The following is a 41,034-nucleotide window of genomic DNA, read 5'->3' on the forward strand; positions in this document are numbered from 1 at the left end:
AAAAAGGAAGAAATAGAAACTGTTTTACAAAGGTTAAATCTTAAATATTCCATAAAAACTAAACATTGGATCCCAGATTGGTGGACTGGAATAAAACGTAAATTGGCTAGACCTATTGAAATTATTCTCGAAAAAATACCCTTTGTTAAGGAATTCGGTGGAGGTCTATTAATTTATTTCAATAAATAATAACCTGATATGAGTATAAGATTAGTTCAGATGCGAAAAAAAATCCCTGATGAAATACATTAATATCAGAGCCTTGAAAGTAAATCGAGATGATTTGATTTGAATATAAGAATTCATATTATGAATAAAGTAGAAAACGTAATCACTAAGTTTAAGAAGGAGCTAAATGCGCGTTCAGCGCTTCCATCCCTTTTTATGGGAGTTTTTATATATCTGCTTGTAAATTATCTCTTTGCAGGAACAGAGTTTTACCGGATAAGTCACTGGACTTTAGGACGAGGTGTAGCTCTTAACGCCATATTTACATTTAAAGTTCAGTTGATATTGAGTACTTTTTCTTCAGAGATATTTAACTCATGGTTTAAACAAATTGTTTACCAGGGAATTTCGGGGGGTATTACTGGATCTTTTGTTAAGGAGGAAGTTAAGAGTAGCATAGCCATTTGTAGCTCTACTCTACCTTTTTATGCAATTTTGGTACTATTATCAAATCTCTCACACATTGGTATGATAGCTATCTTTTTTGTTTCAGGATTTCTAATAGGCGTAGCCGGAGGGATCATTGGAGTTCTTTTTTACAAAGAAATATCGGAAGGACATGCAATGACTGAAGAATAACTCTTAGGAACAAAATGATGAAATAAAGGAGGAAAAAATGCTGATTTTAATAACTGGCGGTGCTGGATTCATTGGAAGCCACCTGGCCTCAGAATTACTAAAAAAGGGATACTCAGTCCGTATCATAGATAATCTATATACCGGAAAAAGAGAAAACGTTCCTAAAAACGCAGAATTCATCTTCGGAGATATAAGAAAAATAAACGATCTAAAAGATCTGCTAAAAGATGTAGAATGCATTTTTCATCATGCGGCACATGTAAGTGTTCCCGAATCAGTAAGAAACCCAATTCTAGATTTTGATATAAATGTCAATGGGACTTTTTTTCTGTTAGAGGATGCTAGAAAACATGAAGTCGAAAAGTTCATTTTTGCTTCTAGTGCAGCAATTTATGGGACAACGGGAGAGAAGATACCTGAAACGTTTGAAAAAAACCCTAAAAATCCTTACGGACTCAATAAATTGATAGCGGAAAAATATTGTCAGCATTATTACAGATTATATGGATTAAAGACAAATATTCTCCGATATTTTAATGTTTATGGACCAAAAAAAAGAGGAAATGCTGTGGATGTTTTTATACGCAACGCGTTGGCACAAAGCCCCTTAAAAATTAATGGTGACGGTACACAATTTCGAGATTTTGTGCATGTGAGTGACGTAGTTGGAGCTACTATTTCATGTTTTTTGAGTGATATACACGGAGAGATTTACAATGTTGGAACCGGGATCGCAACAAAAGTTATTGATCTAGCTGAAAAAATTATTAAAGCAACAGGGACTAGTTCAAAGATTTTGTTCGAATCTCCACGACCAGGAGATATTAAAGGTATTACTTCTGATATTAAGAAGATACAAAGGGAATTATCATTTGTTCCACAGTACTCGATCGAAAAAGGTTTGTTGGAAACATTGCGCTTTTACAATGAAGAGAGTGCCCCTACGCTTTTGTAAAACCGCAAGTTCCTCGTCCGTCTTTAGGACGGATATTTCACAATCGAGCGTATATCGTTACTTGTTCATCATAATAAATCCTATTCAGCCCGATTATATTATTTAAATCGGAATTGCTAACCTTGGGACTTAAAGAACTTATGAAAACATAATATGTCTCCAGAATAGAATCATAATACTCAAATTTGCGGTATGGTCTCATCTGATAGACTGTTCTTGAACCCAATAAATAATATGAAAGCCAAAAGAAATTTGCTCCCATCTCTTGATTTGCGAGTACGGCTACTTGAGGTTCAGCATTACCTTCCAACCAATATGCTGCCTTAAACTCACGTGCTGTTATTAAAGGGGGATAAAAATAGTCAAAGTAGACGACTGAAACGATATCATAACCACTCATTGATAAGCACATACTTAATACAATGAGACTGGATTTCCAATGTTTTCTAAATTTCTTAGTAAATAAGATATGTGTTAGAGCTAATCCTCCTAAAAATGATGCAGGAATAAAGGCAAATAAATAAAATCTTTCAGGAATACGGACAAGAAAATACCAGAAGCCAAAAACTGGTCCTGACAGCAACCAAATTGCATAGATAGATATCAAAAAGGATGTGCCAAAAACATATTGTAAATCTCTTTTCTTTATAGAAAAATAGACGCCAATGAGAGCTAAGGCATCTGTAGTTACTGAAAAAAACCAGTTGTTTCCCAGTCGCGCTAGTGATATAACTGCAGGTATTGGTTCAATAGGCTTAGTTATAGAAATTAAGAATCCAGGAAAATAAAATGAATAAATGATGGCCGCTACAAAAAATGGAATCATAGATGCTAGCCATTGGAATCCAATACTCTTTTTATGTTGCACAAAAAGGGCAGCGAGAGAATATGTTATCATTACAATAAAATACACTAAAAGGCATATTTCATGTGTTAAGGATGTTAATGCAAGGTAAAAAAATGCAAGAAATCCGAATAGGTATTTTCTGTGGGAATTGATGCATTTAATTGTAAAAAAAAGACTCCAAATTAAGAAATATATGCCAAAAACATTTCGATATAGATCGCCAATAAGTCTAATTGATTCTGCACACATAGCAAAAAGAAAGGAACTTAAAATGCCTGTTTTTTCATTATTAGTTATCTCAGTTGTCAAGAGGTAGAAAGGAATGATCGAAAGTGAATAAATTAATGGGATCACTAAACGAGGCATTATTATTAAATCCAGCCCATTTGACACAAGGAAAATGTAAAGAATGTAGAAGGGATTTCTAGGTAAGTTTTGTTCCCAGGCACTCGAAGAGAGTATCATTCTTCTGAAATATCGCGGAGTATCCCAACTTCCCGTTCGTGGATAATATCGAATGTATGTAAAATAAAATCTAATCAGGAAACTCAATAAGATTATCCACAATAGCATGAGAAATAGTCGTTTTTTCTCTATTCGTCTATGAAACAGAGCAGTTGTTTGAGTATCTTTTTCAATTAATTTTGACATACCTTTAATTCCAAAGACAGTGATAAAGGGCACGCCAAGAGAAAGTACAACCATCGATAAAAACGGAGAAGACTGGAAAGTTCTCATAAGAATATAAATTATTGATATGGGAACAATCAAACTTATAGTAACTACGATAAGTTTTCTTTTGTTCTCTACTTTTGATAAAGAAATAGGTTTCGAAAAACCAGAAAACGACCCAGATTTAAGAGCAAATATGAATAATAGAACACCAAGTGCGAATAGTTCGATAAATCGATATCTGTAAATGATATGAGCACTTATGACAGTTGTAAGAAAATCTTGAAGGTTTTCTATGACCATAAGAATCATCGAATCATTACATGGGACAATTTTTATTTGGAGATCAAAATTACTTAAAATATACCGCGATCTTGTAAAGAACTTATGTTAGATCCGATATTTATGAAATATATAAAAAGATTTTGATAATTCTTATAGTTTAGTGGCTGAAATTATGAAATCTCAAACTATATTATTTCTGAGATAATAGAATCAAATATTCTAAACGTTGAGGCAGTTAGTAACAAAGTGATGAGATAATTATTCAATTTATGAAACGCAGGTTTAACATTCTATTGAGGGAAAAAAGTATAATGAATATTCTTATGGTTACCCATCACTTCTATGAACCTCCAGGCGGTAATTATTTCGGTATGAGGCTATCTCTCGAACTTGCCAAACGCGGTCACAATGTGTATGTCATCTGTTCTAAAGTGAGGAATACAAAGGCCTATGAAGAATTTGATAGTGTAAAGGTTTTTAGAAAAAAACCCTTAATTTACATGCCCAATCTACCCTATGCTGCAACATTTATGGTATCTGAAATCTCTAGATACATTAAACACTTTAATATTGATATACTTCATGTTCATACAATTCATTATTTAAGCAGTCTCTCGGCTGCCATTGTTTCAAAGATAAAGGAGTTTCCATACCTCCTTTCAGTATTAGGCATGACACAGACATTTGATCGAAAGCTTGTGGACATTGTTTTTAAGATGTATGAGTCTACAATTAGTAGGTTCGTCGTTAAGCAAGCATCATTAATAGTACCACTTGCAAAAAGATTAGTGACGCGTGCTTTATGGCTTGGTGCATCACCATCTAAAATCAGAGTTATTCCAAATAGTATTGACCCGGTCATATATGCTCCAAATAAAGAAGGATCTAAGATTAGAACAAGATTTGGAATCAATGAAGAAGATGAGGTAATTGGATTTGTAGGAAGACTTGTCCCCCTTAAAGGTGTAAAATACTTACTTGAGGCTTTGAGATTAATAAATAAAAAAATGGATCATGTTAAGATATTAATTGTAGGGGATGGACCCCAAAGGAAAGAATTGGAACTTCTAGCAAGAAAAGACAAAAACTTTAACACTATATTTACAGGATTTATTCCAAAAGAAGAACTGCCTAACGTTTACTCTGCTTTAGATATTTTTGTCCTCCCCACCCTTACAGAAGGATTGTCTAATACTATTTTAGAGGCAATGGCTTGTGGGAAACCTGTTATTACAACACCTGTTGGCGGAAATACTGAGTTAGTCGAGGACGGAAAAAATGGATATTTAGTTGCACCCAGATCGTCGAAAGAACTTGCAGAAAGAATCTTAGACTTGATACATTCGCCTAAGAGAAGAGTTCAGATGGGACAAAATGGAAGAGAAAAAATCAAGAAACACTATACATGGGATAAAACTGTCCCAAGATATGAGGAGGCCTATGAACATCTTCTAAGTCAATTATCCCACCCTAAAGGGTAGGGGCTTCCAGAGGCGGGAGATGTGAACCTATCAAAAAGTTGTGAGGAAAATCATGAACTTATTATTTTTCTCGGACAGATTAAAAAGAGGCGAATTCGCAAGTTTAAGAGCAAGAGAAGAGTTTAAATCGTCTTTAAAGAAGAAAGGAATAATCTGTAAGATAGTGGATCTAAAATCTTTTTTGTCACCTAAGAAATACAAATTTGTGGAAATGTATCAGCATGTTCGCAGAGATTCACCTGATTTAATAATGATTGATACAATCCCATTAATCGGATCATTCTCTCTAATAATGAAACTATTTAAAGCATATCCACTTTTTGTACGGCTTAGAGGAGATTTTTGGAAAGAATTGCAACAACAACGTATCTATCATAAGAATTCCGTTTCTTTGGTAAAAAACATGGCAAGAAATGTTCTGGGAAATCTTTGTTTAAAATACGCAAACGCAGTGTTTCCAGTCTGCAATTATCTTAAAGATATTGGTATTAAACATCATTTACAACCCGAAAAACTTTTCACCATTTATAATGGTGTAGATCTGGATAGATTTCATTTAAAAGAGAATGGAGAGGTTTATAGAAGGAAATATGGGATTACAGATGAAAAACTCCTCGTTTGTGTTTCAAACTTCAATTTTCCTGAAAAGGTTGAGGGACTAATATTTTTCTTACCGGCGATTAAGAGAATTTTGAATGAAAATCCAGATGTTAGATTTCTGATCGTTGGCGATGGACTTTTCCTTAATTGGGTAAAAGGTCAAATTGCGAAGCATAAAATTAGTTCACAGACTATTATTACTGGCTTTGTAAGAGATATTGAGCGAATTTATGCTGCAGCAGATATAGTGTTATATCTTTCTTTTCAAGATGCTTTGCCAACCGTTCTATTGGAAGCATCTGCGAGTGGTAAACCTATAGTAGCAAATAAAATAGGAGGCGTGCATGAAATAATCATAAATCAGAAGACAGGGATTCTTATTGATAAATATGACAGAGAGGCACTGTATACTTATGTAACGCAATTCCTAGATAACGATCCGCTAAGAATTAAATTTGGTGAAATGGCTCAAAAATCGATAAATACACGATTCAATTGGAATGTAATTGGACGTCAATTTGCAGATATTTTTCTTAAACTAATGAAATAGATCATATATTAAAAACAAGATTTGTAAGGTAATCCACACAAGACAACCAGAATGAGCTTTGGGTCAAAATGGTAAGAGTTCTCTTTGTTACTGAACGATGGTTTCCTCAGGGAGGCGGTGGAGAGATTGATCATCATGATATCGCATCCTTTCTGGCTAAAGCGGGCCTCGAAGTATTTGTGTTGACTGGTGAGTCACCCTCTCTGCGAAAAGAAATTCCTCACCCGTTCAAATTTTTACTTAGGTTACCTACGAATTATATTCCTGATGAGAAATTTCATTTTGCCAATCTATTAAAACGAATTTTTTTCATTTTTAAATTATTAAAGAAAACAATTTTCATTGTTCGCAAATATAACATTGATTTGATTCATACTTCTACGCCCTTGCTTAGTATGCTTCTTTTTTTAATACGGAATTGTTTAAAAAGGCCGTTAATCGCCTCAAATTTTTCATACTTCCTAAATAGATGGCAAAAAATATTAAACAGCTATTTTAAAGCAAAGCTATTTGAAACCATTGAATTAATTTCATATAAACTTCCCTATTCTTGTCTTGTTTCAGTAAGCCCTAAATTTATTGAACTTGTACGCAGATATGGCATCACAACACCTATAGTTCATATACCAAATGCTGTAGATTTTGAAATCTTTAATCCCTATATTGATTCAAAAAATACTAGAGAACAATACTTGCCTTCAGATGGGAAGTATTTAATATCCTTTATCGGGCGATTAGTCCCTCAAAAAGGAATTGATGTACTTGTAAAGGCAATTCCACATGTAAACTCCTTTGTGAAGAACTGTATGTATCTTATCGTTGGAGAAGGAACTTATAGAGAAAAGTTAGAAAACATTGCGAAAAAGTTAAGCATCAAAAATATTGCTTTCACAGGGATGATCCAGTATTCCAAGATCCCTGAGTTAATATCTGCTTCAGACATTATAATTTTACCCTCTCTTGGTGCAGAAGGTAGCCCAAGAGTTCTTTTAGAAACTATGGCCTGTGGAAAACCTGTAATCGCAACTAAGATTAGAGGTATTAAAGAACAGGTTATCGATGGGAAAACAGGGGTTCTCGTTGAGGAAGGTAATGTGCATCAACTCACAGAAGCCGTAATTTCATTACTAAGAAATAAACAAAATCGAGAAGAGATTGGTAAAAACGCTTATGAATTTGTAAAAGACAAATTTGCGTGGACACATGTAGGAAATGAAACCCTAAAAATCTACCGTCAAGTGATCTCCTCCTATAGGAGATAACTCATTTTTGGCTTTATTTTTCAGATATCGAGGAAAAAATCGATTTTAACAATCCGTACCAATATGTGGACATTTTTTTCTTTGGTTTGCCAAAAGCTCTTGATGTTATATTTACAGGAACTTCAATAATTTTAAAACCTGCCAACGCTCCTTTTATTAGTAGTTCTGGAGCTGAATATTGATCTTGTTCTAGCTTGAGGTTTTCCAAGACCTCTCTTCGCAATGCGCGAAATCCACAAGTAAGATCACTAATTTTTAAACCAACCAAATTTCGGACAATCCATGTAAAAAATTGAATTCCCAAATATCTTACAAGGGTGGAGTTATGTTCGCCTTGAAACCTTGATCCTACTACGATATCAGCTTTTCCATTTTCTATGAACTTTATTAAATTTGGAATCTCCTTAGGATCATGTTGTCCATCAGCATCTAAAGTAATGATGATATCTGCTTTTTCCCTTTTTGCAATAATAAAACCTGTTCTCAGAGCCATTCCTTGACCAAGATTTAAAGGTAGTGGAACAACATACGCTCCTGCTTTTTTGGCCTCGATTTTTGTACCATCGCGACTACCATCATCTATTAGAAGCGCCTTATCAACGTAGGGAAGAACTTCTGATACAACTCTACCCACCGAATTAGCTTCTTCATATGCAGGAATTATTGCAAAAACCTTTTGTTTTGTTTTGCCACACATTTTTTTCATACTCTGTATGCTCTAGTACCTTAATTTATTTATGACCCTATTGAAAGATGTAGCAAAAAGCATTACAATTCAAAATGAGTGATGAATCTATGCAACTTAAAGGCATTCAAATACTTGGAATTGTTTTAGTAGCAATTGCCCTTGTCCAGACGTACATCTTTTATAAAAAAAAGCGCTATAATCTGTGGGATTTTCTTCTTTGGGTCGGCATCTGGATTAGCGCTGCAATTACGTTTATTTACCCCGGAATAGCTAATTTGGTATTACCTGCACTGACATTGCAGACTAGTATATTTGCAACATTGATATTAAGTACCATCGTGTCATATATGCTCCTATTCATCATTTATGGCTCTCTTAAGGATCTAAAAAGAAAAATAGGTGAAATAGCGCAATCACAAGCAATTTTAAGATATGATATCGAAAATATTCATCCAAAGCAGATAAATATAGAAAATAGCAAACCTATAGAAAATAGCAAACCAAAGGAAGAGAATCAATAAGACATCTAATTGCTTTTTTCTTGTTTCCCTTATTTTATCTTTTAATATGCAGTCTTCCGCTTGTATCAATAACAAAGATAGTATTTTATTGTCAAATATAGGAACTTAACCTACAAGCCTTTGATATTTTCTTGGTATCGTCATTTCCTCCCATAAAGTACTAAAGCATAGCTTAGATGACTGTCTAGAAATGTCCCTTTTTCTCTTTTCATGTGAGTGTTTAGATTATTAATTCCATACGCCTTTCGTATAAGTTTGAAGGGATTAATAAAATCAAATGAGGAAAATAAAGAATCTCCAAAAAACGAGCAGTCTATAATTCCAATTTGTTGACAAATATTTCTAAGTTCTCCTCTTGAAAAAGGATATTCTTCGCCGACCCGCCATCTGCCAGTATGTTCAGCAACAAACTTGAATATCCTATATGGCAGATTATATTTGTTAGGAACTGAAATAAAGGCTATTCCACCCTTTCTTAAAACATCAAAATGGCCTTTGATTATCTTGGTTCTTTTAACCCCCCAGAAATGTTCGACAAGACCAAAGGACATACAAATGTCAAATTTATTAGGCAAGTTTGTTGGTAGAGATAGTGCATCTTGTTTAATAAATTCAGCAGATAACCCATTTCTTTCAAACAATTCTCTTGCTCTTTCAAGAGCGCTTGCTGAGTAATCAAGCAGTGTAATTTTTGCTCCCTTTTTTGCCATTAAAGCAGCATTTGTTCCAGTACCAGCGCCAAGTTCTATGACTTTTAAATCCTTAAAATCTCCAAATTCCTGTAATACAATTTTTTCGATTCTTTGCCATCTAATACCACTTTCTTCTTTCATCAGAGTGAAAACATCTTCTTTTGTTGTAGGAGTGTCTGTCCAAAATTTATCCCACAGTTCAGATGTGCTTTTTTTCACAGTCTTCAAACATCCACTTTCATTGTAAAGTTATTTCGGAATGATACTCTGATAATCATTTCTTCTTCTATGATTCCTTTTATATATTCTACGCGCGGGCGTTTTCCAAAAGAATTAAAGGATTTTTTAATTTGACATTGTACTTAACATGAAAAAGTTTTAGTTTAGAAGATTAGTAAGTATTTTTATGTTAGGAACACAAAAAGCTGGCGATAAGCGCTTTAGGATTCAACTTCTATCTAATATGAAGTTTTAAAATTTAATTGCCTATCATTTCTTCAGGATGTAAACAATGAAAATTCTGTTAAGTAGCATCTTTCTACCACCATTTCCAGGTGGTGCTGAAAGAGTCGCTTGGGAAACTGCAATAAGACTCGCCATGCGCCACGAAGTACACGTTCTGGCAGCAGGAAAAAGGGGGATTGAAAAAAAGCACGGAGTTTTCATTCACAAAATACCTTTTCCACTATTTTATACTAGATTCGGCAAATTTGCAATGAGTAAGTCTTTAAGAGATATACGCTTTGATGTAATGCATTGCCACATGGTAGGGCTTTGGGGGAAGGTAATACCAAAGCTAATCAAACATGATAAACTAATAATAACTTGTCATGGAGATGGTATATATCCTAAGAAATTTAAGTCAAAATTAGTTGCAGAACCCGTTCTAAAATCAGCAGACGTGATTACTTGTGTTTCGAAATGGATGGTGGATTATGTCAAAGAGAAATACGGAATAAAAAGTCTTTACATACCAAACGGGATAGATAAACGATTCAAACCATTACACATAGAAAGAAAGAAGAATATGATTCTCTATGTAGGACAGTTTATAGAAAGAAAAGGAATATTAGAGTTGCTTGAAGCAGCAAAAACCTTGCCAGAATATAATTTTTATTTTGCAGGAAGAGGAAAATTATCAAATAGAATAAATCTTCCAAATACTAAATTTCTAGGATTTGTTCCAGATGAGGATGTGCCAAAATTATATAACGAAGCAACAATCTGCATATTTCCTTCTCGTTTTGAAGGTTTACCGTTGGTAGGCCTTGAAGCTATGTCATGTGGATGCCCTATTATTGCAACAAGAAGCCTAGGGTTTTCAGAACTATTACAAGATGGGACTACTGGAGTTTTGATAAAACCAAAGTCTATCAGCGCAATTGTAGACTCTATAAGATATCTTATGGAAAATGAAGAACTGCGAGAAAAAATCGGCATGAATGCGATTACAGAATCTAAGAAATACCAATGGGACACAATAACAGCAAATTATGAATTAGTTTATAAAACAGCTTGCGATAGACCTCTTCCCACCTAAAAATGGACCATTCTAACTCACTTCTATGTAATTTTCCTCTTAGATATTAAGATGAAGGCATGAATAATGGTCGACAAATTAAAAAACCAATATCAAAAGCCCTCTAAAAAACTTGAAACATATAGAAAAAACCCAATAAGGGAATATTTTTATCATAAAACTAAAGATATAACAATCAAACTTCTTGAACTTCAAAATTCTGAATCAGTTTTAGATGTTGGTTGTGGAAACGCCTTTTTAATTAATAAAATTAAACTGAATTATCCCAAAATAGAAATAGTTGGAATTGACATAATCAAAGATCAAATGTTAAGTACGGTGAAAAAGGGTAAGGATTTTTCTCTAGTTTTGGGAGATGCAATGAAACTTCCTTTTGCCGACAATAGTTTTGATAGAGTAACATGTACTGCTGTGCTTCAATATCTTCCAAATCCTTTGTCGGCTATTAAAGAAACTTACCGAATTACGAAAGAAGGTGGTATTGTCGTATTTGATGTCCCTGGGGGTTTCCATCTCCAAAACTATCTCGAACATTTCCTAACTGTAATTTTCAAAATAGTCCCATTTCAGAAAAATTATTTGACTAGTAAAATAAAACAGTGGATAACTAAATCTGGATTTAAAATAAGCCAAACTCATTCTACTAGGTTTTTAGGATCAATATTTTGCCCGTTTCTCCCAACACTCTACCTTCCAGGTCTTGGGAGTTTTTATTGGTGCAGTGAACAATTTACTAAACGACTAATAAAGATTGATTCGTTCATTGGACATGTATTTGGTCAAAATGACTTTACTAAGTTATTTGGAGGGTCCTTATTATTCCAATGCAAAAAACCCCAACACCAAAAAGTGAAATAATTAATTTATACCAAAAGAATTTAAGTTAATTGAAATTTGAGGGAGTTTATGTTTCAAACGCTAAAGAAGAAAATGTTAGATGCATATTCTTCCTTGACTCTCCATCTTCTTATAATGACCTGCATCTCAATCTTTTTGTCTCTATGGTTATTTAATCTTCAGGATCCGTTAACAGATCCATGGGATCTATGGTATATTTATGCAATTAATATTAGAAACAAAATATTAGATTGGAATTACGATATGGCCCCTTTCCTATATGAATTAAGTTGGCAGCCACATTTACCGTTTTTTGCATTCATCTCAGCCTTGCTTCTCTTTATCGTAGGTGATGCCAAACTTTCCTGCATCTTGGTATCAATCTTTTCAGTAATGCTTACTTTACTTTATTTAAGAGAGTTTGCAATTTACATTGGACTAAAAGATGAAGTAAATAAAATTCTCATCGTTTATATTTCGAGTTACACTGTAATTTCAAACATTGCACGTCCAATGAATGATTCATTAGCCGCTTTTTTCTCTGTAGTAAGCTTATTCTATATATATCGCTCTCTTAAAACAGATCTTCTTAAGGAATATGTTATTCTCTCAATTATACTCACATTGTCAGTACTCACTAAAGACTCTCTTTTTCCTTTGTTATTAGTTCCAATAAGTTTCTATTTGTTAACCCTTCTAAAAATGAAAGAAAATATGAATGCCGAAATATTAGGAAAACTTATTCTTTTTACTATTTTAATTCCATTCATTCTTTGGCTTTCTTTTGTTTTGAGTCTTGATCTTCTGCCAGTTATCCTTAACAGAAGAATAGGTGGTTTAGAAAGACTCTATAGTACTGCTCGTTCTCCTTTCATGTTTATTTTTTCAATTATTGTTTGTTTTCATTTCCTCCCAATTTTAGTATTCTCCAATTACAAGGTTTTTAGGAATCAAAAATATTGGATATTATTAATTTGGCTATTCCTCTTTATTATTGCTAGAATAATAGCTCCAGGACCTTTCTGGGATAGATTATGGCTACCTGGACTCTTCTCCGCCGTTATATTAGGCTGTGGAGAACTTAAGTCGAATAAGTTATATGAGATCTCTCCAAAACTTCCGAAAATCCTCTTTATTTTAATGATAGCTGTGAATTACTCTGTTGCTCTTTTGTTCATCATGTATTCTGCCGAAATTCCGGTCATATTTCAACTAATTTCGCCTATTTTCGAATTTTTAAAAAGGTACTATGTTCAATAGGTTACCTTGAGTTCGTTGAATGACTTCGGGATATTTTGATGAAGAAAAAAGTTTTAACGTAAGATGCAGTTTTAGACTTAAAATCTTAAAATCGGGTGTTCACTTAAATGGAAAATCTAAGAAGTTTATTATCTGATAGCAGATTTCCCATTTATTTACACTACAATTTATTGAAAAAGATTCTAACAAGTAGAAGAACTAAAAAACATAAAGTAAAAGAATTAGCAGTTTCATTAACTTTCGATATAGAAAAAGATCCAATAAACAACAAGATTAAACCAATCGGTAATTTTCTTCATAAGATGAACAAATTACTTAAATCAAAAAATATTGAGACGACCTTGTTTATTCAAGCAAATCTCATAAACGATTTTTCGACTCAATTTAAAAATCTTCAAAAAACACACGAATTAGGCTTGCATGGATATGCTCATGAACTTTGGGGCTATGAACAGTGGTGGGATAGCAAAAAATCTCTGGATTTAAAACAAAAGAGAAAATTAATTTCAATCTCTTTAGATATTTTTGAAGAAAATGATTTAGAGCGACCTACTTCGTTTAGGGCACCTAATTTGGTAATTAATAAGGAAACCTTGTCTTTAATAAAGAACTATGATTTTAAGATAGACTCTTCTCTTCCATCTTATTTAGGAGTTAAACCTCTACCTAAGTTTTATGATAGTTTATTAATGATTCCTCATACTGCTAATCCAATACCTAAATTCCAATTAAAGTATCATATAATTCCACTTGTCTATTATGATCGGTTTACTTTCCCAAGTGTTCTGTCAATGAGTAAAAACGAGTTTTTAGATTTCGTAGAAATCGTAGCATCTTATCAAATTTCATTTGGGTTTAAACCACATTTAGTGTTTTTTGCACATTCATGGGAATTTGTAGAGCATGATACTAAAAAGATTAAATGTTCTGAGGATAATTATAAGAGTCTCTTAAATATTTGTAGCTTGCTAGAAAATAACTATGAAGTTGAATATGTATCTCTGAATAATTTAGCCAAGAAACTAGAGTTGTTCGATTGAAGTTGTGCAATCGAGATAGCTGTTAGATCAAATTTGGTTATAGCACATTATAAACGTAAATACTGTATTCTCCTTGAAAGATTCTAACCAGGCTAAATTCTTTAGGATTTTCTAAAATATAATTGACATATTTGTCTAAGTTTTCATACATTGGCATATTTCCTGGATCTGAAATAAGTAAATGTGAAATGTTAAGTTGTGTAATTAAATCTCTAAATTCATCAACAGTCAGTTCTCCTCTTGTTGTCCATAATACGTCAAAATATCTCGTTTCATGTTCTCGATCATGTTTAAGTATATAGAAAGTCATCGCCGATGGTGATATAGTTGGATTTAATGTCAATTGCATAGTTTTTGCTTTGTTTTCTACTAAAAATATGGCAGCGTCTTCCATTACAGTCTCGGATGTAGGCATCTGAGGATTATAAAAATAGGGATAAGGATGCTGCAGTGTATTTACCAATCCAACAAGGAATATTATTGCGATTACAACGATTGTTCCTACATTAACAGTACTAGGACGATATTTTTTTACACGATCATGTATCTTAATCAGAGCACGCGCAGATAGTAGAAAAATGACAGGAAATGCTAGTAGAAAGTATCTTGCTTCTCTATCTTGAATAAATGAGAAGATTATGTATATGACAAAATACCATGAAAGTAATAACTTATCCTTCTTTGTCCTTCTGTAAATTGCATAACACAAGCCAATGAGTACTCCTCCCAATTCTGGAATTGTAAGTCCAATTCTTATAATATAGAAAAGCCATCCTTGAACTGTTACTAGGAAGGTGTGGGGCTCATTTGTTCCATAAGCTAACCAAATCTTAATCGAACCCGAAAATATAATGATGCCTGCTTGGAAGCTAATTAAGAGAAGAGCGGGGATTATGCCATAGAAAATCCATAAATTACTTTTCAGGGTCTTAATCAGTTTTTGGCAACATTCTAAAAGTCCTCGATCCTTTATTATATGCGCATAGTTTAGTATAAATGCTAAACTTATTACAAGAAGAAGAAGGATACTTGTAGGCTTCGTCATAAAGGCTAGGCCTACAAGTAAACCAGTAAGAAATGATTGCTTTTTTGGATCTTGTTTTTTCTTTAACTTTTTCTTGGTGAGAATTAGTGAATAAATTGAAAGAGTGAATATCGTCGTTGCAGGAATGTCCAGGAGTGCTGTTTTTGAAAATGCGAAAAACACCGATGAAAATGCTAGAAAAAGCGCTGCAAGCAAACCAATACGTCTATCGAATAACTCTGCCCCTAAGAAGAAAGTTGTTAAGATACAGATATTTCCCATGATAATAATAACAAGATATGCAGAAGAATAGGAAATTCCTAAAATGAAATAAGAAAGCATGAAGAGGAATGGCACAAAAAGCCCGTAGTGAGCAATCGATCCACCAAGCGAGGCATACCATTCTAAATTAAATTTAAGAATATAATCATACAAAGCAAAAGGAGAAAAATTATGATCCCTTATGATGACATCTCGAATCATATCATGCAGGATAATTCCATTGCTAGCATGAGCTGCGCCATCCCAACTCATTTCTAGAATCTTAAGATTATAAAGAAGAATATTATAAAGACAAACTACTAATATGAGAGAAATTGTGTAATAATTAAGATGTTTTTTGAGTGTTTCTTGAGTGAAACGCCCTAATCGAATTAGAAATTTCGTAAATGCTGAATTATTATCTTTACTGAGCACTTTTTTACCTCATATGCGCTGGATGCAGATATAAGTTTTGCATTATTAACTAGAGGTCGTAGGAGATACAGAAAGATTGGTGATTTTCCCTGTAAATTAAATTATGCATTTTTTGAATAAACAATCCTTAAAACTATAATAAGGTTTCTTAGATGCTACAATCAATTCTTAACACCATAAATCGTATAAAAGGGAGACAATCTAATGCCCTGCTTCTTTAATTTGGTAATAGAGAGATTCAAAAGACTGTAAATTATTCTTCTTATGATGTCTTTAGATTCGGTATAATACCCATTTAGGACCTCTACCTTAATGCCTTCTTCTGCTAAAATTTCTTTTAATTTAAACGGATCCATTAAATGTTCTGCCCAATTTCCGGTGTACGGGTCGCATGTATTTGTAGGATGGATTGGTTCTTTAGGTAGTCGACTTGTTTTAAGATATACAGATATGGTTTTTTCGATATCCTCTTTTATCATACCCCTAGTTGCTTTAGTCAGCCTTGCAATTTCCTCGTTGGTTAAACCTTCGAAATTAGAAATAATTTCTCTTCTAACTTTTGAATAAGCCTTTAGGCAATCCCTTTTCTTATGCCCTTTTATTTTAACTCTATCTGTATATTCTATTTCCCTTTGTTGTTTCATTATTGATCTATTGATTATGGGATTTAACATATTTGCGCCTGAACTCATTACCACTGTTATTGATTTTCCAGGTAAAAACTTCATTTTTTGGAAAAATTTGGTTATATCGTATATGTGTTCTATAACATCAGATGATGCTATAGCATTACAAGACATTGATTTTTTCCTTAGAAATTTGATTAAATCGTCAATTTCACCTTGAATATAATAATCAATTTCATTTCCAATAATTTGGGCGATTGTTTTCGCATCTTTGCATGAAACATCATAAATATCGTTATAGATCACTGTACCAATATCACATTCTTTAGCCAATAAACTTAATATTCCTGTTCCACCGCCATAGTCTATGAAGGTAAGTTTATTAAGAGACAAATTAGAAGTGCTTAAAGATAATGCTAAGATATAAGAATATTTTTGCAATGTGCCATATAGGTCCTCTAAATAACTTTTTAGATATGTTCTATTATAATCCGAGATATCTAGTTCTTCAACTCTAAGATTTTTAAGCCGTTTAAATAATCGCTCAGCAGCTGAATTTATAATTGACAAAGATTTGTGATCTTTTGGCAACTTCGCACAATTATACAAAAATTCCATAAACATAACACCGGGTCTAGAAATGCAGATATCAGGGAACATTTTTCGAAAATATAAGATTTTTGAAGCACTAAAAATTTGTGTAAATACTTATTGAACATTAAACCTTAAAGAACATACAGAAAGATTCCTTGTTCTTCAGCATAAATTAAATTTGCTTCGTAGGGCACTTGAGACGTGTTTGAGAGTATCAATACGTCATATCCTCTCAATTTTAATTCGTTGATTCTCTCTAATGAAGGATATCCAGGTAATGCAGTTCTGTCTGAATAAAACATTATTTTATAACTATCTATTTCATCTAATCCGTAAATTACAGTCTTTGGATCTGTGTTTTCTCTTATAAAATACCCCACTTCACGATATTGAAAGCGTTGATTAAACAAACATGCCCAACCTTGAGTAGTCCATCCAAGTAATGTAATGAGTGTGCCACTGATAAATAATAGTGAAATAAATAGTACAATAGATATTTTAACTCGCGGAAAAAATATGCGAGATTTTTTCATCTGCTTATTATAGAAAATATAGAGAAATGGAATTAGAACGGCTATTGAAATAAAGAAACTGCTCCCAAAGAATGAAAAATCCTGATTGAATTCAATGAGCCGACTTACTATTAAAAAATACTGTTTTCCTAAGACATTTTTACTAAAAATCCAAAATGGTCCGAATAAACATGCGCCGATTAAATAAACAAAAAACAGTATAAGTTTGATCACAAAAGTCTTTTCCTGTTTTATCCTAATAATATAAGGATATTTTGTGGAATCAATTAGTAGAAATGAAAACAGAAGAACTGAAAAAGGAATCATTATGTATTCGAAAATCAAAAAGCGCTCTTGAATCTCATTAATCACCCAAATAAAGGTAAATGCTACTAAAAAGAGATGGAACAATGAAAAACCCTTTTGCCTTATAAGATCAGTTTGATCGCTTAAAAAGTTAGAGATTATTATGTAGAAATATGGATAGATCGGAAAAAGAAAATGGGGAAATTTTGATTTAGCGAGAGAAAAAATAATAATGCTTGGGAGAATTAAAGACAACAAATATAGATCTGACATTGAAAATGAGTGTTTAATTCGTTTAAAATGAGTAATGAATCCTAAGATAAACAAGATGAATAAAGGCCCTAACAAATTTTCGTTTAATATCTCCAAATGATAATACCAAGGTCCTGATGGCGCTAAACTTACAGTTAAGTGCGTGAACAACTCTGTTGGGTACACCCGCCCATATTGAAGAAATGAATTTATCTCCCACGGAATTATTATCAGAGAAGAGACTATTATGACATACAGTAAAAGTGTATATGATTCTCTTCCCACCTTATTTTTTAACTTTTTGTAGAATAAACTTATGACTAACGCGAGGATGGGTATAAAACCAACAAATGACAACGATAAATAACTAATTCCGCTAAAAAGTCCCGCAAATATATAGAAAATATTCTTTCTCTCTTGATAACTAATAATAATACATAATACAGTAAGTTCAAGCCAAAAACTAAAGATAGCAAAAATTCCACCTGGTATCCAGGTACCGCGATCAAATAATACGGTTATGGGACAAATTGCTTGAATAAATGCAGCCAAATATCCTGTTCTTTCCCCGAATAATCTTCTAGAAATCAAGAAGGTGATAAAAAGGGAACAAGTACCTAATAGAACAGCTGTAATTCTGTATCCAAACTCATTTGGACCAAAAATAAACATGAATAGTGCTATCAACCAAAAACTAAATGGCGGCTTATTGAGCCAAACATGAGCTTTAGGCCAATCTCTCCAACCACCGTTTTTAACTGGTGCTAAATAGGGGTCATCGAACAAAGTCAATCTACTAAAATGTTTCATAGCATTATTAGCAACTATAGCATGCTCTACCTCATCACCTACTTTCATTAATGGATACCCTACATTATAAACCCGTAAGAGAAACCCTAATGCTACTATCAGTATGAGCAATATGAAGGATGTATATTTATTGTATTTTTGCATCTAACATCGCCATATATTCTTAGAATGAGTGCCCGAGATTCTTAATTTTTAATAATAGACTCGTAAATCTTCGAAGGTAGCAAATACAACATCAATATTTTAATTTGTTGGTAATAAATTCGTTAAATTTCATTGAAGATCTCTTAGGTGTCGAAGAATTTAATTGCTTTTTGTCTGGACGAAAATATAAAATTTCATTAGTTTATGAAATTGAGGATACGTCAAGTAAATGAGATGGCTATTGAAAGCGTGTTTAGAATCTCCATATAGACTAGTAACGAATTGATTTTAATCTACTTTACTCGTAAAAACCATTGACGCCCTCATCAAAAGAATTCTGTTTTATTTTTTGTTAATAACTACAACAATCTTTATGATCTCTGTTTCTCCTAAGAAGCATTAATATAGATCAATTGATTAACCTTGAGAATAAATTCCCTTATAAGTTAAATACAGTCTTCAAACAATGCTAAAAAGCGTGAACATGATATTTTAAGAGAATTTAGAGCCCTTATGAAAGGCGGGGTTTATGAGAAAAAATGAACTCTATATGATATTCTTCATAATTTTCGTGAATTTCGTGTATTTTGTTATTGTGTTTTCAACGTTTTCAATAGCGGAAAGCAAATGGTACATGTTTACATGGCTTGCTGAATGGCTTGATTATAAGATAATTTTAATGAGATCATCTAAAATAGAACGGTTCCAATATCTGTTTGAATTTCCTGTTTTAGGAGTAGCATATCTAATTGGGGTAGGACAAGCGGCAGTTACCACTAGATCTCTAATGGCGTCACGTATACCTTTTTTACTTCCATTTCATTATCATGTGATATATATGGGACTGCTTAACGTGTTATTTGAAATTATTACTGTTATTTTGACAATGCGACTGGTTTCACGTTATTTTGAAAGGATCTATGCTTCAAATATAATGTTTATTTTCATTCTATTACCTGTAGTTTGGTGGATAACTATAAGTCGATGGGAATTGCTTCCTATGGCCTTTATTGTTTCCACTTTATATTTCGCCGTTGAAAATAGGCCTTGGTATGCTTGGATATCGATCACCATAGCCATTTTGACGAAATTCTATCCAATATTATTCACAATTCCGTTGATATGGTATTATTTCGAACGCGATGGTTTCAAAAAAACGGTAATATATGTGGGGAGCATACTTGCCTTAACAGTGTTAATTCACATTCCATTTTATTTAATCTTTGGGACGAAAATTCTTTCCGGGATTTTCTTTCAAGCAACTAGAATATCTGTACCATACTCGATTTGGTATTGGATCTTCTTGATATCTAGAGGAAATGAGTTAGTATCTGTCATTTCAGTTTGGATTCAGGTAGGGAGTATATTCATCTATGTTCTAGCAGATTATTTTTACGAAATAAAAAAAGAGAACCCGCTCAGTACGGATAGGGCTTTAATAAAAAGATTTTCAATTGTTAGTTTAATTTTTTTGTTGACTTTCAAGATGGCGGGATATCAATACGTCGTATATGCATTCCCATTTGTATTAATTTTCATGAATTGTTTTAAAAAATTCACCTATTTTGCTTTCTGGATTATTGCATATCATATAACCACTTATCTAACGATCATTATCTACGGGTTGGCTTTCTTATCAAAAAGGTTAGAAGTGACAGCTACTATATTTTTTTCCATGTCAATAACCTATGTTGTTCTTTATATGGTCGCGATTGCCTTAATCCATTTCAACAAAAATCTATACGAAAATAGGATTTCAATTTTGAACGATAAGGAATTCATATTACAGCTGTATCATTTTGTGAAGAAAGAGAAATCCCATAAATGAGAAAAAGAAGGAATCAAGAAATTTTATTTTATGACTATGTTTGATATCTGATAGGATCTGTAAAAATGACCAAAGTCCACTTGCGACAGATGTGCTTTATAGAAAAATCTAGATAGAAATTCTATGAAAAATTTCCTTAATGAGCGGCCTTAAAATATGCCACCAACTTAAGATAGGTTTCATTTTGGAGTAGCCTAATTCCTTAAAATACATCTTGGTAACTGGGACTTCTGTGATTTTATAGCCCTTTTTGATTGTCTGTAGAAGTAAATAAGGTTCTAGTTCATATCTATCCAACCAGTGCTGATGAAGATTAATTTTTTGATCTTTTACTATTTTAGTACGGAATGCTCTGTATCCATTAGAGGCATCCGTTATTTTAACTCCTGCAACTATCTTAAAAAAAAGACTGAATAGATATGTAGTAATCTTCCGGAAAATGGGAAAATTTACTACTGCCCCATAAAACCTAGATCCTTGTACAAAATCATATGTATCATTTAGTATAGGCGAAATCACACGATTTATTTCATGTGGGTCGTCTTGTGCATCTCCACCCATTACAACACAAATGTCGAAGTTATTTTGTACCGCATAGTCGATACCTGTCCTGATAGCAGCGCCTACTCCCTTATTTTTAGGATGAGATATGACTGTTGCACCACTTTTTTCAGCTACAATCGCTGTCTTGTCGCTACTACCATCATCTATTACTATTACTTCGTCTACAAGTCCTTCTGCGTATTTTAGAATGCCACTAACTACTATACCTATTTTTTTTTCTTCATCCATAGCAGGAATAATTACAATTGTACTCATTGGTATCAGTCATGTTAGTGGTGGATATTAGCGGTAAAATTCTCTGATTTTCTCTGCAACAAACTGTACATCTTCTTGTGTAAGTGCAGGATGAACTGGGAGCGATATTATCTTATTAGCAATTTTTTCGCTTATAGGATACATTCCTGAAGTAAAATGCAATCGATCAATATATGATGGCTGGAGATGAATCGGGATAGGATAATGTATGCCCACACCAATTTCATTCTTGGTCAAGAATTTTACTAATTCATCTCGTTTTTCGCATTGAATTACATATAAATGGTAAACGTGATATGCCCATTCCTTTTCGATCGGTTTAATAACACTTTCTTCTAAGAGCTCATTGTATAAGGCTGCATTTGCCCTTCTTTTCTTATTCCAGTTATCTAACTCTTTGAGTTGTTCTCTTCCAATTGCTGCTGAGATTTCACTAAGACGGGCAGTAAATCCAATGAGATCATGTCTATTTTTCACCCTCTGACCGTGACTTCGTAACATCTGGATTTTCTCAGTAAATTCCTCGTTGTCTGTCACGACCATTCCACCATCTCCACAAACCGTCATATTTTTAGAAGGATAAAAACTAAAGCATGCAAGATCACCAAGCGAGCCTGTAGGTTTTCCTTTGTATTTTCCACCGTGAGCCTGACAGGCATCTTCAATTACGGGAATATCATACTGTGTGGCTAACTCAACGATCGGATCCATATCCGCTGGGTGTCCATAGAGATGTACGGGAATTATAGCGCGTGTTTTATTCGAGATTTTTTCTTCTAATTTATCTACATCCATAGTATATGTAATAGGATCGATATCCACAAATACAGGGGTAGCATTAGTATGTATAATTGAGTTTGATGTCGCTATAAAGGTATTTGGTACGGTTATAACTTCATCACCCGCAGTGATTCCTGCAGTTAATAGAGCTAAGTATAAAGCTTCAGTACCTGAACTTACACCAATCCCATACTTTGCTCCACAATAAGCTGCGAATTCCTCTTCGAATTTGTGAACATTCTCGCCTAAGATAAATGAGGTGGTCGATAATACGTTTAATACAGCCTCTTTTTGCTTTTCAGTCACGATAGGCTTTCCGAAAGGTATCATCATTACATCTCCTGATAGGGTTTCTCAATAATACCGGATTTGCATTCAATTTCAGTAATCTTTTTTATGAACTTTGCTGGATGTCCCATAACAACTGAATTTGGAGGAACATCTTTTGTGACCAATGATCCTGCGCCGACCAATGAATTTTCTCCAATGGTCAATTTTGGCAGTATTGTAGAATGTGCACCAATCCTGGCATATCTCTTGATGATTGGACCCTTCATACATTTTGCACAGGGCGGATGGGGGTCATTAGTTAACACTACATTCGGTCCAATCCAAGCGTTATTTTCTATTACGGTATACTGTGGGATGAAGACATTAGAGTGAATTCTCACATTATTTCCAATATTATTATCGTTCTCAAGGACACTATTCGTTCCAATAGAGCAATCATTACCTATTATATTCCCTTCTCTTATCATTATTCCGTGTCCTGTTTCTAGCCCACTGCCAATTTCTGTGCCGGCATAAATAATTGAATGTGAACGTATATGTGAATGATCTCCAATCGTAGTTGCTAATTCACCTGGTTTTTTCCCACGTGGCGGTGCGCCAATTATGACGAAATCTTCAATCACTACATCTGTTCCGAGTTGAACATTTGGATAAATCTTAAGAAACTCCACTTTATTCCCTCAAATCAACTGTTTTTTTCTCCTTTATGGATTTATATGTCGCCTCGATGATCTTAATTACTTGTAAACCAACTTTTCCATCCGTTAGAGGCTGTTTCCTGTTTTCGACGCATTCTAGAAAATGAGCAAGTTCCAGTTTGAGTGGTTCTAAGTTCTGTATATATGGTTTGTATGTATCGCCCTCTCGAGTAATAAGTTTAAATCCACCAAAGGAATCATATTCTGGGACAACACCAATATCATAAATTTCAATATCTTGCGACATGTAGTCCAAGCTCGCACTTTTTTCTTGCCCGACTACCCACAAATCTCTTATTTTCTTTGGAGTAAGCCAACTGACCTGAATATGAGCAAGGATTTTGTTTGGAAAGCGAAGTGTAACCATTCCCACATCTTCATATGGCTCTCGTAAGTATGGCGTTCCTATTGCTGTAACTTCAATGGGCAAATCGTTTAATAAAAAACAAAACACATCAAAATCATGGAGTGCAAAGTCGAAGATAACGCCACAATCATCTCTTGGCGTTCTTAATCCCATTCTTGAGCCGTACAAAAAGAATATTCTACCAAAGTTATCTTTACTGATTTCATCTTTCAATTTTCTTACGGCAGGATTAAAACGAAAGATGTGTCCTACCATTAAGGTTTTCTTCTGTTTTTCAGAAATATCAATCAGTTTTTGAGCGCTTAATGAGTCCAAACACATGGGTTTTTCCACAAGAACATGTTTTCCTGCCTCTAAACACTCTCTTACAATTTCAAAATGAGTTGAGCTAGGTGTACATACACTCACGGCCTCTATCTCTGGATTATTTAAGATATCACGATAATCATTTGTCACAGCTACTTTGTATGTTTTATTGAGTTTTTTCAGCCTCATACCGCTTAAATCTGCTACCATGACTAAATTTGAATTTTCCAACTCTCTATATACCCGTGCATGGTTTTTTCCCCATTCACCAACACCAAGCACTCCAATTTCAACCATAAAATCGCCTCATTGTATATTTATAATGTAATCGTACACATCCTATTGATCCTGTCGTGAAATACATCTACGTCCGCTTATGTTGTGTAAAATGGTAAAACAAAAGGTATGTCAAGTATTTTGTGGCGTATCTGTTTTATTTCGTGACCAACTCTCAGTAGTTTGATTTATAAGTATTTTTTTGCGAATTACTAAAAATAGCAATCTTTCATCTAGTTGAAAAAAGATCTAAAATGAGTCTCTGTGAGCTCTTTTTTCATAATAATTGCTCTTATCTTGTTAATGTTTTATTGTATATCAATCTTATAAACTTTGGTGAATACTCTGCTCTTATATCGGTACTTACTCATTCGAATATTGATATGCTAATGACCTTAACCACTAACTTTAAATATGGCAGTAAATGAACTTATTATGTCACCAAAAGTGACTTAGTTAATCTGCTATAAAATGAACACATTTTGTATAAAAATCAATAAGAAGTAATAAAGCAACAGATTAAATATTTTTCTAAATTAAAAGATGATATTTAATCGTGAAAATATGTATAAAACACCCAAGTAAAAAGAAAATCAAATATTAATGTTTAACTTAAATGAAAAGTAAAATTTATCTATATGCGTCTATTAAATAGACGCTTCTGTATTAAAAAAGCATAGTATAGTTTGTTACTCTTGATTGAGTGGAGGCTCACAAATGACGAATGAGACTAAAGATGACGCAACAAAAATAAATGAAAATAACAACGCGGCAAGTAGTGCAGAAAAAGAAAAGCATGAGGTAGAGATACAAATTGAAATGACCGAAGCGGAAAAGATAGAGCAGTTAAAAGAAGATTTAGAGACTGAAAAAGCACGAGCCGAAGATTACTTAAAAAGGTTAAAATACTTGAAGGCAGACCTTGAAAACTTTCAAAAAAGAGCTAAAAAAGAAATGGAACGAATACAGAAAGTTGGAATTATAAGTTTATTGGGCAAACTATTGACTATTGTAGATGATCTTGAACGAGCCGTTTCAACTGCCCAAACCAGTAACAAAGAACTAACTAACTCTACATTTTTTGATGGAGTAATGATGATTTCAGATCAGTTTAATAAGGTCTTAAAAGAAGAAGGGGTAAAAAAGATAGACGCCTTAGGAAAACGGATGAATCCTCGTTATCATGAGGTAGTCAGTCGGATTGAATCTTCAGATCACCCCAATAACACAATAATTGAAGAATATAGAAAAGGATACTTGTTAGATAATGAAGTAATTCGACCTGCTACGGTTGCAGTATCGAAAATTCCTAAAAAAGAAGAATCTATCAAAGAAGATTCTGCAAAAGATGATGATAATAAAGAAATGGAGGTATAATTATGGCTAAGGAAACAAAAAGAGAAAAAATTATTGGTATAGATCTTGGAACTAGCAATTCAGCAGCGGCGGCTATGATGGGCGGTAGACCTGTCATAATTCCGAGTGCGGAAGGAAGCACTCAATATGGCAAAGCGTTCCCTTCATATGTAGCTTTTGCTGAAGATGGATCGCTACTTGTAGGTGAACCTGCACGTCGCCAGGCAGTGTCAAATCCTGAAGCTACCATCACTGCGATTAAGCGAAAAATGGGCCAAGATTACAAGGTGAACATTTTTGGCAAGACATATTCACCCCAACAAATCTCAGCTTTCATACTTCAAAAGATTAAACGCGATGCTGAGGCCTTTCTAGGTGGAAAAGTGGAAAAAGCAGTGATTACAGTACCAGCGTATTTCAATGATAACCAGCGACAAGCAACAAAGGATGCAGGGGTCATTGCCGGATTAGATGTTGTTCGTATTATCAATGAACCAACTGCTGCATCTTTAGCTTTCGGCATTGACAAAATGGATCAGGAATTAAAAATTCTTGTGTTCGACTTTGGCGGCGGTACTCTTGACGTAACAATTATGGATTTTGGACAAAACGCGTTTCTGGTTGAATCAACAAGTGGTGATACCCAGTTAGGCGGAACTGATATGGATAATGCTATTGTTGACTATATTGTTGATGGGTTTAAGAAAGACAGTGGAATTGATCTTCGTTCTGATGCGACCGCAATGCAGCGCGTGAGAGAGGCTGGAGAGAAGGCAAAGATCGAACTATCTACGATCTTGGAAACAGAAATAAATCTCCCATTTATTGCTGCAGATGAAAGCGGACCTAAAAACCTGCGAATGAAATTTACTCGTTCAACACTGGAACGACTCGTAACTCCTATTATAGAGCGATGCAGAGGCCCAATGATGACCGCATTGCAAGATGCAAAATTACAACCAAGTCAAATTGATAAAGTCATCCTCGTCGGTGGTCCCACTCGCATGCCTATTGTAAGAAAATTCGTGGAGGATATCATTGGTAAACCTGCTGAACGTGGAGTAGATCCGATGGAATGTGTAGCTACGGGTGCAGCTATTCAGGGAGGCATCATGGCTGGAGAAATAGATGAGATTGTACTTCTAGATGTTACACCACTTACACTCGGCGTTGAAACACTAGGTGGAGTCGCTACTCCGATAATGGAAAAAAATACGACAATTCCTGCCGAACGAAAACAGATATTTTCAACCGCAGCTGACTTCCAAACATCTGTAACAATTAACGTGTTACAAGGTGAAAGAAAAATGGCAGCAGATAACGTATCGCTTGGCATGTTTAATCTTGTGGGTATCCCACCTGCTCCAAGAAATGTTCCACAAATTGAAGTAAAATTCGATATCGATGAGAATGGAATATTAAATGTTACAGCGAAAGATCTTGGCACGGGCAAAGAACAGTCAATCACTATTACGGCGTCAACCAAGTTAGATCAGTCTGAGATTGATCGGATGGTTAAAGAAGCGGAACAATTTGCCGAACAGGATAAACAAAAGAAGGAAGAAGTCGAAGTTAGAAATAACGCGGATTCAATGATATATACTGCAGAGAAGACTTTAGCAGATCTCGAAGACAAATTGGCGAAAGAACAAAAGGATAGAATCAGAAATACAGTGAATGAATTAAACGAAGCCTTGAAAGGCGATGATATAGCACAAATAAAAGAGAAAACGGAAGCACTTGCAAAGATATTACAAGAAATTGGAACCGCAGTATATCAACAGGTTGCACAAGAACAAGCTGCTCAACAACCGCCTCCTGGTAGCGGGGCTGAAACCACAGGAACATCTCCACCACCACCCGGAGAAAAGGTTGTAGATGCAGACTATGAAGTTGTGGATGACGAATAACCTATTTTCCTTTTTTTAAAGGTGAGTTGCAGTGGAAAAGCGCGACTACTACGAAGTATTAGGCGTCTCAAAAGATGCTTCACAGGACGATATCAAAAGGGCATACCGAAAGCTAGCTGTTCAATTCCATCCAGATCGCAACAAAAACCCAGGTGCTACAGACAAGTTTAAAGAGGTCTCTGAAGCCTATGCTGTTCTTTCTGATGATGAAAAAAGACGCATGTATGATCAATTTGGGCATGCAGGAATTGATGGTAGATACACTACTGAGGATATTTTCAGTGGGGTTGACTTTGATTCCATTTTCAGAGATTTTGGCTTTGGAGGTGGCTCTGGAGGATTCGGTGGATTTGAAAGTATTTTTGATGTATTCTTTGGGAATCGGCGAGCGAGAACGAGAGGTCCAAGAGTTCAACGCGGTGACGATTTACAAATTGAACTCGAAATAACTTTAAAAGAAGCGGCTAGCGGCATTGAACGTCAAATTGACGTGCCACGTAGAGAACGATGTCCAGTTTGTGAGGGGACAGGTGCCGAACCAGGCACATCGGTAAATACTTGCCCAAAATGTAAAGGAAATGGACGACTTCAAATTTCTCGTACACAAGGATATTCGCAGTTCGTACAAATAGTACCATGCGATCGCTGTAATGGCGAAGGAAAAATTATTGAGAAACCTTGCCATAACTGTAGAGGATCTGGAGTGGTTCGCTCAACTCGAAAAATAAATGTTACAATACCTAAAGGTGTAGAAACAGGCTCTGTACTGCGATTACGAGGAGAAGGAGAAGTTAGCACTTCAGGAGGGGGACCTTCAGGAGATCTATATGTCGTTCTTAATGTTCTTCCGCACGAAATATTCCAGCGAGATGGCACTACTCTCTATCTTGAACAGCCAATAAGTTTTTTCCAAGCCGCACTCGGCGCTAAAGTAAAAATTCCTACTCTTGATGGTGCTGCAGAACTCAAAATCCCAGCAGGCACCCAAACCCATACACTATTTCGTCTAAAAGGAAAAGGAATGCCAAGTTTAAATGGTGGACGTGGAGATGAACTCGTAAGAGTGATCATCAAGACTCCCGAAAATTTGACAAGATCTCAAAAAAAGCTTTTGCAAGATGTAGCTAAAGAGCTTGGTGAATAACCGCATGGAACTTGATATTGAGAAGATTTTAGATATTTTAGGCAACAAGACTCGCCGAAAGATTCTTGCAGCTCTTTCCGAAGAGGCGGGTTATGTCTTTCAATTATCTGAAGACATTAATATCAGACATCAAGCTATAAGAAAACATCTCGATCAGCTTAAAGAATTAAAAATCATAAAGAGCTATGAAGGTGCAAGTACAGTTGGTGGTCCACCCAGAAAATATTTTAAGATCACTAAATCTTTTTCAATCATGGCAGATATTACACCTGACTCGTTTGAAACAAAAATCCTGTCTTTTGAACGACAAAGTCCAGATCAGGACGAATATGAAGAACTAACTGATAAAATAGAAACTATTGTTAACACTAGAGATTCTCCAGATGAAAAGATTTCTGATTTGAATATGGCTTTAGAAAACCTGAATTCTGAAATTGAGGAACTGGAGAAAAAAAGACAGTATCTTGTCGAATTACGACAGAAAATAATAAATTACATCAAAACATTCAATGAAAAATTAATTGAAACTAAATCAGAATAGTTTTTTTGATGAGATATTCTTTGATAGAGACATTAAGAGTTATAGAAGAATCCATGAAAGTTTAATATTGACGAAGGGTTCTGTTCTAAGTAGAACTACATACCTTGACGTGTAAAAAGGCTGTAGCTTCGGCGAACTTGGGCTTCATTGTATCATGTGGAGACCTCGCATCGCCTTTTTAAAAGAATAATCCGGAATGGTGGGTAGTATACGATGCTGATTTTTGCCCCTAATTTTCTTTATTGTCCATACAATCTGCTCCCATATATCAGAAAGCATGCCATTGAGTACATGTCTGTAGTCGCAGAGAAATTCATACAGGTCGAGGTTATACTTAAGAGAATAGGTCTTGAACAGTAGTAACCACCGTTTTTTGTAATGATAGAACAGTTTACGCCATATAATGGTGTATACGTAACTCTATTTAAATATTACAGTCTTTAACCTATTTGGATGGCTTTAAAAGGAAAAATGATTCATTTAAACGAAATAAAGTTACCTTTATTTCCATAGAGTTCTAAATTTTTATATAATGTGACGAAGGCGTAAACTTTTTATTCACTTTAACTTCATGTTTTCCCCAATCTATCTACATACACTTCATGTAGATATCTACATAGAGTGAGTTGTCACTCTCAAAAATTGTTGTAACCTAATTTTCAAAAAAAATAAAATGTAACAAAAAGAAGGTGTTAAAAATAGCAGCAAATTTAGGTGGAACACCTATCCTTCTATTAAGAGAAGGAGCACAAAGAACTGAAGGAAAAGATGCTCAAAGAAACAATATTGCAGCAGCAAAAGTAATCGCTGAAGCGGTTCGGACATCACTCGGACCCAAAGGCATGGACAAAATGCTGGTTGATTCATTCGGTGATGTTGTTATAACGAACGACGGTGCTACAATACTAAAAGAAATCGATGTACAGCATCCTACAGCGAAAATGGTTGTCGAATTAGCTAAAACGCAAGATGTGGAAGTCGGGGATGGCACAACAACAGTTGTCGTGCTGGCTGGAGAACTATTAAAAGCCGCAGAGACACTCCTTGACTTGGATGTTCATCCTACAGTCCTTGTTGAAGGATATAGAAAAGCAACAGAAAAAACCCTTGAAATCCTTGATGGCTTTGGAATGCCAGTAAATATTGAAGATACAGCAATGCTAAAGAATATCGCTATGACCGCAATGGGCTCAAAAATGGTAGCTTATTCCTCAGACTATTTGGCAGATTTAGCAGTGAAAGCATGCAAGCAAGTCGCTACTCAAGTCGACGGTGGAGCGTGGAAAGTAGATATCGAAAACATCGCTATACAAAAGCAAAAGGGCGAAAGTTTAGAAGACACAGAATTGATTAACGGAATTGTCATGGACAAGGAAATGGTTCATCCAGGCATGCCTAAAATCATAAGAGATGCTAAAATTGCTCTTCTCAGCGCTGCCTTAGAGATAACAAAAACTGAATTCGATTCGAAAATCAATATAACAGATCCAACTCAAATGCAAGCATTCCTAGACCAAGAAGAAGATATGATCAAAGAAATGGTCGATAAACTAAGTATCGCTGGCGCAAACGTCGTTCTCTGCCAGAAGGGAATGGATGACATAGCTCAACATTTTCTCGCAAAAGCAGGAATGGCAGCTATTAGACGAGTAAAAAAATCTGATATCGAGAAACTAGCTAAAGCAACAGGTGGACGAATAGTATCAAATCTTGACGAACTTACTCCTGAAGATCTAGGTGAAGCCACAACAGTAGAAGAACGAAAAATTTCTGATGAAAACATGGTTTTTGTCGAAGGTTGCAAGAACCCAGGAGCTGTGAGCCTCTTAATTCGAGGTGGTACAGAACTTATAGTTGATGAGGCAGACCGCGCGATCCATGATGCACTTTGCGTCGTGAGAAACGTGATTCAAGACGCAAAGGTCGTACCTGGCGGAGGCGCACCTGAAATTGAAATTGCAAGAGGTTTACGTGATTATGCGCGATCTCTAGGAGGTCGTGAACAGTTGGCAGTAAACAATTTTGCAGATGCAGTCGAAATCATCCCACGCTCGCTAGCAGAAAATGCTGGTTTAGATCCCATTGATTCATTGGTGCAACTACGTGCAGATCATGATCAAGGTAATACTAGCTATGGTGTTAATACAGAAGAAGGTGGTACAACAGATATGGCCGCATTGAACGTATTCGAGCCTCTTGCTGTGAAAAAACAGGCGATTAAAAGTGCAAGCGAAGCCGCTCAAATGATCCTACGAATTGATGACGTCATCGCAGCGTCAGACCTTGGAGCAGGTCCAGGAGGACCACCAGGAGGAATGCCCGATATGGGCGATGAGGAGTATTAGGAGGAATAAAAAATGGCATTAAATCTAGGAGGAGTGCCAATCCTGATTCTTAAGGAAGGCACAGAAAGAACAACAAAAAGAAAAGCTCAAATGAACAACATCGCTGCTGGTAAAGTTATCGCTGAAGCCGTTAAATCAGCTCTAGGTCCACGTGGTATGGATAAGATGCTTGTAGACTCTCTAGGTGATATTGTAATAACGAACGATGGTGCTACTATTCTTGATGAAATGGACGTGAAACATCCCGCTGCGAAAATGATGGTTCAGGTTGCAAAGGCCCAAGACGATGAGGTTGGCGACGGAACAACATCCGCTGTTATTATAGCAGGTCAACTACTTAAAGGAAGCGAGGAACTGTTAGAATCAAAGATTCATCCAACAACAATTGTCGCTGGACTAAAGAAAGCAGCCACTAAGGCTACTGAAATTTTAGACAATATGGCAGTCGATATCGACCCTGAAGACGTAGCTACTTTAAAGAAAGTTGCAATGACAGCTATGAACAGTAAAAGTATCGCTGGATCAAAAGATCTTTTTGCAGATATCACAGCAAAAGCTATTGGTCTTGTCAAGGAAGATCGTAATGGAAAGCTTGTTGCAGATTTAGATCATGTAAGTATAGTTAAAAAACAAGGCATGGGCTTAACAGACACAGAACTTGTAAGAGGCATGGTAATCGACAAAGAAATTCTTCACCCTGCGATGCCTAGACGGGTAACTAACGCTAGAATCGCGATTCTTGATGCCGCACTAGAGATCGAAAAGACAGAATTTGACGCAGAGATACGTATATCTGATCCTTTCCAAGTCAAGGCTCTAATGGAAGAGGAAGACCGAATGCTTAAATCTCTCGCTGAAAAGGTAATAAATACAGGTGCCAACGTTTTGCTATGCCAGAAGGGCATAGAGGATGACATAGTAGGTTTCTTAGCAAAAGCAGGTATTCTGTCAGTACGACGTGTTAAAAAGAGCGACATGAAAAGACTCGCAAGAGCTACAGGCGGAAGAATTGTGAGCAATGTAAAAGAACTATCAGCCGATGTTCTTGGAAGTGCAGGCGTTGTTGAAGAAGCGACGCTCGGCGATGACAAAATGGTCTACATAAGAGACTGCGCAGATCCAAAAGCAGTTACAGTTGTAATCAGAGGAGGCTCTAGCCAAGTAGTAGACGAGGCTGAGAGGGCCTTGCACGACGCGCTCTGTGTAGTGCGCAATGCAGTTCAAGATAAGAAGATCGTAGCAGGCGGAGGAGCTCCGGAAATAGAAGTTGCTAAAGGACTTCGCGAATATGCTGGAACTATTGGTGGCAGAGAACAAATTGCGATCGAAATATTTGCAGATGCATTAGAAACGATTCCAAAAACGCTAGGCGAAAACGCTGGCTGGGATCCAATCACTATCATTGTAGAACTAAGAGCAAAGCACGAAACTCCAGAAGGAAAATGGTTCGGTATAAATGTCTACACTGGCAAGCCTAGTGACATGATGTCAGAAGGTGTCATCGAACCATTATCTGTCAAGAAACAAGCAATTAAAAGCGCAAGTGAAGCAGCACACATGATACTTAGGATCGATGACGTCATTGCCAGTAAAGCTGAGAGAGGCCCACCTATGCCCCCAGGCGGAATGGGCGGAATGCCCCCAGGCATGGGCGGAATGGGCGGAATGCCCGGCATGATGTAAAAGAGCATAAAACGTCTATAGACTAATATCTTTTCTCTTCTTCTTTTTTTAATTCTTTTTTTATAACAGAAAAAAACGAGTAACAAAGTCGGCAATTAAGGCAATACACATGATGCTACCGATCTAAAACGTTATGATTATACATAACGCTCGTTATGAAAAACGTCTATAACTAGAAAAAGAAAGCGTCTCCGCTCTCTCCCCTACCGCGCCGTTGAAAAAAATATTCGCGATCATTATATATTGTGTTCAAGCAATTACGATTTTCAAGCGATCAATGACTTCATCGCAAGCATCGCATACCCACTTATACTCGCCTTCTCTACCATTTTCACCGTTATGGTTTATAATAAAGCGGGCGTGCACTTCTTTTCCACATTTAGGACAGATTTTAGTTTCCATAGTTGTGTTACAACTCCAATAACTGTTTCTATAGTTGCTTTGCAAATGCAAAGATTGTAATATAACTCCAGACAATTTCTAGAGTTCTGGAGTCTAATATATGTAGATCTTTTTAAATCTTTGGATTAAATCCTCTATAATTGACTATTGTCAACCTTTGTAAATGTAAAGACTAAACTGGATTTTTTTAAGAATGTCTTTTATACAGTCTATTACGTATTCTAAGTCTCTTATGTAGACGCGCTCAGTATTAACACGAACGTGTCTAAAAAAAATCATGTTACTCATTAAACTGAGACAGTTCGTCAGCGATATCCAAAGCCTTTCTAACGACGTCTTCAGCATCATTTCCAGTGATATACATGCAGGGTTCGATGCCAAAAGCTCCAATGTCGCAGATACAATCTGGGACTATACCATTAACCATCTCAATTGCCGAAGTCATTCCCCACGTTTCAATGTCTATTATCTCTTTTGGTGCATTCTCTCTATTAAATTCAGAGACAGATAAATTTAATTCTTGACACGCTCGATTAATTTCTTCGTCGTATCTGGCGTTCATTACAGCCCTTTTGTTCGAATCAAACTTCATAATTGTTAATAGAACTAAAGCGATATGATGCGAAACGTTGAATGCTGGTCTTTCGACGGCTTTAGGTTTACCTCTAACGAGAACAATGCGACCTGGAATCCCGGCTACTTCCATAACATCATGTGCATCAGGAACAGCCATCGCTAAATTTACGCGCAGTTTAGGCATGAGCACACTAAAAGTTTCGCTTTTTTCTAATAAACTGACAGCACGTTCCATATTTGAAAGCACATATGATCGTTCTGAGATTTCCATTGAGTCCAAAATTCTGAGTTCTGTACACACATTACATTCGTCTCCTAAAGGAAGTATGCGTTTATGTTCTCTGCAAACAAAGCTTCCTTCACGTAGCGAAAAACAGCTTTTGCAAAGTTCTAATATAATTTCTTTTGGGCCTATATCTGATAAGTCAATTGAGCGTGCTAAGTTCTTAGCGATATCTTCAAAGCTTGAATCAGTTTCCCGCAATTTCATATTAGATAAATATTTCGAAACGCTTGCTTGAGTTAAACCTAGAGTCTGAGCAACTTTTTCTTGAGTATAGTTATAACTTTCACTTAATTCTCTTGCAACCAGTCGTCTTAAACGTGGTAAATACATTTTCACAATGATTTCGCAAGGTGGACGCATATTTATCCCTTATCTCGTTTTTTGTTTGTACACTCCTGAGCGAACTTTCTACGAATGTATTTAAGTGACGTGCGCGAATATAAACCCTTGCTTCATAACATTACAAGGGCAATAATCTCTTTTCGCTGTTTTTTCGTTGATTTTTCAAGTAGAAGAGTTTATATGCTTACTTTCTGTGATATATATAGTAAGACAGAAGTCTACACACATCTTACTCATTCTTTAAGTAAGATGAATATCAAAATTGAAACGAACTATTCACCCAAAATACAAAATAGTTATGAATAATGAAATTGTGAATTACTCAGAAAAAATTATCCCTAACTATCTATAGGTTGACGTTAATCTGAGCATAGGGGCGATGGCGTTGTCATCTCATTCTAAATATGCAAAATATTTGTCTATAATCAATACCCTACGAGAACAGTTTCAGGCAATTGGAACTAAAGTTGAAGATGTAAGCGAATCTATAACTACAGTTACCAATATATCAAAAAAACTTGAGCAGCTTCACAAGGAACTTAAAGAAGCGACAGGTTGGAGACAAAAAGGAAAGCGAAAACAACTTGAGGAAGATATTGATAAACGAACAGATCTTCTTAAGGATAAGTTCTCAGACTGTGCCCTTACTTTCTATAACATGTTTGTGAAGGAAATCAATAAACTTAAACCTTTAAGCAGTGATTTATCGGCTATAGATTCGAAAAGCGTACAATCACTTCAGATGTTGAAAACCCCACCAAGACTTGATGACACTTTTACGTTTCTTGATAATATGGGGAATGCTACAAGTAGACTACTAACCATAACCACTTCTTTTCGAAACAAGTTATTAAAAGAAGACTCAAGCATTTTAGACGAGAACAGACTCACGTTAAAAACGTATGATAAGTATTTGTCAATCGATCAGGCAAAAACTCCCTTATCTGCGTCAAAGGAAAGAGTCACTGAGACTGCAATAGATGAACTCTTGACGCTTCGTTCTAGACTCATGGAGGAAAAACTGTATCTAGAAAGTCGGCGGGACGAAGTAATATCTCTTCTCCAATCTAAATTACTAAATGAATTATCGTCTTTTGAGACTTATGTTAACACAGCAGAAAAAATTGGGGTTCAGGTACCTCCTACAGTGTCCCAGAACATCGAGACGATTCGTAAGAGTACAAACACTGATAATCTGACTAGTTTACTCAGTCTCGATAACCAGTTTGAAAGTATTAAGGATAAATTTGGCAATTTAATAAAGGACTCTGTGGTGAACGTAGAACATGATATCATCAATTTATTGCTTAATGTAGGTATCACTAAGAAATCCGAGGTAATTCCCAATACACCTCCCATTAGCCAAGAAGTATCAGATATTGCGACTTTACTCTCCGACTATCAAGGGATTTTAGACTGGAAAAAACAAGTTGAAGGAAATCTAAAAACATACTGTTTTTCATTCTTAGATGAGCTAAAACCTGTATTAGCAAAGGCCGACGAAAATGAAGACTTTCTCCGCGACTTTGTTGAAAAAAAGCGTGTACAGATAGAAGAGAGCTCCATTGAGGATTTAACGACCGTGTACCTTGAAATTACTGACAGATTCCAAAAGGAAAAAGAAAGAATCATCGATCATATTAAGCTTCTTGAAGGTGAACTTGAAGATCTTTCTTCAACAGCGGGCGAGAGTTTAGATCAAACAGAACTAGCTACGATGAGTGTGCTGGGAAGCCTCAGATACTCAACTGATCGCGAAATTCCTGATTTATTGGCTGTGGAAAAGCAACTTGAAACACACGTTGCAAAATATTCAGAAAATTATCAAAGAGCAGCACAAGAAGAATTGACAAATCTCATGGAAGATTTGCAAACGATTAAGCCTCCTTTTAATGCTTACTTTGAGCCAATCATTGAATTAGCCAAAAAAAACATACACGTAATTGGAGATACAGTTTCCACTTTTGATATTAAAAATTTGATTCAGGATACCAAAAAAGAAATCGTTGTGAAAGGTGGAGACGCGATAGAGAATATAAAATATAAATTGACATTAAAGGTACGTTTAGCGATAGTAAAAATACTCGAAGGACAGTATCATCTACCAAAAGAAATCCAAGAAGCAGTTTCTGAATTGAATGAGATGAAAACATCCGTATTAGATCCCTATGCAGTTGCTACACACACTCGCCGCATGATTGAGGTTTACGAGAAGAAAATTGAAGGAGAACTTAATAACTACTTAATAGAAGAGGCCAAAAAACTAGAAGAAATGCTTGCTTCTCTACTTGAAGTTGGTATTGAAAGTGTACAACCGCATCTAGAAACACTTCGAAAATTAAGAACAGTTCTCCCGGCCGAAATGAGTGAAATGACAGACCATTTTGATAGTATCGAAACAATAAAGACGGATCAAAATCTATTGAAAGATATTCGAGAGCAAGTTAATATTAAAATCTCAGAACTTGATCGTAGCAACTTCTTACTTCGAAAGCACGGTCAAGGAGAACTAATCAAGCGATTTGAGACATTAATTATAGGGGTACGCAGTAAAATCGACAAGGAACCTCTTGAATCGTTAATTGGGCTTAGTCAAGATTTAAATGCAGTTATGAATGAGATTAAGTCTATCATCATTGAGATTGACAAAGGAGAAAGTGACCAGTTTAATGCATCTCTAAATGAAATCAGCAAATATTACTCAACAATAAAAGAAGTCTATAATGCGCATAAAATGAATTTTGATACTGTGATTTATCCCGTTTCTAGAATATTTGATTTGAAGGAAAAATTATTGAAAACACCATCGCTTAGTGATGCGAGCGACTTTTTTGAAGAGATCAGAAGGTTGGAAGAAGGTTGGTCAAAAAAAGTAACTGACATCCATGAATGGCACAAAACACTTCGTGTATTCCTTGCTAGTTTTGATCCAACTGCATCTGAAGGAGAGTTGTTTAGACAGGTGGAAGACATCAAAAGGTCGATTAAGGAGACGTATCCTGCTGATGATGTCTCATCTTATCTCTCATGGGCAGCAGAGGAGATAGTGGAAACTATGTTAAAGAAGAAAAAGAAAGAAATAGAGAAGGAGGAAACTTAATGACATGGGAATCTGAGGAAAAAGAAATTGCACCTCGCGCTGAGGTCTTCGCGATAGGTATGGGCGAATGTGGATCAAATCTTGTTGGTGCTTACCTCAAGAAGAGCGCAGAAAGAGCGCTTCCTCCCCGTATACGCGGATACTTATTAATGAATACCGATAGGGCAGATGTCCAAAAAGTAAGAACATTATATGACATTCCAAAATCTCATACGCTTCTCTATGGAGAAAGCGATACTGGTGTTGGTGGTAAATTTTCGGACGGTTATAATTATATCCACCAATCAAAGGACATAATTTTGGATCAGCTTACCCAATTGGGTTATGAAGGTGTCTCAGGATTTGTGATATTTTCCTCATTGGGTGGAGGAACTGGTTGTGGAGGCACTCCTGCTTTAATCGAAGTTTTAAAACACCGATTTGAAGTCATGGAACAGAGAAGGATCTTTATTTACGTTATAGGAGTCCTTCCTTTCAAAAATCAAAGCAGTGAGGCTGTTAACACTGTTTGGGCGATTACTAAATTGTTACGCAACCAATTACAAGATATAGGTCCTGATCTGATTGTTTTACTAAGTAATCGAGCTATGCTTAAGCGGATTTTGAGTTGGAGGTCTGGTGTTATCGAAGATTTTCTTTCGAAAGAACTAGACATTGATGTAGGTGATATGGGCGATATAGAAAGACTGGTTCCTTCTACCCTAGAAGAAGAAAGCGCCATGATGAAGCAACAAGAGCAGACATTCATTGATTTAGTCAATCCCTTAGCGCTTGAGGTCACAGATTATATGCTCAGTCCGGGTGTAGTTGAATCAGGAAAACGAGTTTTCCCTACTACCGATTTGGCAGATTATTCGCATAAACTAGATCCCATTATTGTCCCCTGCTTGTACACTGACGTTGGATTCATTCCATCCGCAGGAAATATCCAAAAACAGTTCGAGAGGATCGTCAGTCATACGGTCAATGAGTGCTCTTACACCGAAATTGGAAAAGATCCACGCGCTGAGTCGGTGTACTATGTGTTTTCAGCCCCGTCCGAATTAGCTCGTCCAGAATTTGACATGCACCTTAAGGCAGGCTTGCAAAAATACGTTCTACCAGGGGCAGCCATAACTCCTTGCTTTGTTCAATTTACGGACCAAGAAAAGGGTTCAGGTGATGTTACACCTGAAAAGAAACAAGCAAGCCTATTAGTATTACTTGGTCTTCCAAAAATCCCAGAGCTAAAGGACATACTGTTCGAAGCGAACCAACTAATCAAACTTCACACAGGCCCATCCCCCATTAAAAGAGAATGGTTCCGTCGTTCAAAAGGCACTACAAAAGAAGCTCTCGAAAAGGCCTTAGCAGATCTGAAAGAATTATTTGGGTATTATATAATGTCCGAACCTACAGAGGAAACGTCTTCAGGTGAATCGACTTGAGCGCAGATGAGTTAATTGAGAAATTGTGGACAGTTTCCACAATAAATACCGTTCTAATTAATTTGCTGCTGAATAAAGAAGTAAATGAGACGCTCGATGAAAGATATTGGCAAATAGTCAAAAAAATGTTAGATGGCAGTAAAAAACAAATGGGTAAGGCATTATCGGGTCCCGTAGATTCCTTCATTGAAAGTGCGATTACATTAACTAATAAAACATTGTCACAGATCGATACCCTTCTGGAAAAACTACAGCATGCAAAAGTTGAAGTTGAGAAAGAAGAACAATTCTTGTTTGATGATGAAGGACTCTTCCAACTCGAAGAAGAAGTTAAAAAGCGTCAGAAGATAGAGGCCGTTGCCAGCTCTACTCCAGAGTTACCACCTCAAGAAACTCCCACGCAATTAATTGAAGAAGTTGAAGTGGAAGAAGTAAAAGAAGAAGAAAAACCCATGTTTGCCAGACAAAATGATGCTATCGACGAATGGGATTATCTTGAGCATTTAAACAGACTTTTTGAAACCTATAGACAGAATTCGCATATGCTTCTGCCAGCTTTCTGGCATGCTGCTACACAGGAACTTCTTTCTTATGAGGCTCGCGACGAAGATCACAAATTCGCCATTCAGACTCCTGCTGAAACTATTTATCGTCTCATTCGCACATTTCTTAGTGAAGCACCGTTTGCTCGTCTTATGCAAGATATGAAGCAAAAACATGGCGAATCAGAACTCACTTCAAGTTATTTGGATGCCATCAAAGCGAAGGTCGATGAATACTATATACGCGTCGAAGAAGATTTAACAAACGAAATCGAATCTTCAAAGATCATAATAAAAGCCGAACATGAACTTGAGACGTTCAATATGGGTGCAGCAAGCCTTGAAAAGCGAGTGTTGAAGTACATCCGTGATGTTTGCAACAATTTATTAACTCAAGCAAAAACTCTGTCCCATCGAAATGAGTTAGAGAGCATCGTATATGCTGAAGCAACAATTTTGCTCTCAAGATTAAATGGAGCCATGATTGAGTCTCCACCGTTAGAATTTCTTTTAAAAGCAATGAAGCCGTGATCTTCAAAATTCTAAAGCCAGCAGTTACTAAATGATAGTATATATTTCCTTTTTTATTTTACAAATCAAAATTTTATACTTATTTTTAATAGAATAATTCACAACAAGGAAGAATTAATACTTCATGATTCGATATCCCCAGATTAACATTTTATTTCTATATTGTTACAGCAATGGACTTTCTAGCCCTATGTGCCTCAGGAGATGATCCCTATACCACAATCGATTATAGAACAACTAGACAAATTTTTCAAACCTAGAGCAGTTGCCGTTGTGGGCGTATCGTACCATCCCGAAAAAATCGGTCATATTATTTTTAAAAGCCTGCTTGAATCTCAATACTGTGGCAAGATCTATCCCGTAAACCCCAAAGGCGGCGACATTATTGGCCATATGGCTTATCCTTCAATACTTGATTGCCCCGATGATACTGAGTTAGCGGTAATCACAATTGCGGCAAAATACACTCCTCAGGTTATTGAA

35 protein-coding genes are annotated in these 41,034 nt (G+C 35.6%); 23 read left to right on the forward strand and 12 right to left on the reverse strand.

The annotated features are described in order from the left end of the window. From QVB70_RS17850 to QVB70_RS17860, 3 genes are all read left to right on the forward strand, one after another. Positions 1–189: hypothetical protein (locus tag QVB70_RS17850; protein ID WP_287589144.1), on the forward strand; the 189-nt coding region annotated here is incomplete at its 5' end. Positions 190–309: 120 nt separating this feature from the next. After that, a complete protein-coding gene (locus QVB70_RS17855) occupies positions 310–807 on the forward strand; it encodes a hypothetical protein (RefSeq protein WP_287589146.1) in 498 nt (165 codons plus the stop codon). 37 nt (positions 808–844) lie between these two features. Beyond that, on the forward strand, positions 845–1,762 hold the full coding sequence (locus QVB70_RS17860; protein WP_287589147.1) for an NAD-dependent epimerase/dehydratase family protein: 918 nt from the start codon (positions 845–847) through the stop codon (positions 1,760–1,762). A gap of 37 nt (positions 1,763–1,799) precedes the next feature. On the opposite strand, the gene QVB70_RS17865 is transcribed toward QVB70_RS17860, so the two are convergent. After that, positions 1,800–3,584, reverse strand: coding sequence for a hypothetical protein (locus QVB70_RS17865; protein ID WP_287589150.1), 1,785 nt, complete (start codon positions 3,582–3,584; stop codon positions 1,800–1,802). 293 nt (positions 3,585–3,877) lie between these two features. Between QVB70_RS17865 and QVB70_RS17870 the strand changes: the two genes are divergently transcribed. The 3 genes from QVB70_RS17870 to QVB70_RS17880 all read left to right on the forward strand — a co-directional run bounded on the left by QVB70_RS17870 (position 3,878) and on the right by QVB70_RS17880 (position 7,459). Beyond that, on the forward strand, positions 3,878–5,047 hold the full coding sequence (locus QVB70_RS17870) for a glycosyltransferase family 4 protein (protein ID WP_287589152.1): 1,170 nt from the start codon (positions 3,878–3,880) through the stop codon (positions 5,045–5,047). Between the two features lie 52 nt (positions 5,048–5,099). Next, the gene (locus tag QVB70_RS17875; RefSeq protein WP_287589154.1) at positions 5,100–6,197 is read left to right on the forward strand and encodes a glycosyltransferase family 4 protein; all 1,098 of its coding nucleotides are present in this window, start codon (positions 5,100–5,102) and stop codon (positions 6,195–6,197) included. Positions 6,198–6,265: 68 nt separating this feature from the next. Beyond that, positions 6,266–7,459 (forward strand): glycosyltransferase family 4 protein, encoded by a 1,194-nt coding sequence (locus QVB70_RS17880; protein WP_287589156.1) that lies wholly within the window; start codon positions 6,266–6,268, stop codon positions 7,457–7,459. A gap of 13 nt (positions 7,460–7,472) precedes the next feature. On the opposite strand, the gene QVB70_RS17885 is transcribed toward QVB70_RS17880, so the two are convergent. Beyond that, a complete protein-coding gene (locus QVB70_RS17885; RefSeq protein ID WP_287589157.1) occupies positions 7,473–8,165 on the reverse strand; it encodes a glycosyltransferase family 2 protein in 693 nt (230 codons plus the stop codon). 89 nt (positions 8,166–8,254) lie between these two features. Between QVB70_RS17885 and QVB70_RS17890 the strand changes: the two genes are divergently transcribed. Then, on the forward strand, positions 8,255–8,668 hold the full coding sequence (locus QVB70_RS17890; RefSeq protein WP_287589159.1) for a DUF2304 domain-containing protein: 414 nt from the start codon (positions 8,255–8,257) through the stop codon (positions 8,666–8,668). 140 nt (positions 8,669–8,808) lie between these two features. Here the strand turns inward: QVB70_RS17890 and QVB70_RS17895 are convergent, their stop codons facing one another. Then, complete coding sequence (locus tag QVB70_RS17895) at positions 8,809–9,579, reverse strand: class I SAM-dependent methyltransferase (protein ID WP_287589161.1); 771 nt, start codon at positions 9,577–9,579, stop codon at positions 8,809–8,811. A 292-nt stretch (positions 9,580–9,871) separates the two neighbouring features. On the opposite strand from QVB70_RS17895, the gene QVB70_RS17900 reads away from it, so the two are divergent. From QVB70_RS17900 to QVB70_RS17915, 4 genes are all read left to right on the forward strand, one after another. After that, complete coding sequence (locus QVB70_RS17900; RefSeq protein WP_287589163.1) at positions 9,872–10,900, forward strand: glycosyltransferase family 4 protein; 1,029 nt, start codon at positions 9,872–9,874, stop codon at positions 10,898–10,900. Positions 10,901–10,966: 66 nt separating this feature from the next. Then, positions 10,967–11,758 carry a class I SAM-dependent methyltransferase gene (locus QVB70_RS17905; protein WP_287589167.1) on the forward strand — a complete coding sequence of 264 codons (792 nt, stop codon included), beginning with the start codon at positions 10,967–10,969 and terminating at the stop codon, positions 11,756–11,758. A gap of 48 nt (positions 11,759–11,806) precedes the next feature. Then, positions 11,807–12,997, forward strand: coding sequence for a glycosyltransferase family 39 protein (locus QVB70_RS17910; RefSeq protein WP_287589169.1), 1,191 nt, complete (start codon positions 11,807–11,809; stop codon positions 12,995–12,997). A 107-nt stretch (positions 12,998–13,104) separates the two neighbouring features. Beyond that, entirely contained in the window at positions 13,105–14,037 is a 933-nt protein-coding gene (locus QVB70_RS17915; RefSeq protein ID WP_287589171.1) for a polysaccharide deacetylase family protein, read from the forward strand. Between the two features lie 37 nt (positions 14,038–14,074). On the opposite strand, the gene QVB70_RS17920 is transcribed toward QVB70_RS17915, so the two are convergent. The 3 genes from QVB70_RS17920 to QVB70_RS17930 form a co-directional block, all read right to left on the reverse strand. Next, positions 14,075–15,757, reverse strand: coding sequence for a glycosyltransferase family 39 protein (locus QVB70_RS17920; RefSeq protein ID WP_287589173.1), 1,683 nt, complete (start codon positions 15,755–15,757; stop codon positions 14,075–14,077). Positions 15,758–15,918: 161 nt separating this feature from the next. Beyond that, positions 15,919–17,001: a hypothetical protein gene (locus tag QVB70_RS17925; RefSeq protein WP_287589174.1), complete on the reverse strand. Its 1,083-nt coding sequence runs from the start codon at positions 16,999–17,001 to the stop codon at positions 15,919–15,921. Between the two features lie 107 nt (positions 17,002–17,108). Further along, positions 17,109–19,001, reverse strand: coding sequence for a glycosyltransferase family 39 protein (locus QVB70_RS17930; protein ID WP_287589175.1), 1,893 nt, complete (start codon positions 18,999–19,001; stop codon positions 17,109–17,111). Positions 19,002–19,530: 529 nt separating this feature from the next. Here QVB70_RS17930 and QVB70_RS17935 point away from each other — a divergent pair. Beyond that, entirely contained in the window at positions 19,531–20,829 is a 1,299-nt protein-coding gene (locus QVB70_RS17935) for a hypothetical protein (RefSeq protein ID WP_287589177.1), read from the forward strand. Between the two features lie 108 nt (positions 20,830–20,937). Here the strand turns inward: QVB70_RS17935 and QVB70_RS17940 are convergent, their stop codons facing one another. Genes QVB70_RS17940 through QVB70_RS17955 form a run of 4 tightly spaced genes read right to left on the reverse strand, consistent with a single transcriptional unit; the run spans position 20,938 to position 24,387 of the window. Next, positions 20,938–21,648, reverse strand: a complete 711-nt coding sequence (locus QVB70_RS17940) for a glycosyltransferase family 2 protein (protein ID WP_287589179.1) — start codon at positions 21,646–21,648, stop codon at positions 20,938–20,940. Between the two features lie 27 nt (positions 21,649–21,675). Then, a complete protein-coding gene (locus tag QVB70_RS17945) occupies positions 21,676–22,761 on the reverse strand; it encodes a DegT/DnrJ/EryC1/StrS family aminotransferase (protein ID WP_287589180.1) in 1,086 nt (361 codons plus the stop codon). Continuing rightward, on the reverse strand, positions 22,761–23,390 hold the full coding sequence (locus QVB70_RS17950) for an acyltransferase (RefSeq protein WP_287589182.1): 630 nt from the start codon (positions 23,388–23,390) through the stop codon (positions 22,761–22,763). Before QVB70_RS17950 ends, QVB70_RS17945 begins: the two co-directional genes overlap by 1 nt. A 1-nt stretch (position 23,391) precedes the next feature. After that, complete coding sequence (locus QVB70_RS17955; protein ID WP_287589184.1) at positions 23,392–24,387, reverse strand: Gfo/Idh/MocA family oxidoreductase; 996 nt, start codon at positions 24,385–24,387, stop codon at positions 23,392–23,394. Between the two features lie 696 nt (positions 24,388–25,083). On the opposite strand from QVB70_RS17955, the gene QVB70_RS17960 reads away from it, so the two are divergent. The 7 genes from QVB70_RS17960 (at position 25,084) to thsB (QVB70_RS17990) (ending at position 33,345) form a co-directional block, all read left to right on the forward strand. Further along, positions 25,084–25,743 carry a nucleotide exchange factor GrpE gene (locus tag QVB70_RS17960; protein ID WP_287589186.1) on the forward strand — a complete coding sequence of 220 codons (660 nt, stop codon included), beginning with the start codon at positions 25,084–25,086 and terminating at the stop codon, positions 25,741–25,743. Between the two features lie 2 nt (positions 25,744–25,745). Beyond that, positions 25,746–27,632 (forward strand): molecular chaperone DnaK, encoded by a 1,887-nt coding sequence (gene dnaK, locus QVB70_RS17965; RefSeq protein WP_287589188.1) that lies wholly within the window; start codon positions 25,746–25,748, stop codon positions 27,630–27,632. A gap of 31 nt (positions 27,633–27,663) precedes the next feature. Further along, complete coding sequence (dnaJ, locus tag QVB70_RS17970) at positions 27,664–28,776, forward strand: molecular chaperone DnaJ (RefSeq protein WP_287589190.1); 1,113 nt, start codon at positions 27,664–27,666, stop codon at positions 28,774–28,776. Positions 28,777–28,780: 4 nt separating this feature from the next. Beyond that, complete coding sequence (locus QVB70_RS17975) at positions 28,781–29,317, forward strand: helix-turn-helix domain-containing protein (RefSeq protein WP_287589193.1); 537 nt, start codon at positions 28,781–28,783, stop codon at positions 29,315–29,317. Between the two features lie 213 nt (positions 29,318–29,530). After that, positions 29,531–29,677, forward strand: a complete 147-nt coding sequence (locus tag QVB70_RS17980) for a hypothetical protein (protein WP_287589195.1) — start codon at positions 29,531–29,533, stop codon at positions 29,675–29,677. A 329-nt stretch (positions 29,678–30,006) separates the two neighbouring features. Beyond that, positions 30,007–31,662, forward strand: coding sequence for a thermosome subunit beta (gene thsB, locus QVB70_RS17985; protein WP_287589197.1), 1,656 nt, complete (start codon positions 30,007–30,009; stop codon positions 31,660–31,662). Between the two features lie 12 nt (positions 31,663–31,674). Then, a complete protein-coding gene (gene thsB / locus QVB70_RS17990; protein ID WP_287589200.1) occupies positions 31,675–33,345 on the forward strand; it encodes a thermosome subunit beta in 1,671 nt (556 codons plus the stop codon). A 249-nt stretch (positions 33,346–33,594) separates the two neighbouring features. On the opposite strand, the gene QVB70_RS17995 is transcribed toward thsB (QVB70_RS17990), so the two are convergent. Both QVB70_RS17995 and QVB70_RS18000 read right to left on the reverse strand, forming a co-directional pair. Further along, on the reverse strand, positions 33,595–33,747 hold the full coding sequence (locus QVB70_RS17995) for a hypothetical protein (RefSeq protein WP_287589202.1): 153 nt from the start codon (positions 33,745–33,747) through the stop codon (positions 33,595–33,597). 280 nt (positions 33,748–34,027) lie between these two features. Then, positions 34,028–34,969 carry a thiamine-phosphate synthase family protein gene (locus QVB70_RS18000; protein WP_287589204.1) on the reverse strand — a complete coding sequence of 314 codons (942 nt, stop codon included), beginning with the start codon at positions 34,967–34,969 and terminating at the stop codon, positions 34,028–34,030. A gap of 367 nt (positions 34,970–35,336) precedes the next feature. On the opposite strand from QVB70_RS18000, the gene QVB70_RS18005 reads away from it, so the two are divergent. From QVB70_RS18005 to QVB70_RS18020, 4 genes are all read left to right on the forward strand, one after another. Further along, complete coding sequence (locus QVB70_RS18005) at positions 35,337–38,051, forward strand: hypothetical protein (RefSeq protein WP_287589205.1); 2,715 nt, start codon at positions 35,337–35,339, stop codon at positions 38,049–38,051. Next, the gene (locus QVB70_RS18010) at positions 38,051–39,478 is read left to right on the forward strand and encodes a hypothetical protein (RefSeq protein ID WP_287589208.1); all 1,428 of its coding nucleotides are present in this window, start codon (positions 38,051–38,053) and stop codon (positions 39,476–39,478) included. The genes QVB70_RS18005 and QVB70_RS18010 overlap by 1 nt, the downstream gene beginning before the upstream one ends. Continuing rightward, positions 39,475–40,551 (forward strand): hypothetical protein, encoded by a 1,077-nt coding sequence (locus tag QVB70_RS18015; protein WP_287589211.1) that lies wholly within the window; start codon positions 39,475–39,477, stop codon positions 40,549–40,551. Before QVB70_RS18010 ends, QVB70_RS18015 begins: the two co-directional genes overlap by 4 nt. A gap of 204 nt (positions 40,552–40,755) precedes the next feature. Then, positions 40,756–41,034 (forward strand): CoA-binding protein (locus QVB70_RS18020; RefSeq protein ID WP_287589212.1); only part of this gene is annotated, 279 nt, incomplete at its 3' end.

The sequence above is a fragment of the Candidatus Borrarchaeum sp. genome, assembly GCF_019058535.1.
Lineage (GTDB): Archaea > Asgardarchaeota > Sifarchaeia > Borrarchaeales > Borrarchaeaceae > Borrarchaeum > Borrarchaeum weybense.

Excerpts from the sequence above, each read along its gene's own strand:
- QVB70_RS18010 (WP_287589208.1), top strand. The coding sequence starts at position 38,051 with ATGACATGGGAATCTGAGGAAAAAGAAATTGCACCTCGCGCTGAGGTC.
- dnaK (WP_287589188.1), top strand. The coding sequence starts at position 25,746 with ATGGCTAAGGAAACAAAAAGAGAAAAAATTATTGGTATAGATCTTGGA.
- QVB70_RS17930 (WP_287589175.1), bottom strand. The coding sequence starts at position 19,001 with ATGCAAAAATACAATAAATATACATCCTTCATATTGCTCATACTGATA.
- QVB70_RS17980 (WP_287589195.1), top strand. The coding sequence starts at position 29,531 with ATGCTGATTTTTGCCCCTAATTTTCTTTATTGTCCATACAATCTGCTC.
- QVB70_RS17935 (WP_287589177.1), top strand. The coding sequence starts at position 19,531 with ATGAGAAAAAATGAACTCTATATGATATTCTTCATAATTTTCGTGAAT.
- QVB70_RS17940 (WP_287589179.1), bottom strand. The coding sequence starts at position 21,648 with ATGAGTACAATTGTAATTATTCCTGCTATGGATGAAGAAAAAAAAATA.
- QVB70_RS17870 (WP_287589152.1), top strand. The coding sequence starts at position 3,878 with ATGAATATTCTTATGGTTACCCATCACTTCTATGAACCTCCAGGCGGT.
- QVB70_RS17955 (WP_287589184.1), bottom strand. The coding sequence starts at position 24,387 with ATGGTTGAAATTGGAGTGCTTGGTGTTGGTGAATGGGGAAAAAACCAT.
- QVB70_RS17885 (WP_287589157.1), bottom strand. The coding sequence starts at position 8,165 with ATGAAAAAAATGTGTGGCAAAACAAAACAAAAGGTTTTTGCAATAATT.
- QVB70_RS17945 (WP_287589180.1), bottom strand. The coding sequence starts at position 22,761 with ATGATGATACCTTTCGGAAAGCCTATCGTGACTGAAAAGCAAAAAGAG.
- QVB70_RS17925 (WP_287589174.1), bottom strand. The coding sequence starts at position 17,001 with ATGGAATTTTTGTATAATTGTGCGAAGTTGCCAAAAGATCACAAATCT.
- QVB70_RS17860 (WP_287589147.1), top strand. The coding sequence starts at position 845 with ATGCTGATTTTAATAACTGGCGGTGCTGGATTCATTGGAAGCCACCTG.
- QVB70_RS17875 (WP_287589154.1), top strand. The coding sequence starts at position 5,100 with ATGAACTTATTATTTTTCTCGGACAGATTAAAAAGAGGCGAATTCGCA.
- QVB70_RS17995 (WP_287589202.1), bottom strand. The coding sequence starts at position 33,747 with ATGGAAACTAAAATCTGTCCTAAATGTGGAAAAGAAGTGCACGCCCGC.
- QVB70_RS17900 (WP_287589163.1), top strand. The coding sequence starts at position 9,872 with ATGAAAATTCTGTTAAGTAGCATCTTTCTACCACCATTTCCAGGTGGT.
- QVB70_RS17975 (WP_287589193.1), top strand. The coding sequence starts at position 28,781 with ATGGAACTTGATATTGAGAAGATTTTAGATATTTTAGGCAACAAGACT.
- QVB70_RS17960 (WP_287589186.1), top strand. The coding sequence starts at position 25,084 with ATGACGAATGAGACTAAAGATGACGCAACAAAAATAAATGAAAATAAC.
- QVB70_RS17890 (WP_287589159.1), top strand. The coding sequence starts at position 8,255 with ATGCAACTTAAAGGCATTCAAATACTTGGAATTGTTTTAGTAGCAATT.
- QVB70_RS17865 (WP_287589150.1), bottom strand. The coding sequence starts at position 3,584 with ATGGTCATAGAAAACCTTCAAGATTTTCTTACAACTGTCATAAGTGCT.
- QVB70_RS17910 (WP_287589169.1), top strand. The coding sequence starts at position 11,807 with ATGTTTCAAACGCTAAAGAAGAAAATGTTAGATGCATATTCTTCCTTG.
- QVB70_RS17880 (WP_287589156.1), top strand. The coding sequence starts at position 6,266 with ATGGTAAGAGTTCTCTTTGTTACTGAACGATGGTTTCCTCAGGGAGGC.
- QVB70_RS17915 (WP_287589171.1), top strand. The coding sequence starts at position 13,105 with ATGGAAAATCTAAGAAGTTTATTATCTGATAGCAGATTTCCCATTTAT.
- QVB70_RS17905 (WP_287589167.1), top strand. The coding sequence starts at position 10,967 with ATGGTCGACAAATTAAAAAACCAATATCAAAAGCCCTCTAAAAAACTT.
- thsB (WP_287589200.1), top strand. The coding sequence starts at position 31,675 with ATGGCATTAAATCTAGGAGGAGTGCCAATCCTGATTCTTAAGGAAGGC.
- QVB70_RS17855 (WP_287589146.1), top strand. The coding sequence starts at position 310 with ATGAATAAAGTAGAAAACGTAATCACTAAGTTTAAGAAGGAGCTAAAT.
- QVB70_RS18000 (WP_287589204.1), bottom strand. The coding sequence starts at position 34,969 with ATGCGTCCACCTTGCGAAATCATTGTGAAAATGTATTTACCACGTTTA.